Annotated in this window: 46 protein-coding genes and 1 riboswitch (2 of these 47 cut by a window edge); of the genes, 30 read left to right on the top strand and 16 right to left on the bottom strand. The window is 56.1% G+C overall.

What is annotated here, in order from left to right; genetic code table 11:
• The 12 genes from HKD42_RS00235 to HKD42_RS00290 form a co-directional block, all read left to right on the top strand.
• Nucleotides 1–985, top strand: partial view of a homocysteine S-methyltransferase family protein gene (locus HKD42_RS00235; RefSeq protein WP_170009215.1) — the 3' portion only. Its footprint begins 80 nt before the window's first position; the window shows 985 of its 1,065 coding nt (coding positions 81–1,065); its start codon lies beyond the left edge, outside the window; its stop codon occupies nucleotides 983–985.
• Nucleotides 985–3,615, top strand: coding sequence for a methionine synthase (gene metH / locus HKD42_RS00240; RefSeq protein WP_170009216.1), 2,631 nt, complete (start codon nucleotides 985–987; stop codon nucleotides 3,613–3,615). The genes HKD42_RS00235 and metH overlap by 1 nt, the downstream gene beginning before the upstream one ends.
• A 54-nt stretch (nucleotides 3,616–3,669) precedes the next feature.
• Nucleotides 3,670–3,766, top strand: a riboswitch (glycine riboswitch).
• 162 nt (nucleotides 3,767–3,928) lie between these two features.
• Nucleotides 3,929–5,098, top strand: coding sequence for a glycine cleavage system aminomethyltransferase GcvT (gcvT, locus tag HKD42_RS00245; RefSeq protein ID WP_170009218.1), 1,170 nt, complete (start codon nucleotides 3,929–3,931; stop codon nucleotides 5,096–5,098).
• Between the two features lie 4 nt (nucleotides 5,099–5,102).
• Nucleotides 5,103–5,474, top strand: a complete 372-nt coding sequence (gcvH, locus tag HKD42_RS00250; protein WP_170009220.1) for a glycine cleavage system protein GcvH — start codon at nucleotides 5,103–5,105, stop codon at nucleotides 5,472–5,474.
• Nucleotides 5,475–5,507: 33 nt separating this feature from the next.
• Nucleotides 5,508–6,869: an aminomethyl-transferring glycine dehydrogenase subunit GcvPA gene (gene gcvPA / locus HKD42_RS00255; protein ID WP_170009222.1), complete on the top strand. Its 1,362-nt coding sequence runs from the start codon at nucleotides 5,508–5,510 to the stop codon at nucleotides 6,867–6,869.
• Nucleotides 6,866–8,452 (top strand): aminomethyl-transferring glycine dehydrogenase subunit GcvPB, encoded by a 1,587-nt coding sequence (gene gcvPB, locus HKD42_RS00260; RefSeq protein WP_170009224.1) that lies wholly within the window; start codon nucleotides 6,866–6,868, stop codon nucleotides 8,450–8,452. Before gcvPA ends, gcvPB begins: the two co-directional genes overlap by 4 nt.
• Before the next feature lie 65 nt (nucleotides 8,453–8,517).
• Complete coding sequence (locus HKD42_RS00265) at nucleotides 8,518–10,566, top strand: adenylate/guanylate cyclase domain-containing protein (RefSeq protein WP_170009226.1); 2,049 nt, start codon at nucleotides 8,518–8,520, stop codon at nucleotides 10,564–10,566.
• A gap of 7 nt (nucleotides 10,567–10,573) precedes the next feature.
• Complete coding sequence (locus tag HKD42_RS00270) at nucleotides 10,574–11,275, top strand: hypothetical protein (RefSeq protein ID WP_170009228.1); 702 nt, start codon at nucleotides 10,574–10,576, stop codon at nucleotides 11,273–11,275.
• Between the two features lie 265 nt (nucleotides 11,276–11,540).
• A complete protein-coding gene (locus HKD42_RS00275) occupies nucleotides 11,541–12,857 on the top strand; it encodes a multiheme c-type cytochrome (RefSeq protein WP_425500373.1) in 1,317 nt (438 codons plus the stop codon).
• Entirely contained in the window at nucleotides 12,857–14,845 is a 1,989-nt protein-coding gene (locus tag HKD42_RS00280; protein WP_170009230.1) for a heme-binding protein, read from the top strand. Before HKD42_RS00275 ends, HKD42_RS00280 begins: the two co-directional genes overlap by 1 nt.
• Nucleotides 14,845–16,896, top strand: a complete 2,052-nt coding sequence (locus HKD42_RS00285) for a hypothetical protein (RefSeq protein WP_343042099.1) — start codon at nucleotides 14,845–14,847, stop codon at nucleotides 16,894–16,896. The genes HKD42_RS00280 and HKD42_RS00285 overlap by 1 nt, the downstream gene beginning before the upstream one ends.
• A 56-nt stretch (nucleotides 16,897–16,952) precedes the next feature.
• Nucleotides 16,953–20,993, top strand: a complete 4,041-nt coding sequence (locus HKD42_RS00290) for an LVIVD repeat-containing protein (protein WP_425500374.1) — start codon at nucleotides 16,953–16,955, stop codon at nucleotides 20,991–20,993.
• A 75-nt stretch (nucleotides 20,994–21,068) separates the two neighbouring features.
• Here HKD42_RS00290 and HKD42_RS00295 read toward each other — a convergent pair whose 3' ends face one another.
• From HKD42_RS00295 to HKD42_RS00315, 5 genes are all read right to left on the bottom strand, one after another.
• Complete coding sequence (locus HKD42_RS00295; protein ID WP_170009235.1) at nucleotides 21,069–21,950, bottom strand: OmpA family protein; 882 nt, start codon at nucleotides 21,948–21,950, stop codon at nucleotides 21,069–21,071.
• A 311-nt stretch (nucleotides 21,951–22,261) separates the two neighbouring features.
• On the bottom strand, nucleotides 22,262–23,110 hold the full coding sequence (locus tag HKD42_RS00300; RefSeq protein ID WP_170009237.1) for a phosphodiesterase: 849 nt from the start codon (nucleotides 23,108–23,110) through the stop codon (nucleotides 22,262–22,264).
• 21 nt (nucleotides 23,111–23,131) lie between these two features.
• Entirely contained in the window at nucleotides 23,132–24,892 is a 1,761-nt protein-coding gene (locus HKD42_RS00305) for a cytochrome c3 family protein (protein ID WP_170009239.1), read from the bottom strand.
• A 10-nt stretch (nucleotides 24,893–24,902) separates the two neighbouring features.
• Nucleotides 24,903–25,772, bottom strand: a complete 870-nt coding sequence (locus tag HKD42_RS00310; protein ID WP_170009241.1) for a hypothetical protein — start codon at nucleotides 25,770–25,772, stop codon at nucleotides 24,903–24,905.
• Nucleotides 25,772–28,225, bottom strand: coding sequence for an NAD(P)-binding domain-containing protein (locus HKD42_RS00315; protein WP_170009243.1), 2,454 nt, complete (start codon nucleotides 28,223–28,225; stop codon nucleotides 25,772–25,774). The genes HKD42_RS00310 and HKD42_RS00315 overlap by 1 nt, the downstream gene beginning before the upstream one ends.
• Nucleotides 28,226–28,351: 126 nt before the next feature.
• On the opposite strand from HKD42_RS00315, the gene HKD42_RS00320 reads away from it, so the two are divergent.
• On the top strand, nucleotides 28,352–29,281 hold the full coding sequence (locus HKD42_RS00320) for a tetratricopeptide repeat protein (protein ID WP_170009245.1): 930 nt from the start codon (nucleotides 28,352–28,354) through the stop codon (nucleotides 29,279–29,281).
• A gap of 19 nt (nucleotides 29,282–29,300) precedes the next feature.
• Nucleotides 29,301–30,038: an Nmad3 family putative nucleotide modification protein gene (locus tag HKD42_RS00325; protein WP_170009247.1), complete on the top strand. Its 738-nt coding sequence runs from the start codon at nucleotides 29,301–29,303 to the stop codon at nucleotides 30,036–30,038.
• Here the strand turns inward: HKD42_RS00325 and mmsB are convergent.
• The 9 genes from mmsB to thrS form a co-directional block, all read right to left on the bottom strand.
• Complete coding sequence (mmsB, locus tag HKD42_RS00330; protein ID WP_484573241.1) at nucleotides 30,022–30,966, bottom strand: 3-hydroxyisobutyrate dehydrogenase; 945 nt, start codon at nucleotides 30,964–30,966, stop codon at nucleotides 30,022–30,024. The two genes, HKD42_RS00325 and mmsB, sit on opposite strands and share 17 nt — an antisense overlap.
• Nucleotides 30,893–31,675, bottom strand: coding sequence for an enoyl-CoA hydratase-related protein (locus HKD42_RS00335; protein WP_170009251.1), 783 nt, complete (start codon nucleotides 31,673–31,675; stop codon nucleotides 30,893–30,895). The genes mmsB and HKD42_RS00335 overlap by 74 nt, the downstream gene beginning before the upstream one ends.
• 113 nt (nucleotides 31,676–31,788) lie before the next feature.
• Nucleotides 31,789–32,853, bottom strand: a complete 1,065-nt coding sequence (locus HKD42_RS00340; protein ID WP_170009253.1) for an enoyl-CoA hydratase/isomerase family protein — start codon at nucleotides 32,851–32,853, stop codon at nucleotides 31,789–31,791.
• Nucleotides 32,854–32,855: 2 nt separating this feature from the next.
• A complete protein-coding gene (locus tag HKD42_RS00345) occupies nucleotides 32,856–33,998 on the bottom strand; it encodes an acyl-CoA dehydrogenase family protein (RefSeq protein ID WP_246236573.1) in 1,143 nt (380 codons plus the stop codon).
• A 25-nt stretch (nucleotides 33,999–34,023) separates the two neighbouring features.
• On the bottom strand, nucleotides 34,024–34,506 hold the full coding sequence (locus HKD42_RS00350; RefSeq protein ID WP_170009257.1) for a DUF1254 domain-containing protein: 483 nt from the start codon (nucleotides 34,504–34,506) through the stop codon (nucleotides 34,024–34,026).
• Complete coding sequence (locus HKD42_RS00355; RefSeq protein WP_170009259.1) at nucleotides 34,503–35,114, bottom strand: DUF1214 domain-containing protein; 612 nt, start codon at nucleotides 35,112–35,114, stop codon at nucleotides 34,503–34,505. The genes HKD42_RS00350 and HKD42_RS00355 overlap by 4 nt, the downstream gene beginning before the upstream one ends.
• Entirely contained in the window at nucleotides 35,114–35,419 is a 306-nt protein-coding gene (locus tag HKD42_RS13375) for an I78 family peptidase inhibitor (protein WP_343042101.1), read from the bottom strand. The genes HKD42_RS00355 and HKD42_RS13375 overlap by 1 nt, the downstream gene beginning before the upstream one ends.
• 72 nt (nucleotides 35,420–35,491) lie before the next feature.
• A complete protein-coding gene (locus tag HKD42_RS00365; RefSeq protein WP_170009263.1) occupies nucleotides 35,492–36,988 on the bottom strand; it encodes a CoA-acylating methylmalonate-semialdehyde dehydrogenase in 1,497 nt (498 codons plus the stop codon).
• A gap of 269 nt (nucleotides 36,989–37,257) precedes the next feature.
• Nucleotides 37,258–39,258, bottom strand: a complete 2,001-nt coding sequence (thrS, locus tag HKD42_RS00370) for a threonine--tRNA ligase (RefSeq protein WP_170009265.1) — start codon at nucleotides 39,256–39,258, stop codon at nucleotides 37,258–37,260.
• Between the two features lie 158 nt (nucleotides 39,259–39,416).
• Here thrS and HKD42_RS00375 point away from each other — a divergent pair, with 158 nt between their 5' ends.
• Nucleotides 39,417–40,115 carry a Crp/Fnr family transcriptional regulator gene (locus tag HKD42_RS00375; RefSeq protein WP_170009267.1) on the top strand — a complete coding sequence of 233 codons (699 nt, stop codon included), beginning with the start codon at nucleotides 39,417–39,419 and terminating at the stop codon, nucleotides 40,113–40,115.
• A 13-nt stretch (nucleotides 40,116–40,128) separates the two neighbouring features.
• On the opposite strand, the gene HKD42_RS00380 is transcribed toward HKD42_RS00375, so the two are convergent.
• Complete coding sequence (locus HKD42_RS00380) at nucleotides 40,129–40,821, bottom strand: OmpW/AlkL family protein (protein ID WP_170009269.1); 693 nt, start codon at nucleotides 40,819–40,821, stop codon at nucleotides 40,129–40,131.
• 234 nt (nucleotides 40,822–41,055) lie between these two features.
• Here HKD42_RS00380 and ccoN point away from each other — a divergent pair, with 234 nt between their 5' ends.
• From ccoN to HKD42_RS00440, 12 genes are all read left to right on the top strand, one after another.
• Complete coding sequence (ccoN, locus tag HKD42_RS00385; RefSeq protein ID WP_170009271.1) at nucleotides 41,056–42,711, top strand: cytochrome-c oxidase, cbb3-type subunit I; 1,656 nt, start codon at nucleotides 41,056–41,058, stop codon at nucleotides 42,709–42,711.
• 11 nt (nucleotides 42,712–42,722) lie between these two features.
• On the top strand, nucleotides 42,723–43,520 hold the full coding sequence (gene ccoO, locus HKD42_RS00390; protein ID WP_170009273.1) for a cytochrome-c oxidase, cbb3-type subunit II: 798 nt from the start codon (nucleotides 42,723–42,725) through the stop codon (nucleotides 43,518–43,520).
• Nucleotides 43,517–43,690, top strand: a complete 174-nt coding sequence (locus HKD42_RS00395; RefSeq protein ID WP_170009275.1) for a cbb3-type cytochrome c oxidase subunit 3 — start codon at nucleotides 43,517–43,519, stop codon at nucleotides 43,688–43,690. Before ccoO ends, HKD42_RS00395 begins: the two co-directional genes overlap by 4 nt.
• A complete protein-coding gene (ccoP, locus tag HKD42_RS00400) occupies nucleotides 43,680–44,615 on the top strand; it encodes a cytochrome-c oxidase, cbb3-type subunit III (protein ID WP_170009277.1) in 936 nt (311 codons plus the stop codon). Before HKD42_RS00395 ends, ccoP begins: the two co-directional genes overlap by 11 nt.
• Nucleotides 44,616–44,620: 5 nt before the next feature.
• On the top strand, nucleotides 44,621–46,114 hold the full coding sequence (gene ccoG / locus HKD42_RS00405) for a cytochrome c oxidase accessory protein CcoG (protein ID WP_170009279.1): 1,494 nt from the start codon (nucleotides 44,621–44,623) through the stop codon (nucleotides 46,112–46,114).
• Between the two features lies 1 nt (nucleotide 46,115).
• Nucleotides 46,116–46,574 (top strand): FixH family protein, encoded by a 459-nt coding sequence (locus HKD42_RS00410; RefSeq protein ID WP_170009281.1) that lies wholly within the window; start codon nucleotides 46,116–46,118, stop codon nucleotides 46,572–46,574.
• Nucleotides 46,547–48,697, top strand: coding sequence for a heavy metal translocating P-type ATPase (locus tag HKD42_RS00415; protein ID WP_170009283.1), 2,151 nt, complete (start codon nucleotides 46,547–46,549; stop codon nucleotides 48,695–48,697). The genes HKD42_RS00410 and HKD42_RS00415 overlap by 28 nt, the downstream gene beginning before the upstream one ends.
• On the top strand, nucleotides 48,694–48,846 hold the full coding sequence (gene ccoS / locus HKD42_RS00420) for a cbb3-type cytochrome oxidase assembly protein CcoS (RefSeq protein WP_170009285.1): 153 nt from the start codon (nucleotides 48,694–48,696) through the stop codon (nucleotides 48,844–48,846). Before HKD42_RS00415 ends, ccoS begins: the two co-directional genes overlap by 4 nt.
• A complete protein-coding gene (locus tag HKD42_RS00425) occupies nucleotides 48,843–49,082 on the top strand; it encodes a hypothetical protein (protein ID WP_170009287.1) in 240 nt (79 codons plus the stop codon). The genes ccoS and HKD42_RS00425 overlap by 4 nt, the downstream gene beginning before the upstream one ends.
• Nucleotides 49,083–49,104: 22 nt before the next feature.
• Nucleotides 49,105–50,427: an oxygen-independent coproporphyrinogen III oxidase gene (gene hemN, locus HKD42_RS00430; protein WP_343042103.1), complete on the top strand. Its 1,323-nt coding sequence runs from the start codon at nucleotides 49,105–49,107 to the stop codon at nucleotides 50,425–50,427.
• A gap of 75 nt (nucleotides 50,428–50,502) precedes the next feature.
• Nucleotides 50,503–52,179: a cation:proton antiporter domain-containing protein gene (locus HKD42_RS00435; protein ID WP_170009289.1), complete on the top strand. Its 1,677-nt coding sequence runs from the start codon at nucleotides 50,503–50,505 to the stop codon at nucleotides 52,177–52,179.
• Nucleotides 52,176–54,101, top strand: a complete 1,926-nt coding sequence (locus HKD42_RS00440) for a beta-galactosidase (RefSeq protein WP_170009291.1) — start codon at nucleotides 52,176–52,178, stop codon at nucleotides 54,099–54,101. Before HKD42_RS00435 ends, HKD42_RS00440 begins: the two co-directional genes overlap by 4 nt.
• Here HKD42_RS00440 and HKD42_RS00445 read toward each other — a convergent pair.
• Nucleotides 54,098–54,760 (bottom strand): queuosine precursor transporter, encoded by a 663-nt coding sequence (locus HKD42_RS00445; protein ID WP_170009293.1) that lies wholly within the window; start codon nucleotides 54,758–54,760, stop codon nucleotides 54,098–54,100. The genes HKD42_RS00440 and HKD42_RS00445 overlap by 4 nt on opposite strands.
• A gap of 131 nt (nucleotides 54,761–54,891) precedes the next feature.
• Here HKD42_RS00445 and HKD42_RS00450 point away from each other — a divergent pair, with 131 nt between their 5' ends.
• The 3 genes from HKD42_RS00450 to HKD42_RS00460 form a co-directional block, all read left to right on the top strand.
• A complete protein-coding gene (locus HKD42_RS00450) occupies nucleotides 54,892–56,238 on the top strand; it encodes a NupC/NupG family nucleoside CNT transporter (protein WP_170011963.1) in 1,347 nt (448 codons plus the stop codon).
• A gap of 29 nt (nucleotides 56,239–56,267) precedes the next feature.
• The gene (locus tag HKD42_RS00455; RefSeq protein ID WP_170009295.1) at nucleotides 56,268–57,185 is read left to right on the top strand and encodes an isopenicillin N synthase family dioxygenase; all 918 of its coding nucleotides are present in this window, start codon (nucleotides 56,268–56,270) and stop codon (nucleotides 57,183–57,185) included.
• 271 nt (nucleotides 57,186–57,456) lie between these two features.
• On the top strand, nucleotides 57,457–57,671 hold the 5' end (the start) of the coding sequence (locus HKD42_RS00460; protein WP_170009297.1) for a TonB-dependent receptor. 3,307 nt of this gene lie beyond the right edge of the window; 215 of the gene's 3,522 nt are visible here — the first part of the coding sequence; it begins with the start codon at nucleotides 57,457–57,459; its stop codon lies off the right edge, out of view.

The following is a 57,671-nucleotide window of genomic DNA, read 5'->3' on the forward strand; positions in this document are numbered from 1 at the left end:
TCAGAACCGTAAGCTTGTGGAAGAAGATTACGCTGGTGATCTTGGTCTGAAAGCTGATCAAAAGGGCAATAATGATATTTTGGCGCTGACCCGGCCGGATGTAATTGCGGATATTACCCGTGCCTACTTTGAAGCAGGGTCAGATATTATCGCGACCAATACGTTTTCTGCCAATGTTATCAGTCAGGCGGATTATGCCGCCGAAGCTCTGGTACGTGACATTAATGTGGAATCGGCCAAAATTGCCCGCGAACTGGCTGATATTTTCGAGGCTGAAGATGCCAAGGCCGGAATAGATCGTCCGCGCTTTGTCGCCGGGGCTATCGGACCGACTAACAAAACTCTATCTCTCAGCCCTGATGTTGAAGATCCGGGGTTCCGGGAGATCGATTTCGACTATCTCACCGAAGTCTATCATGAACAGGCCGCCGCATTGGTGGAAGGCGGCGCGGACTTCATTTTGATCGAGACGATCTTTGATACGCTCAACGCCAAGGCGGGCGTCATGGCGGTCAAACAGCTGGAGCGAGAATTAGGCCGCGATGTGCCGATCATGCTCTCCATGACACTGACCGACCTGTCGGGCCGTAATCTGTCCGGCCATACCGTGGAGGCGTTCTGGTATGCCGTTCGCCACGCAAATCCGATCACTATCGGGCTGAATTGTAGCTTTGGTGCAGAGCAGCTGCGCCCGCATATTCAATTGCTGAGCAAGATCGCGGATACTTTATTGCTGGCCTATCCCAATGCAGGATTGCCGAACGAGCTTGGTGAATATGACGAAGCGCCAGCCACAACTGCGGCTTTGGTCCGCGAATGGGCAGAGAACGGTCAGGTCAACATTCTGGGCGGTTGTTGCGGGTCCAGCCCCGATCATATCGCCGCGATTGCCAAGGCGGTCGAAGGGCTAAGCCCGCGGCAAGTGCCAAGCCGTGATACCGCCATGCAACTCGCTGGCCTCGAACCTTTTACGATAGCAGCATAATGACAGACAATATTTCGAGCGCGCAATTCGTCAATATCGGCGAGCGTACCAATGTTACCGGTTCTGCACGGTTCAAAAAGCTGATCATGGCGGATGACTATGCGGCAGCAGTGGAAGTCGCGCGTCAGCAGGTCGAAAATGGCGCGCAAGTGATCGATGTCAACATGGATGAAGGGCTGCTGGATGCAGTTCACGCCATGACGACCTTCCTCAAGCTAATCGCGGCGGAGCCTGATATTGCCCGGGTCCCGTTGATGATCGACAGCTCCAAGTGGGAAGTGATCGAAGCGGGCCTGAAATGTGTTTCGGGCAAGCCGATTGTCAACTCTATCTCGATGAAAGAGGGTGAGGAGCAGTTCCTCGAACAAGCACGCAAATGCATGGATTATGGCGCAGCGGCTGTAGTGATGGCGTTTGATGAGGTGGGTCAGGCAGACACCAAAGACCGCAAGGTCGAGATCTGTAAACGTGCCTATGATTTGCTTGTCGGCATTGGCTTTCCGCCGGAAGATATCATCTTTGATCCCAACGTGTTTGCGGTCGCGACGGGCATTGAAGATCACGACCGTTACGGGCTGGACTTCATTGAAGCGGTCCGCGAAATCAAGGCGCTGTGTCCGTATGCCAAGACATCCGGCGGACTTTCCAACCTGTCATTCAGTTTCCGCGGTAACGAAACGGTTCGCCGCGCAATGCACTCTGTATTTTTGTACCACGCGATCCCGGCCGGCTTCGATATGGCCATCGTTAATGCCGGACAGCTCGATATTTATGACGAGATCGACCCGGTTCTGCGCGATGCGTGCGAAGATGTGATCCTGATGCGGCCGGTCGAGGGTGAAGAAACCGCGACTGAGCGCCTGATCAATCTGGCGGAATCCTATCGCGGTAAAAGCAAAGAAGAAGACAAACAGGCTGCCGAATGGCGCGGTTGGGCGGTTGAGAAACGTCTGGAGCACGCACTGGTCAAGGGTATCGACGCTGATGTCGTCGAAGACACCGAAGAATTGCGCCAAGCAATCTTCGCCGCCGGTGGTCGCCCGATCGAAGTGATCGAAGGCCCGCTGATGGACGGCATGAATGTTGTCGGCGATCTGTTTGGCAGCGGCAAAATGTTCCTGCCGCAAGTGGTCAAATCAGCCCGGGTTATGAAGAAAGCCGTCGCCCATCTGATCCCGTTTATCGAAGCGGAGAAGGAAGAAGGGGCCAAGGCCAAAGGCAAAATTATCATGGCAACCGTGAAGGGCGACGTGCATGATATTGGTAAGAATATCGTTGGCGTGGTTCTTCAATGTAATGGCTATGAGGTGATCGATCTTGGCGTGATGGTGCCGTGGAGCACCATTTTGGAAACAGCCAAGAAAGAAGATGTCGATATGATTGGCCTTTCCGGGCTGATCACGCCCTCGCTGGACGAGATGGTAACGGTTGCCGAAGAAATGCAGCGTGCGGAAATGGATATCCCCCTGCTGATTGGCGGCGCGACAACCAGCAAGGTGCATACTGCGCTGCGCATTGATGGCGCTTATGATGGCCCTGTTATCCATGTGCTGGATGCCAGCCGGGCGGTCGGGGTTGCCAGTCGCTTGCTATCCGACACGTTACGCGATGATTTCGTCAGTGAAACTGCGGCTGATTATGAACACGTCCGTGATGTCAGGGCAGGAAAAGGGCAAAGCGAACTGCTCAGCTTGGCAGATGCGCGGGCGAACTTTTACGATGCTTATGTCGGCGATAAAGCTGCACCCCCGCTTAAGCCGGGCGTTCATGTGTTTGATGATTGGTCTTTGGCCGATTTGCGTGACGCGATAGATTGGACCCCGTTCTTCCGTGCATGGGAATTGCACGGCACCTATCCCAAAATCCTTCAAGACGAAGTTGTTGGCGAAAGCGCCCAATCTTTGTGGGCAGACGCGCAGGTCATGCTCGATAAAATTGTCGAGGAGAAATGGCTGACAGCACGGGGTGTCTGCGGCTTCTGGCCTTGCGCCCGTGATGGCGATGATGTGACCATTCACCGCGTTCGCAAGGAAGAGCATGTTGTGCTGCCGTTCCTGCGTCAGCAAGTGAAGAAATCACGCGATCGGGCCAATATGTGCCTTGCGGATTTCATCGATCCGGCAGGTGACTGGATTGGCGGTTTTGCCGTGGGCATTCACGGAATTGATGATCACATTGCGCGCTTCCAGGCGGATAATGATGACTATTCCGATATTCTGTTAAAAGCGCTGGCAGACCGTTTTGCTGAAGCATTTGCGGAACGGCTCCATCAGCATGTGCGGACTGATTTGTGGGGGTATGCCCCGGGTGAGCAGCTCACAAATGAAGCGCTTATTAAGGAGCAGTATCGCGGCATCCGCCCGGCGCCTGGCTATCCTGCTTGTCCCGATCACAGTCTCAAACCCATCCTGTTTGATCTGTTGGAGGCCGAGAAGAATGTCGGGCTGGAACTGACCGAGAGTTTCGCCATGTGGCCGACAGCTGCTGTTAGCGGGTTCTATTTTGGTCACCCCGAAAGCCAGTATTTTGGTGTGGCCCGGATCGGCCGCGACCAGTTGGAAGATTACGCCCGGCGCCGCAATGTCGATCTATCCACGGCAGAACGCTGGCTGCGCCCTAATCTTGATTGACCGGCAGCTGCGTTTCGCGCAGTGAAATAACCGTCGCCAAGGAAGTGATTCTTTGGCCGATGCGCGGGAGAGACCATCAGCCTAAGGACTGATGGCACCGAAGGAGCAACCGCCCCGGAAACTCTCAGGTAACAGGGACCGCGTACCGGCAGACACTCTGGAAAGCGTATGCGCTGCGGCGGATACCACCGAAGGGGTAGGCACGCGTACCGTATAGTAGCGGCGCATGTTAAAACTCTCAGGTTTCCCGACAGAGGGGGTGCGATCAGGCGTTTCATTGCGGAACGTCGGCACTCTATGTCGGGAATTTTTGATGAGCGAAGACACTTTAGAAGACATCCACCCTGACGATATGCCTGAAGAGCAAGTGCTGCCTTTGGACGCATGGCATCGTGCAATGGGTGGGCGCATGGTCGATTTCGCCGGCTATAAAATGCCGATCCAATATGCGGGTGAACACCTGAAACATGGGGGCGGCATCGTTGCTGAACATAGCTGGACACGCGAGCATGCGGGCCTGTTCGATGTTAGCCATATGGGGCAGTTGCTGATTTCAGGCGCTGGCGCAGAGGCGGCGCTGGAAGCTCTGTTGCCGATCGATCTTTCTACGCTGGAAGTGGGGATGCAGCGTTATTCGCTGTTGCTGAATGAAGATGGCGGCGTGCTGGATGATCTGATGGTCTCACGTTGGCCAGACGCTTTCTATCTGGTCGTCAACGGGGCGACCAAGTGGGATGATATCGCACATCTGCGTGAACATTTGCCCGATGATGTGACGCTGAACCATCTGGAGGATCGTGCCTTGCTCGCCTTGCAGGGGCCGGAAGCATTTGCCGCTCTCGACCGTCATGTAGAGGGCGAATATCCGCTGTCGGCATTGGTCTTTATGAAGTTTGGCCACTTTACCATAGGCGGTGTCGGAATGAGCATAAGCCGCTCTGGCTATACTGGCGAAGACGGGTTTGAAATCTCGCTTCCGGCCGCGGATGCAGAGAAAATTGCGACGCTGCTATGTGTGGAGCCTGAGGTCGAGCCGATCGGCCTTGGCGCGCGGGATTCGCTACGTTTGGAAGCCGGTTTGCCGCTATATGGCCATGATCTGGACCCGGCGACCGATCCGGTTTCGGCGCGCTTGCTGTTTGGTCTTGCCAAATCACGGCGCGAGACTGGCGGCTGGATGGGCCATGTAACCTGCGCAAAGATGTTGGCGGAAGGCTCACCGACCAAGCGCGTTGGCTTGAAGGTCGAAGGCAAAATGCCAGCGCGTGAAGGCGCGATTGTGTTTGCCGGAGATACCGAAATTGGCCGGGTTACAAGTGGCGGATTTTCCCCGACGCTCGGCTATCCAATTGCGATGGCTTATGTCCTTTCCGATTATGCGCAAAAGGGTACCGAACTGGAGATCGAGGTGCGCAAGAAGCGTCTTGAAGCAGCGGTGACTCCGATGCCGTTCGTACCGACTAATTACTACCGAGGAGAATGAACCGATGGCCCGCTATTTTACTGATGAGCACGAATGGATCGACGTTGAAGGCGACACTGCGACGGTTGGCATCACTGACTATGCGCAAGAACAGCTGGGCGACATCGTGTTCGTCGAATTGCCTGAAGTGGGTGCGACAGTCGACAAAGGCGGGGATGCTGCGGTCGTTGAATCGGTGAAGGCGGCGAGCGATGTCTATGCGCCCATCACGGGTGAAGTGGTTGAAGGCAATGCCAGCCTCGAAGACGATCCGGCTTTGGTAAATACTTCGCCCGAAGAAGACGGCTGGTTCTTTAAAATGACCATTGGCGACAAGAGCGAGCTGGACGGCCTGATGGATGCCAAAGCCTATGAGGCGTTTGTCGCCGAGCTTTAAAGCTGCCGGCGATCCCAAGCGAAAGAAAATTCTATGCGTTACCTACCCCTGACAGATACTGATCGCGGCGAGATGCTGCAATCTATCGGCGCGTCCAGCATTGATGATCTGTTCGTCGATGTGCCCGAAGTCGCACGGCTTGATGGTCCGATCCGTGATTTGCCGATGCACGCCAGTGAAATGGCCGTTGAAAAACACATGCGCGGCCTGTCGAAACAGAATTTGGCAGCGGCAGATGCAGCGTTCTTTTTGGGGGCTGGTGCCTATCGCCATCACGTTCCTGCTTCCGTTGATACGATCATCCAGCGCGGCGAATTTCTGACAGCTTACACGCCGTATCAGCCTGAAATTGCCCAAGGCACATTGCAGATGCTGTTTGAATTCCAGACCCAAGTGGCACGGCTATATGGCTGTGCGGTGGCCAATGCATCGATGTATGATGGTTCTACTGCGTGCTGGGAAGCGGTTGCGATGGCGGGCCGTGTGACTAAGCGCAACAAAGCCGTATTGTCTGGCGCGCTTCATCCGCATTATACCGAAGTCGTCAAAACAATGGCGAAGTTTACCGGCGACGAGATCGCATCATCCAGCCCGACCGTTCAGGCAGAGCCCGATAATGCGGGGCTTATTGCACGTATTGATGACGATACATCCTGCGTTGTGGTTCAGTATCCCGACATTCTGGGCCGCTTGCCGGATCTGGCTGAAATTGCAGAAGCCGCCCATTCGAAGGGCGCGCTGCTGATTGCTGTGAATACCGAGCCTGTTGCATTGGGGGCGATCCAGTCACCCGGAGAGCTAGGCGCGGATATTGTGGTTGGTGAAGGGCAGGCCATCGGGGTCGGACTGCAATTTGGTGGGCCATATCTGGGCCTTTTCGCTGTTCGCGATAAGAAACACGTTCGCCAGATGCCAGGCCGCCTATGCGGCGAGACTATTGACGCTGATGGTCGGCGGGGCTTTGTGCTGACGCTATCCACGAGAGAACAACATATCCGGCGCGAGAAAGCGACGTCGAATATCTGTACTAACTCTGGCCTGTGCGCATTGGCTTTCAGTGTTCACATGACCTTGCTGGGTGAAAAAGGCCTTCGCCAGCTTGCGGCAGAGAACCACCGCCTGGCGTGTCTTGCTGCCGACAAGCTGGCAGCGATCCCGGGCGTGACGGTGCTCAACACCAGCTTCTTCAACGAGTTTACTATCCTGCTGGATGGCGACGCCCGCCAGATTGTACGCGATTTGGCGCAGGATGACATTCTGGCCGGCGTATCACTCGCTCGCCTGTATCCCGGCGTAGAAGGGTTCTCGCGGGGTTTGCTGGTCGCTGTCACTGAAACAACCAGCGAGGAGGACATCGAAACCCTCTGTTCTGCGCTTAAGGAGAAATTGTCATGAACGCTCCGAACAAAAGCGGCTGGAAACCTACAATGCCTGCTGGAACGGACGGCAAGTTTGGCGGCCCCGCAACCACGACTGGCAACAAAGCGCTGATGTTGGAAGAAGCGCTGATTTTCGAGATAGGCACGACCGAAACCACCGGTGTTGATCTGCCTGATGTTGACGATAGCGCGCCAAGCCGGTTGGGCAAATTCGCCCGTACTGATGAAATCGGATTGCCCGGCCTCTCAGAGCCGCAAACGGTACGGCACTATACCCGCTTAAGCCGCCAGAATTACGGAATTGATCTGGGGTTCTTCCCGCTTGGTTCCTGCACGATGAAGCACAATCCGCGCCTTAATGAAAAAGTCGCGCGGATGCCCGGATTTGCCGATGTGCACCCGTTGCAACCGGTGGACACAGTGCGCGGTGCCTTGGGCGTTATCAATGAATTGGCGCAATGGCTGATCAAGCTTACCGGAATGCATGGCGTCGCGATGAGCCCCAAAGCGGGCGCGCATGGCGAATTGTGCGGCATTCTGTGCATCCGTGCAGCGCTGGAAGCGCGCGGCAATGCGCGTGAAGTCGTTTTGGTGCCTGAAAGTGCGCATGGCACGAACCCGGCAACGGCGGCCTTCGCCGGATACCGGGTTGAGAATATCCCGGCGACAGAAGGTGGACGGGTTGATCTGGAGGCATTGAAGGCCCGGCTTGGCCCCGATGTTGCTGCGGTTATGATCACTAACCCTAACACATGCGGCCTGTTTGAACCGGATATGCGCGCTATCTCTGATGCGGTGCATGAGGCGGGCGGCTTCGTCTATTGCGATGGTGCGAACTTCAACGCGATTGTCGGGCGTGTCCGCCCCGGCGATTTGGGCGTTGATGCGATGCACATCAACTTGCACAAGACATTTTCCACCCCGCATGGCGGCGGTGGACCGGGATCTGGCCCAGTGGTTTTGTCCGAAGCATTGTCTCCGTTCGGTCCGCTTCCTTATACCGCACGGACTGCTGACGGTGTCGTGCATCTGGTGGAAGAGGAAAGCGCAGAAGAATTCGCCAAGGAGCATTTTGGCGGACCATTGCAGCACTTTGGCCGGATGACCGCGTTTCATGGTCAAATGGGCATGTATACCCGTGCACTTACTTACATGCTCAGCCACGGCGCAGACGGTCTTAAGCAAGTAGCCGAAGATGCGGTGTTGAATGCCAACTATATCCTTCGCGCGATGGAAGATGTGTTGCATGCGCCTTATGCTGATAGCGGCCCCTGTATGCATGAGGCCTTATTTGGCGATGCCGGATTTGAAGGCGGTCTCTCTACGCTTGATTTGGCCAAAGGGCTGATTGACGAGGGTTTCCACCCGATGACAGTGTATTTCCCGCTGGTTGTTCACGGCGCGATGTTGGTTGAACCGACAGAAACGGAAAGTAAGGCCGCGATCGACCAGTTTATCACCGCATTTCGCAGCGTGGCAGAACGCGCCAAAGCCGGGGATGAATCGCTCAAAGCCGCTCCGTATTATGCGCCGCGCAGCCGGCTTGATGAAACAATGGCAGCGCGCAAGCCGCATTTGGGGTTTATCGACCCGGAATAGGTCTCGCGACTTGACCAATCGCACCATTGCGTCTTTTCTCATTCCTATGGGGGAGAAACGACGCAATGGCCGCGGAAGCGAAATATTCAGGTAATTTCGTCCAGCGGGGCTGGCGAAATATTCGCGAAGCAGGAACCCAGCGCTTGGCCATCACGGCCACGTTGTTGGTCGTTGCGCTCCTTGTCGCTCGATATAGCTGGTTTATCCCCGCCGTCGGAGAGGCGGAGCGAGAGCTATATGATGCTCGCAGTTTCATCGAAGCCGATATTAACGAGGTCGAGCAAGACGACCGTGTAACGATGATCGTCTATAATGATCAAACCTTGATCGAGGCGCGAAAACGCTCCCCACTTGATCGCGGGATCATGATCGAGACATTGCAAAACCTAGATCAGATGGGTGCAAAGGCCATCGGGATCGATATTCTGTTTGATCAGCCACAGGATGAAGATTTTGAATTGGTGGAAACGCTGCGAAATATGCAGACGCCCACTTTCATCGCCTATGCCCGGATGGACTCCAATGACGAGAATATCATTTATGAACAGCAGCTCTATTTGGATGATTTTGCCGCGGCCTTAGAAGGGTCAAATTCCAGCATTGCCAGCGTTCGTCTAAGTGAGACAGGCGGTGTCACGCGGCTCTGGCCAGAGATAAAAAGCGATTTGCCGCCCTTGCTGGGCAGGGCGATGCTGACGGCTGCGGGGGAAGGGGACAAGACACTGCCCGGCTATACCGGGGCGGTACGCTACCAATTGCCTGCCGATCCCTCCCGGCCAGTCTTTACCACCATTCCCATAGATCCCTTTGCGATACCCAATCTGGTCGAAATTCCTGATCTGGCTGCGGAAATTGTCCCATCGGTTGAAGGGCGGTATATTCTGCTTGGCAGTGATGTGGTTGACATTGATCGTCTCACTACCCCGCTGTCGGAAGCATCCGGGTCGCCAGAACCTCCGGGCGTAGTGTTTCATGCAACCAGCATTGCCCAGATGTTAGACGGAGCCGCGCTGCCTAAGCCGATGAGTGTAACTCTGTGGTTGTTGGCTCTCTTGGTTGTCATTGCCGGTTCGCTAACCGCTTTGCTGGAATGGAAGAACTGGCGTGTCTATCCGCTGATGTTTGCGCAGTTCGCGCTGTTTGTTTGCGTACCATTTTTGGTCCATTTGCGCGGGGTTGATACCTTTGGAATGCCAGCATTTGGCTGGTTGGTTGCATGGATTATTGCCTTCACTGCGGTGACATCGGCCGCCCGCGCCTCAACTGCTGAACAACGGCAGTTTGCGCAGGCCGCATTGGGCAAATATCTGCCGCGCGAAATGGCACAGGAAATTTTGGAAAACCCTGAATTGCTTGCCCTGCATGGTGAGAAAAAACAGATTTACGTGCTGTTTTCGGACTTGGAAGGCTTCACCAAAATGAGCCATGCGATCAGCCCTGAAATGGTCGCGAAGCTGCTCAACCGGTATCTCGAAATGCTCAGCCAAGTGGTGCTCGATCATGGCGGAGTGATTGATAAGTTTGTGGGCGACGCGGTGGTCGCGTTTTGGGGGGCGCCCATCGCGCGTGATGATGACGCTGATCGCGCGGCAAAAGCGGGTTATGCGATCTGGCAAGCCGGTGAGGCCTTCCGCGCAGAAGTTGCCGCGATGGATGAAAACCTGCCCAAGATCGGCAAAACCCGTGTCGGGCTGCACTTTGGTGAAGCTGTTGTCGGTAATTTCGGCGGAGATACGCGCATTCAATATACCGCCCTTGGCGATAGCATGAATACGGCCGCCCGATTGGAAGCCGCCAATAAGGCGATGGAATCCAGCGTTATGGCGAGCCGTGAATTTGCCGATCAAACCAGTGTGGATTTCTGGCGTCCGATGGGGCGGGTGGTGTTGCGGGGGCGTGCGCGGCCGGTTGATATTATGGAGCCGGCACCAGACTTTGCAGCAGATGATCGCGAGAAATTGCGCGATGCCATTATTCTGTCGGAAACGAACAATACCGGCGCCATTACCATGTTAGAAGAGATCATCAGCAGGCACCCAGACGACACTGCGCTGGCTAACCTGCGCCATAGATTGAAAAATGTGAGTGAGGGGAATGCATATGTTCTCGGTTAAGAACCTTATGATGTCAGCAGCCTGCGTTGCTGCCGCAGGTGCAATGATCATGCCTGAAGCTGCTGACGCTGGTGTGGTTGTTAAATCCAGCGGTCCGTCAGCATCGCAGTTTCCTGTTGGAAAGAAGGTCGATGATAATGGCCGCATCACCCTGAAATCTGGCGACAAGGTAACGGTGCTGTCTAACGGCAGTACGCGTGTCATCAGCGGTCCCGGAACGCACCGTGTTTCGGCGCGCGGAAGCAGCCGCCGCGCCGCATTCCGGACCTTGACGCAGCAACGCTCTGCCTCGCGGGCCCGTGTCGGGGCATCGCGCGGCGATACCGTTATGTCGATGACCAGTCCCAACCTCTGGTGGGTGGATGTTTCCAAATCAGGCACGATGTGTGTGTCTGATTTGTCCGCCGTGCGTATGTGGCGTCCGGGAATGGAAGGTGCCTCTACCTATGTTTTTGCGAGCGGAAGCTCGACCGATCATATCCATGTCAGCTTTCCTGACGGCCAAATGACAACAGCTTGGGATGCCGCGCGTATGCCGCTGACTGAAGGGGCCAGCTACACCATTACGGGGCCAGGTGACGGTGAAGCGCAGGAAATGACTTTCGCTACGATTGCATCGCCGCCAGAAACGCCAGAGGCGCTGGCCGAAGTTTTGATCGAGAAGGGCTGTAATGCGCAGTTGGAGTTGTTGGCCGAAACACTGATGTAGGGCCAGGGTGGACCGCGCGCCCTGGGATCGGCCGCTGCCAATTTGATCATACTGTCTGAGGGGGCAATGTGGAGGACGTACAGACTTGTAGTGCGAAAATGCCGGCAGCAGCTGGTTTTGTGTGCTGCGGAACAGCGTACTTTTTCACGAGCCTCTTGCAGAGCGGTGCCTTCCGCTTAGGATGCACCATCAGGGGGGATAGTTCGTGACTCGAATTCGGCTATCGGCATATAGTTTTCTCGCAGTGCCATTCTTGGCGCTTGCGGTGTTTTTCTTTGGCGGTTTTTCTGAAGCAGACGCCCAATCATCTAGCGGTGCACGCTATGAAGGTGTGGCCACATGCGCCGGTTCCACGTGCCATGGGCGCGCGGAGGGCAATGGTGAAATTGTTCGGCAGGATGAAATCGCGACCTGGCAGGAGCCGTCTTCGGCCAGTGGTTCGCATAGTAGAGCCTATGCTGTGTTGGCATCACCGCGCGGCAAGCAAATTGCGGCCAGCCTTGGCTTGGGCGCTGCGACATCTGCGCCAGCCTGTCTTGGCTGCCATGCAACCTATGTCCCCGAAACGAAGCGCGGTCCGCGTTTTTTGACCGCTGACGGGGTAGGCTGCGAGACCTGTCATGGCCCATCGTCCAACTGGCTCGCCGTCCATTATGCCGCACCAGCCACCCATGCTTCCAATGTCGCAGCAGGGTTGACGCCGCTTAAGAACCCGCAAGTCCGCGCGAAAATCTGCCTCGATTGCCATTATGGCAGCGCTGATGGAAACCAGTTCGTCACGCACTCTATGATGGCAGCGGGTCATCCGCGTGTGACATTTGAGCTGGATTTGTTTTCCGCGCTCCAGCAACATCATGACGAGGATGGCGATTATGTCGCGCGCAAAGGCCGGACAGACAGTGTCCGTTTGTGGGCGGTTGGTCAGGCAGAGGCAGTGCGCCGATCAACCGATTTGTTCTCACGCGAGGCATATGGGACCGAAGGCGTTTTTCCCGAATATTACTTCTATGATTGTCACAGCTGCCACCGGAATATTTCCGATGGCCCCAAGCGCAAGCTGACCTTTGAAACCAATCCGGGGCGGCCCATTCCATTTGGTCTCGCGCCCTATAATGACGAGAATATCATCATGCTCTCCGCCGCTGCGCGCACATTCGCGCCGGGCCGTGCGGTAGCTTTCGATGCTGCCAGCAAAAATTTTCACCGGGCAATGGGGCAGGGGCGCAGCCAAGCAGTCGCGGCTGCGAAAAAACTGCGGAGCGAGTCCGCTGCTTTGTCCTCTGCGCTTGCCCAGCGCGGATATTCTGGCGGAGATGCTTTCGCGGTTGTGCGGGTAATTGCCAATACCGCTACAGCGCCGCGTTTCACTGACTATGCCGGCTCTGCTCAAGCGGTCATGGCGGTTGATACTATGCTGAACGCGATGGTTCGTGACGGTACGATTACGGTCGGTGCAGCAGCAGGCATCCGTGCGAATATTAATCGCGCCTATGCCGCAGTGCGCAGCCCGGAGACGTATCGTCCGGCGGCTTTCAGGGCATCATTGGGGCAGGCTGCCCGCTCTATCGGGGCTTTACGCTGATGGCTGTAAGAGCCGGACATTCTGGTTGTTTTGCCGCTGCCCTGGCTTTGGCGCTGGCTGGCTGCGGCGGTGATAGCAGCAGCTCTCCGTCATCTCCGGTTGGCGGCACCCCTGCACCTACGCCGACCCCTCCTGCGCCTGACAGGCTATTCGCTGATCCTGCTACGGAATCGCTCTCTGTTGCGGAAGTGCAGCAAATTCTGGCCCAAGCCATTGGCGAAGCACAGGCCCGCAATCTACCGTCAACTATCGCTGTGACTGACCGTGTCGGAAACGTCTTGGCCGTGTTTAATATGACCGGTGCACCAGCCACCACGCAGCTTAGCAGGCAGCAGATTGGCGGAATGGCTGCAATCGGCGATGAAATCGGTTTGCAAGGCGCGGATGTGCCGAACAGCACTGCTGCCATCGCGAAAGCCATAACAGGGGCTTATCTTTCCAGTGGGGGCAATGCGTTCTCTACCCGCACGGCGAGCCAGATCGTTCAGGAGCACTTTCCCCCCGCACCCAACACTGTGGGCTTGGAAAGCGGCCCGCTCTTTGGTGTGCAATTTAGCCAGCTGCCATGCTCTGACTTGTCCTCGCGCTTCATTGCGGCGGGCCCCGGCGCGCTGATCGGGCCTAAGCGTTCGCCACTGGGTTTGGCGGCTGATCCCGGCGGTTTCCCGATCTACAAAAACGGTGTGGTTGTGGGCGGTATCGGTGTGTCGGGCGATGGGGATTATGGCTTTGATCCTAACATTATCGACATCGACGTGGATGATGAAGAGGCGATTGCCCTAGCGGGTATTCAAGGATTTGCCCCTCCGCTAGAGATCACCGCAGACCGGATTCCCGTTGACGGTACGTCTCTCCGCTTCAGTGATATGACAATTGCTGATCTGTCACCTTTGCAAACCAGCTTTGGTGCAGTGAATGGCCCGGCAGGCGCGCTTGTCGCGGTCACCGGATACACAAATGGCGCGGTGCGCGCTGGGACGGCATATGGATCAGAAACGTCGGGTGTCCGGCGCAGCACCACTGCTGAATTTTCCAATCCGGATGCGTATGTTCTCACCGACGGTAGTGGAACAGCGCGCTTCCCGATCCGCGGCGGTACCGATGCGGGCACTGTTGGAACACCCCTTAGCGCCGCAGAATCGCAGGCCATTTTGGAAGAAGCATTCGCTGTCCTTTCCCGCGCCCGCGCACAGATCCGCCGCCCGCTGGACAGCCGAATGCAAGCCACCATCAGTCTGGTGGACACGAATGGTGCGATCCTTGGTCTGGTGCGGTCGCCCGATGGACCGATCTTCGGCACGGATGTGTCACTGCAAAAAGCGCGTACCGCGACGTTCTTCTCCAGTGCGACCGCAGCACAGCAATTACTTGGCGCACCGGCCCCTGTGTCTGGCTATGTTCAACGGGTGGGCGATTTCCTCAATGATCCGACAGCACTGACCGGTACTTTTGCCTTTGCCGACCGATCTGGTGGTAATTTGGCCCGCCCCTATTTCCCCGATGGTGAAGTCGGGCCCATTCCGGGGCCGCTATCGGTCGAAGTGCCATCAAAGTTCAGCCCTTTTGCCGTGGGGATTCAGAGCGATCTCATCGCTGGCAACATTGTAACGCATCTGGGTTTTGTCACCGGAGCCAATGCGGACACGCCGCGAGAGTGTACCGCAGTTCCCTCTGGGGCGGGCGGAACCAAGGAACTGGCGAACGGAATGCAGATATTCCCTGGGTCTGTTCCAATCTATCGCGGCAATCAGCTGATTGGCGGCATTGGTGTGTCGGGCGATGGTATCGATCAGGATGATATGGTGAGCTTCCTGGGGCTGCATAATGCGGGCCTAAGGGTCGGGGGCATTGGCAATGCGCCGAATGATATTCGGGCTGATCGGATCGCTGTGACCGTCGGTGGCCGGACAACTCGCCTGCGCTATGTGAACTGTCCTTTCGCTCCGTTCCTTGATGATCCCGCAAATAACGTTTGCGAGGGGCTTTAGTGAGCGTCGCGTTCGTCCTGCCTTTGATCCTGAACAGCGCGCCGGCTGCAGAGCCTGCCCTCAGCGCTGCCGACGCAATGGATGGCTCTTTCGATAGCGCATTCGCCGTATTTGCTCATCCTGATGCCTCTGCTGCCCCCGGCCTCGTGAACAGTCCGGATAGTTTTGCCGCTGCGTTCCAGCAATACCGGCAGGGGAATGGGCAAACATATCGCGGGGCATTGGTTCCCCCGGCGGAGAGACGCCAACGCCCGGGCGAACTTGAGCCTGTTGAGAGCCGCACGGAAAACACAATCGAGGTGGAGCCGGATGCCCCGCCGCCCGTGGATAACGATTCCATCGATGGCCGCCGCCGCCCGGGCTATACCGGGCCTTTGCCGGATAGGATTGACCAAACAAACGAAGGTGCCTTCCGCACTCCGCCGCCGGAAGCATTCCCCACCGATCAAATCCCGATTCCAGACAGGTGGCGTCTGATTGAATCGCTGGGATTGGTGACAGAAAAATGGTGGGATCCGTATAACCAGAACACGTATAAGGGGGACCGGCCAATCAACCCGGCCAAAGTTCCGTGGTTGCCGATCAAAGGCAAGGACTGGTTCTTCGTCGCCAATGTGATCAGCGATAGCGTGATTGAACCGCGCACTTTCCCGATTCCCGTGGGTGTGCAAACAACCGAGGATCCCGACCGTATTGACGTGTTCGGAGATCCTGAAAGTCTGGTCCTGTCGCAGACATTTTTGGCAGGTTTCGCTCTGCTAAAGGGGAACACTGCCTACAAGCCACCAGACGTTGAATACCGCGCCACGCTGGCCTTCAATGTAAACTATGTCGATGTGCCCGAACGGCGTGTATTGCTGGTTGAACCGAGCCGCAAATCCAGCCGTCTTGACCACTTCGTGGGTGTGCAGGAATTGTTTTTTGATTATCACATCCGGAACACATCTGACCGGTATGATTTTGACAGTTTCCGGATCGGGATACAGCCATTCCAGGCAGACTTTCGCGGATTTCTGTTTCAGGATCAGCAGCTCGGCCTGCGGTTCTTCGGCACGCGCGACAATAACCGTTTCCAATATAATGTTGCGGCCTTTTGGCGGCTGGAAAAAGACACCAACAGCGGTTTGAATGCGGTGCTGCAAAGCCCGCGCGATGACTTCTTGTTTATCGCAAACGCATACCGCCAGGATTTTCTGATCCCCGCGCTCACCAGCCAGATAACGGTGGCGTATAACCGCAATCGCGAAGGCGATGATGTCCAGATTGACGACAATGGATTTCCAGTGCGCCCCGCCTTGTTGGGGACATTGCGCGGTCGGGATTACGATGCGTTCTATGTCGGTTACAACGCAGATGGCCGGATCGGCCGGATCAATCTGACCGCCAGTGCCTATGGTGTGTTCGGGGAGGACAGGAACAGCTTCTTCACCGATCGTCCGGCGGATATCCGCGCATATTTTGGCGCTGCAGAGGCCAGTTATGACCGGGATTGGATGCGGTTCCGCCTGTCAGCTGCTTATGCAAGCGGTGATGGCGATCCTTATGATGATGTCGAAACCGGCTATGACGCTGTGTTTGAAAACCCGATTTTTGCTGGCGCGGACACATCCTATTGGATCCGCCAGACGATTCCGTTTGCGGGGGGCGGGCGCAATATCGCTGTGAACAATCGCAACGGTTTGCTCAATTCGCTGCGTCCTTCAAAAGAGCAAGGGCAATCGAATTTCAATAATCCGGGCCTGATGCTGGTGGGCGCAGGTGCTGATTTTGATCTGACCCCGGAATTCCGCTTGTCGACCAATGCCAATCATTTGTGGTTTGAAAACACTGCGACGCTGCAAGCGCTGCGTAATGAAGGCAGCATCCCCAAAAGCATTGGTTGGGATTTGTCCGCCGCGGCAATCTGGCGACCCAAAGCGACACAGAACATCGTTTTCCGCCTGTCTGGCGCGGCATTGCTGTCGGGTGATGGATTTGACGACCTCTTTGGTACCTTGGGCAATGACGGAACCTATTATTCCGTGCTCGCAAATGTGATTTTGACCTACTGATGCGCGCTTTACGTTTCTTGATCCTGTGTTTCGCCCTGCTCAGCACGGGCGGGGCTATGCTGTTTTCTGGCCAAACCCAAGCAGCATCGGGCGAGAAACCTGTTGAACGCGATTACAGCAGCGTCATCGCGGCCCCAGCGCCCGCGCAGCAGACGTTGGAAGAAATGATGGCCAAATCCGATGGCTGCTATTCGTGTCACGTCAAAACCGATGCGCCAACCATGCATACAACGCCGGCGGTGCGCTTGGGCTGTGTGGATTGCCACGGCGGTAACCCAAAAATTCAAGGTAACAGCGAACTGGAGCATGACGATCCGCTCTATGTTGCGGCGCGGGAGAAGGCACACGTTCTGCCGAAATACCCATCGAGCTGGCATTATCCGAGCAGCGCAAACCCCAAGCGGACCTATACTCTGCTTAATAAGGAATCGCCTGAATTTGTGCGGTTTGTGAACCCGAGCGATTACCGTGTAGCGCGTGAAAGCTGCGGGGCCTGCCACTTGCCAATCATTGAGGCGGGTGAGCGATCAATCATGGCCACCGGCGCGATGTTGTGGGGCGGCGCATCGTATAATAACGGGATCGCGCCTTATAAAAATTACATCTTCGGCCAAGCGTTTACCCGTGATGGCAAGCCAGCGAAACTGGTCTCTCCCGGTGCGCCTCCGGGTACTCTTACAGAAACACAGCGCGCGCGCGGTGCGATTGCGGAAATGTACCCGTTACCAGCTTGGCAAGTCACACCGCCGGGTGATGTGTTCCGCGTGTTCGAGCGCGGCGGACGGACGATCAATTCCCAGTTCCCCGAGATCGGCCTTCCCAACCCGACCGGCAGCATCCAGCGTCTTGAAGAACCCGGACGCCCCGATTTGAAGCAAAGCAATCGCGGGATGGGAACCGGCCTACGGGTGGCGATTCCGGTGCTCAATATTCACAAAACCCGGCTCAATGATCCGTTTATGTGGTTTATGGGCACGAATGATCAGCCGGGTGATTATCGCCATTCGGGCTGCGCGGCGTGTCATGTCGTTTACGCCAATGACCGCGAACCGCGCCACAGCCTGACCTACGCAAAATATGGCCGTGACGGGCAGACAGCCACGGTTGATCCGACCATTTCTGGTAAGATGGAGCCGAAAGACGGTTACGGTCACGGCGATGATCACGGCGAAAAAGCTGGTGGTCACGGCGGCCTGAAACAGCCCGGCGATGGTCATGCTGATGATCATTCCGATGGTGGCGATAAAGGCGCGGTGAAAGAAAAAGGGCATCCGATCCAGCACGTGTTCACGCGCTCCATCCCGACTGCCCAATGCATGAATTGCCATATGCATCAGCCTAATATTTTCCTGAATAGCTACCTTGGCTACACGATGTGGGATTACGAATCTGACGCCCCGGCGATGTGGCCGAAAGAACAGAAATACCCCACCGCCGAAGAAGTCCGCAAAGTGCTCGACCGCAACCCGGAAGGGGCGTCACCCAAGGGCAAATGGGCTGATCTCGACTTCTTGCGCAATGTTTATGACCTCAATGAAGATCTCAACGATACGCAATTTGCCGATTATCACGGTCATGGCTGGAATTTCCGCGGTGTTTTCAAGCGTGATCGTGAGGGCAATCTGCTGGATAAAGACGGCAATATTGTTGCTAATGATGACCCCGAGAAATGGCGCAAGGAAGGCGAGGGTAAGTTCGTGGAGCCGGGCGTAAACCCTGGTAAATCTGTCCATTTGATGAGCATCCACGCCGAGGTCGGGATGCAATGCGCGGATTGCCATTATGCGCAGGACAGCCACGGTAACGGGATGATTTACGGAGAGGTCGCCAATGCGATCGAGATTGGCTGTAAAGACTGCCACGGTACAGCCGATGCCTATCCGACGCTGCGCACAAGCGGACCCGCTGCGCCGCCCAAAGGCAATGATCTGTCTCTGCTGCGCAATCCGGACGGCCAACGCCGGTTTGAATGGACATATGATGAAATGGGCCGGCGTGAACTGACCCAGCGATCCATTGTTGATCCAAAGCTGGAGTGGAAAGTCAGCCTGACGAGAGACGCCGTCGACAACACATCGCCGCACTTCAATGCCAAAGCCGCACGGGCCAAATTGATGGCGCGCAGCGGTGCGGAAACAGGCAAGTTTGAATTCGGAACCGGTATAGCCAAGGGTGACCGTGCCCATGAAGAAGGCGAGATGGCATGCTTTACCTGCCACCTGAGCTGGACCACCAGCTGTGGCGGGTGCCACTTGCCTATTGAGGCAAACTGGAAAACCGAAGATCATCACTATGAAAATGGTGAGACGCGGAATTTTGCGACCTATAATCCGCAAGTCGCGCGCGATCAGATGTTCCAATTGGGCAAGCACCAGACCACAAAGGGCAATCAAGTCGCACCGGTACGTTCCACCTCGGCGTTGGTTCTATCCTCCACCAACATCAACCGCGAGCGGATCTATGTGCAGCAACCGCCGGTTTCTGCCATTGGTTTCAGCAGTCAGGCTTTCGCCCCGCATTTCCCGCATACAGTCCGTATGACGGAAACCAAGACGTGTTCGGATTGCCACTTGTCAGAGGCGGATGACAATAATGCGATCATGGCGCAATTGCTGTTGCTGGGCACAAATTATGTGAACTTTGTCGGGATGAATGCGTGGACCGGTCTGGAGGGCGGGTTTGAGGCTGTGCGCGTGACCGAATGGGATGAACCGCAGGCTGTGCTGGGTTCGTATCTGCACAAATATGCGTATCCCGACTATTATAAGCAATTCGTCGATGACAATAATCGCGAGCTGAAAGACTGGGTCCGCGGCAAAGCCTTTGACGAAGATCTATCGGGTGAAACCAAGGCATTTGAAGAATTTGCCAATGTTCACGAGGGAACAAGCGACCGCGTTGGCTGCCTGCAAATGCGCGGCGAGTATATGTATGTGGCAGAAGGCAAGGGCGGTTTCGCTGTCTATGACATTGCGAGCATCGCCAATAAGGGGATTTCCGAACGGATCATAACCGCGCCGTTCAGCGCGCTTGGCCATGATACGATTGTCGACACCAAGAACGCCACCTGCATGGCACTGGCAACCAATCAACCGATCAATCCGCTTCGCAATACCGAACAAATGCGTGACGAAAATCAGGAACAACCGTTCCTGCCGATCTACAATTACGCCGTTGTGACCGATGCTGAAGAGGGGCTGATCCTCGTCAATATCAATACGATGGGCGACGGCGAGTTTCGCAATAACAAGCTGACCCGGATGAAGTTTGTTGACGGTTCCACGGCTTGGAATGAAAGCGGCGTTCTTACCGGCGCGCGGCATGTGCATCTGGCAGGTGAAATTGCCTTCATCACATCTGATCGGGGCTTGGTTGTGGTCGATCTGGCAGACCCCAAAAATCCGCAAATCTCCGCCGTGCGTGAGATGCAAGATGCGCGGGCCAGTGCAATCCAGTTCCGCTATTTGTGGGTTACGGATGCAGAAGGCGTCAAACTGTTCGATGTCACCAATATGCGCAATCCTGTTCTGCGCCCAGAGGCAACGGTGCCGCTCGCCAATGCGCAGCGGCTCTATCTAGCGCGGACCTATGCCTATGTCGCAGGCAAGCAGGAAGGATTGGTGATTATTGATATAACCCGGCCACTGGCCCCGTCAGTCTATAAGAAGGAAACTTTCGGCGGCACGATGAATGATGTCGAGGATGTGATCGTGGCCTCCACCAACGCATCGTTGTTTGCGTATGTGGCGGATGGTGTGAACGGGATGAAAGTGCTACAATTGACCAGCCCTGACAGCCAGCCCAATTTCTATGGATTTAGCCCAGCGCCCGTGCCCGAATTGATCGCCTTTGCCAAAACGAAGTCGCCATCCATATCGTTGTCCAAAGGTTTGGACCGTGACCGGGCAGTGGATGAAACCGGCGGACAAATGGCTGTATTCGGCAGGCTGGGATCGCGCCCGTTCAAGCGCGAAGAAATGGAAAAACTGTTCCTCACCGGCGGCGGCGTGCCGTGGAAGGTGAGCGACGAACCCGACATGAGCGCATGGGTTGGCGGTCCTTGGAAATCTGGCCGTGCCCCGATGATGGGACAGTAATGGCCCTGGATAGATATCGAGACCAGATTGGTAAGGCTGAGAAGGAGGGGGTGAGCAAGGCCCACCCCATATCACTTACAGGCCATCTACACTTTTGCTGACCAAAATGTTGACTGCCACGCGGCGATTTTGGGCCTTACCCGCTTCTGTATCATTGCTTGCCACGGGATCAGCCATGGCCATACCTGTTGGTGTCAGCATCCGGTATGGTTTCCATCCGCAAGCTTGTTGCAGATAATTGACCACGCTGCTGGCACGTTTCTCGCTCAGACGCTGGTTCACTTCTTGGCTGCCTGTAGAGTCGGTATATCCGACAACCAGAAGCAGCGCATTGTCTGTACGTTCCGCGGCAGCGGCTGTTGAACACAAATCGGCTTTGCCTCTGGGTGCTAACTCGGCCTTGCCAGTGTCGAAATAGACATTGGCTGTGCCCTTGATGTTATATTGGTCGATATCACCAAAGCGCCCGCGAAGGGCTTCTGTGGCGGCAGTCTGCTCTGCAAATCCTTGGCTGGTGCCAGTGCGGATCATGCTAGCCGTTTTGAGGTCGGTATTTTTAAATTTAACGCGGCTTGCGACCAATCCCCGGCCCCATTCTACTGTTTTCACAGAGACCGGCAGACCGTTAAGCAGCGCATCCGCACCCAGCTTTGTGCGCCCCAAACCTAGAATGCCTTTGCTGGCCCTGATTTCGGTACCTTCGCTTATATGCACTGTGGTGGAGGTTCCATCTGCGGTTGTGACGCGGACTTTATCGCCGCTGCGCGCGGAGATGAAACCTTCGATCTCGGGCCCTTCGGCCATTTCCGATAGATCAGCTGGCGGTGCGCCATAAACGGTCGTCATGACTTCGCCGTCAGGCAGGTCCTGTTGCTGCGCGGATAAGGCTGTGGGCGTGGCGATTGTAGCCACGGCGAGCAGGGCAAGCGTTGCCGGCCTTACAGAAATCACACTCATGAAAATACTCCTTCACACTATAGCCACTGATATCACACCTGTGCGGCCCAATAACAGGCCGCCCCAGTTTAGCTGTGATCAGAGGTCAACACCCCCGCATCTTGCAAAGCAAGACCTATGGCATCCACACTGCATGTAAAATCCAGCGCGGCCCCTGACTGTTCAGACAAACCTGTCTGTCAAGTGAACCACGTTGATTTTCGCTCTGATTGTGCTGCTGTGGCGAGCGTTTCCTGCGGCAAGTTGAGGTCAGTCTGATTTTACAACTGTCCGAAAATGGCGCTGATGGGCGATTCTCAAAGGCCGAAAGCTCACTCTCGCTCGGCGAACATTTCCTGGATCATACCCTGCAAGTTGGGGTCGTAACGGGCGAGAACCACCCAATCACTGACCGTTTCGTAGTGAGTGAGCAATTCGCCATTGGACCACCGGTGGATCGCATAAAGCGGCGGTTCCGTTGTAATCAGGTTGCGATTGTCTGGCGTTTCGGGATCAATCGGCCGCAAATCCATCGCCACCAGCGGCGCGACAGACGGAGTCACATTAAGTGGCACACCTCTGAATCGAGTGGAGATCGGCCGGTGCAAATGTCCGCAATGAATACCCAAAATCTGCGAGTGCCCTTCAATTGCATCAGCAAAGTTCAGCATCCATTGTTCTTCCGGGCCGGGATCCATCCATCCAATACCCGATACAACTGGCGGATGATGCATGAAGATTAACGTAGGTGTTTCTGGATGCGCGGTAAGCTCTGCCTTGAGCCATTCGCGGCGCGTGTCGCAAAATCCGCCCCCATGTCTGCCAACTTCCAACGTATCAAGGAACACTATTCGCAAGCCGTCTTTCTCGACCGCATATTGCAGGAAGCCGTCATGCGTTGGTGTATCCGGGAAGGCGTGCAGCATCCCTTCGCGGCTGTCGTGATTACCGGGTATGGCGTAAATCGGCATCGGGCATTTTTCGAGCAGTGCCGCGGTCTTCTCAAAACTATCAATATCGCCATGATCCGTCAGGTCCCCGGTCAGCACAAGCATATCGATCGGATTGGGCGCGGACAGCATTCTATCCAGAGTCGCGCGGAACCGGATACGGTTCAATTCTTCCGGCTTGGCGTCGGGATCAAAGCCGATGTGGATATCGGTCATTTGCGCGATCAACATGATGTGTCCCTCCGCAGCATATTAGTCTGGCTTCCTGCTGATGAGTGCGACTGTATCGCTTCGGCCTTTATCTTTGCCCGGGGCACCTGGAACGGTCGAGGGGTGATAGGAATGGCACATCGCGCAGCTGGAAGGGACTTCTGCCTGAGTGGCTTGCTCACCCAAGTGGCAGTCGCGGCAGATGGCGATATCCGGCATCAGAAGATCGGTGGCAGATTTGGATGTATCGGCAGCGTGGCAGGTCGTACAATCTTCCTGCTCATGCGCTTTGTGATCGAAATAGCCGTGCATGAAATAGCTGTCGCGCAGATGGACGGGCATCACATCCGCTTTGCCATTATTGGTTGTTGGAATGTGGCACTCGCCGCAGACTCCATCGGGGGCGAGTGCCCTGTTGACGGCGATGTAAGATCGGGCGGGTCGGCCAAAGTTCTGATAATATCGCCCGCCTTGTGCATATTCACCCGGGCGGCGGCGGCCAGTGGTAACCGGGCGCCGCGGAGCGCGGTCCATCGCGCGTAGATCAGCTTGCATCTGCGCGACATTCCCATGGCGTAATGATCGGAAAGTTGTGCCGACACGGTCATAGACCAAGCTGTGGCAGCTCTCGCAATTCTCCTCCATATCGACCGGCAGGAAACTGTTCTTATCCGCTGTGGGGGTATGGCAGTCTGCGCAAACCAGACTGTCTCCATAGCCTTGCTTAGCACCGATATTGCTGGCCATCCGGGCGACACCGCCAGCCTTGTTCATGTGCAATTCGTGCGGGAACTTCAGGCCGTGCTGTTCTTTGGGATTTTTCGACAAAGATATGCGTGCAGTCGCGTCGCTACCCAATGTGGGGTGGAACACGGCCTGGAATTGCGGATGGGCATCCCCAAAATCGGCGGCATTGGCGAGCGCCGTATCGGTTAGGCGGCTATCCATACCGTCATGGCATTCAGCGCAAAATTTCTGTGCTGTCGGTTCCATCCGGCCAGCGCCTTCATGCTCGGTGTGGCAGGTAGTGCAGGAGCCTTGGCCTTCTTTGCCGAACATATCGGCAATTGCCCATTGGATCTCATCGCCCTTGGATAGCGGGCCCCGGCCAGTGTTCTGCCGCGGGATTTCCGCGTGATCGCCGATCCCTTCATGGCAGGTCAGGCAAGTTTCATCCCGCACCGATTGGAAGGGTTCGACATGGCACGCCTCGCAATTGTCTTCCAGCCCGTGATGCGCGGTGCTGAGAGCGCCCGTGCTCCAGCTGGCGTCCATCACGACTTGCCCAGCGCGGTCATAGTCACCAGTGACAGTAGAACGATTGAGGTGGGTGTAAATCGGGATCGCAAGGAAGGCGAGCAGGATCGCCGCCAGACCGGCCCAGGCCATTACGCGTTTGCTAGGCAGTGCGGCGGTGAGGGCAAAACCGGCTAGATTATCGTCCGCTTCGGGTGCAGCTTCAACTTGGCTGATGGTAATTGCCGGCGGTCCATCGCCATCCTGCGCGATTTGGAGCCGGTAAGCGCCAAAACCCAGTTCGCCCCCTGTTGAAGGATCAATGGTTGCGGCGCTTGTCTTGCGCCCGTCATGGGTGAACCCCATTGTGCCAGCGGCTTCGACGATTAACGAACCGGTTTCGGATTGACGGATAGTGGCGTGGTTTTGCTCCACCGCCAGATCCGGCAAATGGATGTCATTTTCAGACGCACGGCCAATGGAAAGCGTCTTTTGCTCCGCCGTCCGGTCGCGAATAATCTCACGGCCGCTCGCGGTAAAATCGATGGTGCGGATCAGGAAAGTCATGCTCGCTGCCTCACCAATAATAGAACACGCTGACAATATGCGCGGTCAGCGCAGCCAGCAGTGCAATCGTTGCAGGGATGTGGACGAACAACCAGACTTCGAGCAGCGCCTTATAACGCATATGCCGTCTGATCTGGCCAAGCTGTGATTTGCGCTTCCTTAGCAGGCTGGCGACTTTTTCTTCATGCTTGTTCAGCGCGCCATCGGGAAACGCTTTCAAAGCGCGTTTGGTGGCGCAGCGCGGATAGCTGCCAGTAAGCCGAGCCAACAGCCCAGCGCGAAACGCATCTTGCTGGGTTGCATTGATTACTGCGTCGGCTTCCATCCGGTCGAGCGGCTGGGCGGCGCTATCCAGTTGGCGGTCCAATGCGGCCAGACCTTCCACCATCTGCTTGCGGGTCATCTCCCGCATATTGTTGCTGAGCGCGCGGGGGAGGGCAGCATAGACTGAAATCCCGTAAATGCCCGATACGATCACCAGCATCATCAATGCCCATGCCAGCGTGTGGACATTCCAGCCCAATTGGAAGCCGGTGTGCATGGTGCCAATTACGATCAGCGCCAGCCCCAAATACACATGGGCGCTGGTCCACGCCTTCAGGCTCCATTTGCCTTCGCTGATATTACGCTTGCGAATGCCCAAGACAGACAGCCAAGCGATCAGCAAAGCGCCGATCGTTCCCAGCGTATATCCGTACCACGTTCCGCCATTATGGCGCGGCTCTACATCAACCAAGAAGTATGAAATCACCACTATCAGGCACAACACGGCAGAGATTTTAAGCCACCGCATACGTTTATGCGCCAGAAAGCTCTCATGATCTGTATCGCGGCGTTTTTCCGCCTGTGCGAAGTTGCTACTGTCGGCTTTGCTCGCCATCAGTCGACATCCTCCGCCAATTTGGTGAAGGTCAGGAATTTTTCAGGCGCAACACGGATTGCTGCGCCAGTGGGGCAAGCGCGGACACAGGCAGGACCGCCATCAATCCCTGCACACATATCGCATTTGATCGCCAGCTTGGCTTGCTCAAGGCCCTTTTTCTGAGCCGTTTTCTTGCGCCAGCTATAGCTTGCTTCGCCCGGGCCGGGCCCTGCGCCGAACATCAACCATGATAGAAGCGATGGCTTTTTAGGCGGCTTGGGGTCCATCCGGATCACGCCATATGGGCAGTTCCGCTGGCAGTTCCCGCAACCGATGCAAGTCTCGTCGATAAACACTTCGCCGTCCGCGCCGCGTTTGATGGCATTGGGCGGACAATCCGCCATGCAATGCGGGTGCTCGCAGTGGCGGCAGGATGTTGGAACGTGCAGATGGGCATAGGTCCGGCCCGCTTCCCGGTCGAGCCGGCTCAATCCCTCGTGACTATCTGCGCAGGCTTTCTCGCAATTGTCGCAGCCCACGCATAACGTCTCGTCGATCAACAGCACATCGGTGGCTTCACCAATCCCGTTATCAATCAGGAATTTGGCGGTTTCGGAATACATATCAACCGCACCGCTAAAGCTCTCTTTGCGTTCCTCGACAAAGGCATTGATCTGGCGGCGGGATGCCATGTCAGCCAGCGCGCGCTCGCGAACTTTCGGATTGCGTTCCAGCAAGCGCATAAATGCATCGCCGGGGAATTTGATCACTTCCGATTTGATCGCGGCTTTGACGGTCGCGCTGCGGCGGTTGCCGTCGATGACTGCCATTTCGCCAAAATATGAACCGGCGGGCAGGTAAGACAGGAAAACCGGTTTTCCGCCAATGGTTTTTTCGACGATCATCGATCCGCGTTGGATAACGTAGAAATCGGTATCGTCGGCATCCTCTTCGATCACATTCTGACCAGCCCGGATTTCGACCGCTTCCGCCGCTTCAACCATTTCGGTAACATCTTGCGGGGTTAGGCCGGAACCGAACATTTGCAGCAATTGCCGTTCAATCGTGATCTGGCGGACGGCGCGATCTGCGGTTGGGGCGGTTGCGAGAAGTTTAAGCGCCGCTGTCCGCGACAGTTCGAGCGTTATAACCGGCTCCGCTGCGCGTACGGTTGAACCGCGGCGGCGGCCAGAGATCAAGCCGACTTCACCAAAGATAGAGCCTCGGCCGATCGGGACTGTAATCGAAGTATCAGCGGGATTGACCTCGACCGATACGGACCCTTCGGCAATGGCGAACATGGAAGAGCCCGGGTCATTGCGCACAAATATCACGTCACCCGCATCGAAAGCAGCGACGCTGCCATCCAGCATCAATTCACGCATTTGCAGCGGTGAAAGTTCCCGCAAAATCACGATATTTTCCCGGAACACTTCCAGCCATTCATCGACCGATCTGTTGCCGGGTAGTGCAGAGAATTTTTCTGCCAGGATCGGTTCGTCGGCCGGTTTTAAGTCAGCATTACCGTTCAAGAACTCGACCACGTCATAGCCTTGATTCATGCAGTGCTTGATCAGCGGATATCCGGCCAATGCGCCGATAACATGGATGCCCTGCTGGGTGGTTTCAAAGCTGGGGCTGAGCTTGGGGAAAGCGCTGCGTTCTTCGCTGGTAAACTCAATACCGCATTTTTCGACAAACCCGCGTGGCGGCTGGGATCCTGTCCGCGCAATAATCCGGTCGCAGGGAATGGTTTCTGCTCCGTCACGGGTTTCCAGCACAAGCTGTTTGTCGCGCACATCGGTCGGCGTCGTTTCCCGCCGGACAGATATGCGGCCATCGCGTTCTGCTTCTTCCAGCAATGTCACATTGGCGGGTTTCGCACGGGCAAATTCAGCACTGCGATTGAGGATCGTTACGATGTTGCGCTGTGCCGGGTCGGCTGCCAGCCCTAAGGCGTTTTCGATCCCCGCATCGCCCGAACCGACCACTGTGATTTGCTCGTCAAAATACTCGCCGGGGTCATCCAATTGATATTGGATATGCGGCATATCGGCGCCGGGACAGCGCAGCTTGTTGGGATTGCCTTGGGTGCCGATGGCCATGATAACCGCCTCGGCCTGGATTGTCTCACCGCCCTTGATTTCGATAGTGAACGCGCCCGTGGTTCCGGTAATCGCGGTGACTTCTGAATTCAGCCGGACATTGGCTTTGCATTCTTCGATCTGGCGGTCCCACGTGTCCAAAATAAATTCACGTTTGCCGGCATCAAAATCAACGTCGCTGCGCAGCACCAGATTGCTGGGCGTCGCCATCACGTGCTTGCCCTTCTGGTATTTGTATATTGTGTCGGAGAGGTGATCGGTCTTTTCGATCAGGATATGGCTCATCCCCAACTGCGCCGCACGCGCGGCTGCTGAGAGCCCGGCTGGCCCAGATCCAACAATCGCTACGCGGTACGTTTCCGGCATTCATCCCCCCGATGATCCCGCAACTTTACAAAGTCAGTCTGGCGATAATAGGCATTTCGCGACAATTCGCCAGAGCAAACATCCTGCCAATTGCCAGCCCATTTTTTCGCTGTTAGCCAACAGCCTATGACTGAAGAAACCAAACAGAATTCGAGCGGCGGCGGTGTCTCCCGTAAAAGCCTTGGCATATTGCTGGCGGCTGTGGTGCTGGCCGGCGGTGCGATTGGATACCGGGTGCTGTCGGGCGACCCGTCCGAAGTGGCGGAAGTGGCGACGGCGGAGGGGCCGCCAACACTTGAATCGCTCCGCGCCGCGGCGGAGAAAGACCCGCTCAACGCCGGAGCGTGGCAGGAATTGGGCTTCGCCTATTATGAAAGCGGTCAGTTTGAAGATGCCGCCAAGGCATATCGGCAAGCGATTGAGGGTGATGACACCAATGCAGTGCTGTGGTCATCGTTAGGCGAAGCGCGTTTGATGGCGAGCGAAAGCGATCCGATGCCCAACGCAGCGGTGACAGCGTTTGAAAAGGCAATCGGCCTTGACCCAACCGATGCGCGTGCGCGGTATTTTCTGGCGGTGAAGAAAGATCTGGAGGGCGACCATCAGGGGGCCATCAATGATTGGGCAGCATTGCTCAAAGACACACCGCCCGGCGCACCGTGGGAAGCCAACCTACGCCAGACCATTGTCCAAGTTGGCAAGATCAATAATATTGCTGTCGATAGTGCCATTGCGAAGGCGGATGAGGGGCGGCCAGCTGCACCCCAGTTGACGGCTGGCAATGCAATTCCCGGGCCTTCGCAAGAACAAATCGCGGCAGCCAGCGCCATTTCCCCGACCGATCAACGCGGTATGGCGGAAGGCATGGTCGAAAGTCTGGACGGCAAGCTGCGTGCCAATCCGAACAACCCTGATGGCTGGGTCATGCTCATGCGCAGCCGGATGACTTTGGGGCAGCCCGACAAGGCGTCTCAGGCATTAAAAGATGCTGTGGCTGCCAATCCGGATGACGCCGAACGGCTTAAGCGGGAAGCGGCTGCGCTGGGCGTGCCGTGACCCATTCATCGGGCCGACCATGCGCATAATTTTCAGCCGGAAGGGCTTTGACAGCGCGGCTGGCGGCGGCGCTTCACCGATAGTGGATGGCTGCCCGATTAGTTTACCGATCCCCAGCGGCGGGCACTCGGTCACTACCTATGCTGATCTGGGGCTTGCTGAATTGGCCCATGCGGCAAGCCGGGGCAGGGTGACAGGCGAGGACTTCTGCCATCACGATCCCATGTTTCGCGATGATGGTACGTGCCTGTTTGGCCAATGCAGCGCCGCGCAAACCCATCTCGCCAATCAGGGTGTGGGCATCGGTGATATATTCGTGTTTTTTGGCCTGTTTCGGGAAGAGGCGACGGGTGAGCCGCATCACCGCATCTTTGGCTATCAGATCATAGAGCGGATCGTTGATCTGACGCAATGCAGCGATACTGAACGGCAGAAATTTGCCGCCATCGGCCATCCGCACGCGCTGGGCCTGCACGCCAAGAATGACGTGATCTATGTGGGCGAAGGACAAACCGCGCGGCATGATGGTGCGGGGCTAAGACTGACTGTGGCGGGCGGCCCGCCCAGCCTATGGCACCGTCCCGCCTGGTTGAAGCGAGGCGGATTGTCTTACCACGATCGGGCAGATCGCTGGCTGCGGGGAGGCCGCCTGCGTAGTGTCGCACGTGGTCAGGAATTCGTCGCGAATATTGGACGCCGCAGCGCGCCGCGGTTGTGGCTGGATCAGATCCTGACCGAGATTAATAGGTCCCGATAATGGACGAGAAATCGAGCTGGCCGTTGCCCGCACCGTTGTAATCTTCATACAAGGCCGCTGCACGGGAACTGAGCGGAACCGCGCTGTCTGACCCTTCGGCCGCTTCCATTGCGAGGCGCAAATCCTTCAGCATCAGCGCCGTTGCAAAGCCGCCTTGATAGGCATTATCCGCCGGGCTGGGCACACCAACACCGGGCATCGGGGTGTAGGCATTGAGCGACCAATTATAGCCGCTCGATTGCGAACTGATATCGTAGAAAGTCTGCGGATCAAGGCCCAGTTTCTCCGCCATCTTCATCGCTTCGCAGGTGCCGATCATATGGACGGCCAGCAGCATATTGTTGCAGATTTTGGCAGTTTGCCCTGCACCGGCATCGCCAGCGTGGATCACCGCTTTGCCCATTGCGTTCAGTATCGCCTCTGCACGTTTGAACGCGCTTTGTGTCCCGCCCACCATGAACGTCAAAGTGCCGTCATTGGCTGCTGCAATGCCGCCGGAAACCGGGGCGTCGACCATCTCGTAACCCGCATCAGTGGCGGTTGCAGCGACTGATTTCGCGGTCGCGACGTCAATGGTCGAGCAATCGAGGAAAACAGCGCCTGCCGGTGCCAAGCCAATCACGTCTTCCGCATAAACGCTGTTCACAATTGCGCCATTGGGCAGCATCGACACGACCGCTTCGACACCTTGAACGGCATCCCGCGCCGCCATGAATGTGCGGCAGCCATTGTCCTTTGCGGTATCGAGTGCATCTGCGCTGAGGTCAAAAGCGTTTACTTCATGGCCTGCTTTAACAAGGTTTGCAGCCATTCCGCCGCCCATATTGCCAAGTCCGATAAATGCAATTTTCATGTTAGCGCCCTTTCCATTGGCCTTCGCGTTTTTCGATAAAGGCGGCCATTCCTTCCGCCTTATCCTCGCTGGCAGTCAGGATTTGGAACAGGCGGCGTTCTTGGATAACACCTTGTTCCAAAGTCATTTCAAAGGCTGAGTTGACCATCTCCTTATTCGCGATGGCCGCCATTGGCGGCATGGATGCGATCAGGGCAGCCGTCTTCTTGGCCTCTGCCATCAGATCATCATGCGGCACGACTTTGGCGACCAGATTGGAACGCTCGGCCTCTTCTGCGCCCATCATTCTGCCGGTCAGGCACATCTCCATTGCCTTGGCTTTGCCAACCGCGCGGGTCAGACGCTGGCTGCCGCCCATACCAGGGGCCACGCCCAGCTTAATCTCCGGCTGGCCGAATTTCGCGTTCTCGCTGGCGATGATGAAATCGGCCATCATAGCGAGCTCGCATCCGCCGCCGAGTGCAAAGCCGTTAACCGCCGCAATCCACGGCTTGCGCGTGGTCTTCACGATATCGCTGGTCCACCGGCTGAAGAAATCGTCGAGGTAGAAATCTGCTGCGGCTTTATCCGACATTTCCTTGATGTCAGCGCCCGCAGCAAAGGCTTTGTCGCCCGATCCGGTGATGATGGCGCATAGCTGGCTGTCATCTGCTTGATATGCGCTAAAAGCGTCGATCAATTCTTCCAGCACCACACTGGATAGTGCGTTGAGCGCCTTGGGACGATTGAGAGTGATTGTGGTCACTGCGCCATCGGTTTCAGTCAGGATGGTTTCGTAAGTCATTCTATTCTCCAACTTCGTCATGCTGAACTTGTTTCAGCATCCATTTCTCAATTAAGAACCTCCGATAATTGGAGGAGGGGTGGATCCTGAAACGAGTTCAGGATGACGGTTAATCAATCTAGCGGCACCCACTCCTCGCCTTCTGGCAGAGGCGCGAAAATCGAATCGATCAGCTCGTCACTGACTTCCTCTGGTGTGGCCGGGTTCCATTTGGGATCATGTGTTTTGTCGACGATAACGGCGCGAACGCCCTCGGCGAAATCAGGGCGGACCAAAACGCGTGATCCAATGCGGTATTCCATTCGCATATTGTCCGCAAAGTCGGTCATGGCGGCGCTTTCGGCCAATTGGCGCAATGCCACTTTGCAGGTCTGCGGGCTCTTTGTGCCTAGTGTGTCGCGCTCTTTGGTAGACCACTCGCAATCATTCTCTGCGATCGCTGTTTCAAGCGAAGCGAGGATATCTTCATAGCGATCAGAGGCAAAATGCTTGGCTATTTTGTCCGCGTTCTTCTTCAGCCGCGCTTCGGGCGGACTACCGACCATTTCGGACAGAACGCCGCCAATCCGATCCGGCTTTTCGATGATCCGCGCCTTGGCATCTGCGACCATCTCGCTGGGCACATAATGCGTGGCGAGACCTGCCCACAGACACTCGGCACCGTCCAAGCGGGCACCCGTCAAAGCCAGAAACTGTCCCAGCCGCCCACCAAGGCGTGACAAGTGCCAGCCACCGCCTACATCCGGGAACAGGCCGATCCCTGTTTCAGGCATGGCAAATCGCGTAGCCTCAGTTGCGACGCGGAATTTGGCGGGCATGGCAATGCCCACACCGCCGCCCATTGTGATGCCGTCCATGAAGCACACAATTGGCTTCGCATAAGCCATCATTTGGTGATTGAGTTGATACTCATCATGAAAGAACTTGCGGCCCATAACGCCATTGTCTTCCAGCGCAGATTTGCGCAGCAGATTGATATCACCGCCTGCACAAAAACCGCGTGTACCCCCGGCATGGTCGAGAATGATGGCTTCAACGCTGTCATCATCAGCCCAGTTGCTCAACGCTGTGCTGATCGCATGGCACATATCGAGCGTCAGCGCGTGGAGCGCTTTGGGCCGGTTGAGCGAAATATGACCAACGCGGTCATATTTGTGGATCAGAATATTATCGGTCATGTTTATTGCCTCAACAAATCCCGGCCCACAATCATGCGCATGACTTGATTGGTACCTTCTAAAATCGAATGAACCCGCAGATCGCGCCAGAAGCGTTCGATGGGGTAGTCTTTCAGATAACCATAGCCGCCAAACAGTTGCAGCGCGTCGTTGACGATTTTGCTGCCATTGTCGGTCGCAAGGCGTTTGGCCATAGCGGAAAAACGCGATTTGTCGGGCGCATTGTCGGTCACTTTGGCAGCGGCCAGATAGAGCAGCGCGCGGCTTGCCTCCAGATCGGTGGCCATATCCGCGAGCATGAACTGCGTGTTTTGGAAATCCGCCACGGCGGTATCGAATTGCTTGCGGTCTTTGGTGTAGGCAATCGCCTCATCCAGGCACCGCTGCGCCCCGCCAAGTGAACACGCCCCGATATTGAGCCGGCCGCCATCGAGGCCCATCATCGCAAAGCGGAAACCTTCGCCTTCATCACCCACACGGTTGGAAACCGGTATGCGCGCATCCTCAAAGATAACCTGCGCAGTGGGGCTGGCATTCCAGCCGAGCTTCTTTTCCGGTGCGCCGAAGCTGACGCCGGGTGTGTCCTTATCAACCACAAGGCAAGTGACACCTTTGGTCTTATGGTCGCTGGTGCGGACCATGCAGACATAGACATCATTGAACCCGCCGCCTGAAATGAACTGTTTGGTGCCGTTGACCACATAATGGACGCCATCCAACTTGGCGCTGGTTTTGAGCGCCGCCGCATCCGATCCGCTGCCCGGTTCTGTCAGGGCATAAGATGCGATCTTTTCCATCGTGACTAGGTCTGGCAGGTAACGGTCTTTGAGTTCCTGCCCGCCAAATTCGTCGATCATCCATGCGGCCATATTGTGGATCGAAATAAACGCGCTGGTGGTGGGACAGCCATAGGCCATTGCTTCCATAATCAGCGCTGCCTCCAGCCTGCCAAGCCCGATACCGCCGCTTTCTTCGGATACGTAAATTGCGCCAAAACCAAGCTCTGCCGTGCTTTTGATCACATCGCGCGGGAAGTGGTGCTTTTCGTCCCATTCGGCGGCGTGGGGTGTGATATTATCAGCAGTGAAGCGCTGCGCCATTTCCTGGATCGCAAGCTGGTCTTCATTGAGTTGGAACTGGCTCATTAGCTTCTCTTCATTTTGCGATAGGTCATAACGCCCGGCATTCATCACCGGAAGAAACCCCTACGACTGTGTCATACGCTGCTTGGCTGGGGGCCAAACGGCGGATCAAAATTACGCCTTTGTCGGATGGCGCATTGTCTGCATTCAGAACGACTTGATGCTGCTCGCCATCGCCGCGCTGGGTCAGGAAATTGTTAGTCTGAGCGTCGAAGAAGGACAGCGATGAATACCCATCATACGCAGCCATCGTGACCTGCACGCCGTTAGGTGCCTGAGACAAATCGAACATACAGATCGAATAGGCCAAATCGGGTGAGGGGCGGACAACGCTTTGTGTTTCTGGTGTCATACGCGGTGCCAGTTCAAAATCATGCGTGGGTGTGCCGCGCTTTTCAAGCATGGTGAAAGCGCGGTCCATAATCAGGGGCGGCGCAGAATATATCACGATCAGATGCGTTATGGCACCAAGCACCAAACATAGGGCGAGCGGACCAAGCCATTTCTTCATGTCTGCCCCCCCTCACAATCAAGCCGCTTGATCACAGGCGCGTTGATCAGTTCCTCCGGGCGATCAAGCACACCGTGGGCGGGCACATAAAGACGGAAGGTTAGGTCGAAATTGCCAGCAGCTTTGCTCGATATCCAGCTTGTGCCACCCTCCGGTTTGACCGGAGAGATTATCGCGGTCCATTGGCCATCGGTGCTCTGCGCTTCAGCGCGGCTTGCATCAAAACTCAGCGCAGCATCGGTGTTGCTGGGCAGGAAATTATCCGAATTATACAGGGTGACTGACCACCAACGGGCTGGCATCGGGCCGCCGCTGATCTGGTATTTGCAGTTCTCGCGGAAAGGTTCGCCAGCATCATCGACTGCGCGGGTGAAATATATTGCTTCTGAATTGGCCAGCGCCAGTAGACCATGGCGGGCAATGCGGGCCCGGAAATAGGGGCTGGCATCTTCAGAGCCCATGGTGAAATCGCCGTACCAGCGATCCAGATTGATGCTGCCACCCGTGCGGCGATCATCGGGCAGGAGGCCTGACATAGCGAGCGCAGAATAGCCACCAATCGCGATGCCCAGGATGGCCGCACACAAATATGTAAAGCTGCGCCGCATCAGCCGCACCTAATCGCAGTCACCATTCGCTGGTCATCATAGGATATCGATACCCGATCAGTCCGGTAATCCATCGTCACCGCGCTTCTGGGCGGGATCCAGCGGAGAACACGAGAGCCGGTTTCGCTGAGCACTTTAGCGCCCAGTTCCTCAGTGACCATTGATCCAAGATAAGACTGCACGTTTGCGGCATCACATATACCGGCACCCTCTGCGCTTGGAATGCCGGACGGAGGAGAGCTGTTCGGTGCCGTGCAGGCTGATACTGTCACTGCACAAGCTATCGCCCCAAGCCACTTTTTCACGAATCTCTCCTCAAATGTTTGACCGATTGATCCCACTTTTCCGCACTTTTCCGGGCGGCACTGAACAGACATTCACCCCATCGTCGGAATGACAAAGGCATTGCCGCCATCAGGCGATCCATCTGGCCAGCGCTGGGTTATCTTTTTAACCTTGGTCCAGAATTTCAAGCCTTCCATGCCGTACTGATCGGTATCGCCAAAGCCGCTGCGCTTCCATCCGCCGAAGCTGTGATAGGCCACAGGAACGGGAATGGGGACATTGATCCCTACCATGCCGACATTCACGCGGCTGGCAAATTCGCGGGCCGCGTGACCGTTACGCGTGAAGATCGCGACGCCATTGCCATATTGGTGGTCGCTGGGCAGGCGGACGGCCTCTTCAAAATCTTTGGCCCGCACAATTTGCAACACTGGCCCGAAGATTTCTTCCTGATAGCTGCTCATTTGCGGTGTGACATTGTCGATCAGTGTGGGGCCGATGAAGAAGCCCTTCTCATGCCCCTGCAAGCTAAAGCCGCGACCGTCGACTACGATGTCGCCGCCTTCTTCTTCTGCCGTTGTAATCCACTGTTCCACGCGCGCTTTGTGCTCTGGTGTTACCACCGGGCCGTAATGCGCGTCTGGATCGTTGGACACGCCAATCCGCAATGCATTGATCGCGGGGATCAGTTTGGCTTTGAGTTTTTCGGCTGTGTCTTCGCCCACTGGAACCACAACCGGCAACGCCATACAGCGCTCACCAGCGGAGCCGAACGCTGCGCCAGCCAGATCATTTACAACTTGATCGAGATCCGCGTCGGGCATCACGATACCGTGGTTCTTTGCGCCGCCCATTGCTTGCACGCGCTTGCCGTTATCGACACCGCGTTTGTACACATAATGCGCAATGTCGCTTGATCCGACAAAGCTCACAGCGGAAATATCGGCGTGATCAAGAATGGCATCGACCATTTCTTTGTCGCCATGAATCACTTGAAGCAGACCTTCAGGCGCGCCCGCTTCAACGAACAATTCCGCCAAGCGAACGGGCACTGATGGGTCGCGCTCTGAAGGCTTCAGGATGAAAGCGTTACCAGCGGCGATTGCCATGCCGAACATCCACATCGGGATCATTGCGGGGAAGTTGAAAGGCGTAATGCCTGCGCCAATACCCAGTGGTTGACGGGTGGAATAAACATCGATGCCGGGGCCTGCGCCTTGGGTGTATTCACCCTTTAGAACGTGGGGGATGCCGCAGGCGAATTCGATAACTTCCAAACCGCGCTGCACGTCGCCTTTCGCGTCATCAATGACCTTGCCATGTTCGCTAGACAGCAATTCCGCCAATTCCTGCATGTTGGCTTCGATCAGCTCTTTGAAGCGGAACATGACGCGGGCCCTTTTTTGCGGATTGGTCGCGGCCCATTCCGGTTGGACTGCCTTTGCTGTGGCAACTGCCCGGTCTAGCAGCGCCGCATCGCCCAAAGTGACCTCTGCTTGAATTTCACCCGTCGATGGGTTCCAGATCTGGTGTTTGCGCCCAGATGGAGCTCCAACACCGTCCACAATAAAGTGACCAACCTGACGCATCGCGCATCTCCTGCAAAGTCCGTTATTCTTTTGTTGCGCATAGCTCTAGCCGGTTCGGCGCGGCAATGCGACTCTTGTGATTGTTTTGATGAAGTTGACAGGCGGCGAACCGATGCGCAGATCAGGTGCATACCCACCGAGTACACGCGCACGAGAGACTGCTGCCAAATGCCTTGGATCAGACGGTCGATTGGACAAGTCGCTGGTGGTTTGCTTCGGGTAACACTTTTGGCATTCACCAACGATCTTATCCGATCTGCCTGAGGGCCCTATCGCAGATCCGGTGCCGTTGCTTCTGCGGTCAACAAAGCCACGGCCTCGTCCAAAGACATGACCCGCTGATCTTTTTGGCCCAGCGTCCGGATGGCCACTGTGCCTTCCTCTTGCTCGCGTTTGCCGACGACCAGAAGATGCGGAACCTTCTTCAAAGAATGCTCGCGCACTTTGTAATTGATCTTCTCATTGCGCAGATCGGCTTCACAACGGATACCCGCAGCCTCCAACCGGCCCAGAACTTCGCTCGCGTAGCCATCGATATCCGAAACAATCGGCGCGACGACCGCTTGCGTTGGTGCGAGCCACACCGGCAGTTTGCCAGCGTAGTTTTCGATCAGAATACCGATGAAACGCTCGTAAGATCCAAAGATGGCGCGGTGCAGCATCACAGGCCGGTGCCGTCCGCCATCTTCGCCCACATAGGTGGCATCGAGCCTTTCCGGCAGGACACGGTCTGATTGGATCGTGCCAACTTGCCATGTGCGGCCAATCGCGTCGGTCAGGTGCCATTCTAGCTTGGGCGCATAGAATGCTCCCTCGCCGGGCAGTTCTTCCCAGCCAAACTCCTCAGTTGCCATGCCAGCATCCGCCACGGCATCGCGCAGTTCCTGCTCTGCTTTGTCCCAGTCCGCATCACTGCCGAAACGTTGTTCTGGCCGGGTCGCCAATTTGATCGCGAATTTTTCAAAGCCCAGATCGGCATAGACCCGCGCAGCGAGCTGGCAGAATTTGCGTGTTTCTTCGACCACTTGGTCTTCAGTGCAGAAAATATGACCATCATCTTGGGTGAACTGGCGGACCCGCATCAAGCCATGCAGTGCGCCGTGAGGTTCATTGCGGTGGCAACAACCCATTTCGCCAAGCCGGATCGGTAAGTCGCGATAAGATGTGATACCTTGCTTAAACACCTGCACGTGAGCGGGGCAGTTCATGGGTTTGAGCGCCATCCAATCCGCATCACCGCTGATGACGGGGCCTTCGTCTTCGACATTGGGAACTTCGTCGGGGATGACGAACATATTCTCGCGATATTTGCCCCAGTGGCCGGATTTCTCCCATTGGCGCGCGTCCATCACTTGCGGGGTTTTGATTTCTTCATAACCGCCGCCATCCATTGCCCGGCGCATATAGGCTTCCAGCTCGCGCCAGATTTTGTACCCTTTGGGATGCCAGAATACGCTGCCATGCGCTTCTTCTTGCAAGTGGAACAAATCCATTTCGCGGCCAAGCTTCCGGTGATCGCGTTTGCCTGCCTCTTCCAGCCTATGCAGGTGCGCGGCCAATTGCTTTTTATTCAGCCAGCCTGTGCCGTAAATCCGGGTGAGCTGCGCGTTTGCTTGGTCACCGCGCCAATAGGCACCGGCAACGCGCATCAATTTGAATGCAGCTGGATCAAGCTTACCAGTGGAGGGCAAATGCGGCCCGCGGCACATATCCATCCAGTCATCACCCGACCAGTAGACCGTCAGCTCTTCTCCTTCGGGAAGTTCCGCAGCCCATTCAGCCTTGAATGTTTCGCCATCAGCTTTCCATTTGTCGATCAATGCCTGACGGCTCCACGCCTCACGGCGCAGAGGTTTGTCTGCCTTGATAATTTCTCGCATTTTTTCTTCGATCTTGGGCAGATCATCCATGCCGAACGGATCGCGCCCTTCCGGGGCCATCACATCGTAATAGAAGCCATCGTCGGTCGACGGACCGAAAGTGATTTGCGTGCCGGGCCAAATGGCCTGAACAGCTTCCGCCAATACGTGCGCGAAATCGTGACGTGCCAGTTCCAGCGCGTCCTCTTCATCGCGGCTGGTAATCAGTGCTAGCTCTGCATCGCCTTCAAAAGGCCGGCCAAGGTCGCGTACCTCGCCATCAACTCGCGCGGCGAGGGCTGCCTTGGCCAGGCCAGGGCCGATAGCTGCTGCGACGTCGGCAGGGGTAGAGCCAACCGGCATTTCGCGCTGCGAACCATCGGGAAGGCTGATTGTGTACATATCGCTCATTAGGAAAATCTCGTTCTATTTAGATGCGCCATGACAGAAGTCGGCTCGCATCGAAAGAGTCTGCTTGCAGGAAGGTGGGAATTTTACAGCCAATTTCTAGCAGTGATTATAGATGGTTCGCTGTTGAACGGCGTAAAACAGTTTGGTAAATCAGACGTATGACCGATTGCAGCACCTGCGTTGTACGAAACAGAGCGATTTGCGCGGCTCTTGATAAGGAAGAGCTCGATGCTCTCAACCTGATTGGGCGCCGGCGTACCCTTACTGCAGGCGAGTCGATTATTTGGGAAGGCGATGAATCTGTCTTGGTTGCCAATGTGATAGATGGCGTTTTGAAGTTATCTACCGGTTCGCAGGACGGGCGCGAGCAAATCGTCGGGGTGGTGTACCCTGCTGATTTTATCGGCCGACCTTTTGGCGGCAATACAAGCCATTCAGTCACGGCGATTACGGACGCGAAAGTGTGTCTATTCTCCCGCGCTGATTTCGATGGTTTTGCCAACGATCATCCAGCGCTGGAACATAAGTTGCTCCGGCGAACGCTGACAGAGCTGGAGCGCACGCGAAAATGGATGACTTTGCTGGGCCGGAAGAGCGCTGAAGAAAAACTCGCTTCTTTCCTGTTAGATATGTCCGAACGGCTGGTCGATCCGGGTTGTGAAACCGTCACGGATGAGCCCTTAGCCGAGTTCGATCTGCCGTTTTCCCGCCAGCACGTGGCGGATATACTTGGGCTGACCATTGAAACTGTCAGCCGGCAGTTCACCAAGATGAAGCGCGACGGCGTGGTGGCGTTGCCATCACGCCGTGCGGTTGCAATCACTAACCGCACGGCGCTCGAAGATTTGGCTGCGTAACGCGTCGCTGCCCTTAAAACCGGTATGACACCCCGGCGCTGAGCACCCAAGGATCCAGCTTGTGGGTGGTTTCGATAACCGGTGTGCCTGCGACTGACCATGTTGCATCTGTGTCGACAAAGTAACGTTTCGCATCCAGACTGAGGCCAAGCCCGTCATCATTGAGCGCAACGTCGACACCCGCTTGCAACGCGAAGCCTAGCTCATTCGAAAAGTCGAGATCATCAACGCGAAGGCCCACGGTTGTGGAGCCGGGATCTTCATCAAACCAGATAAAGTATGTTGGTCCAGCCCCGACATAAGGCTTGATCACGCCATCGGTGTTGAAGTGGTATTTCAGGGTGAATGTTGCCGGAATCAAACGCGCGTCAGATACCAGCTCCGCGCCGGGCAAACCGGTGACGCCATCGACATCATGCTGGGTCACACAGCAGATTGTTTCGAGGGAAATATTGTCAGTAAAAAAATACTCGGCCGCGATTGTGGGTACGACATTGTCATTGGCTTCTGTTTGCAGATCGGCGGGGAGGCCCACTGTATCAGTGCGGATTTCCGTGATGGCACCGTCAGTGAGAACGGCGCTTCCCAAAAATTTGATTTGCAGACGGCCCTTTTCGGCATCGTCTTGGGCATAGGCTGGCATAGCTAGGCCGGCAGATAAGGCGAGTCCGGCAGTTGCAGCCAGAGCAGCAGTTGCAAAACGCATTAATGTATACTCCCGCGCCGTAGCAGCTGCCCTTTGCAGCCAAGGATATTTACGACGCGAGTATGCTGTGGGGCGATCCGCAGCAGCAAACATTGATCTTGCGCAAATTTCGTAAAAAGCGAAATGACGCGGTAAATTTTGCAATTCCGGCGTAAATTGATTTGGATCAATGTTTGCCGGAGCAAACCCTTCCACAGCGTTGTCATCATTCTGCTTCAACGGGAAGGGAAGCTTATGGACAACGTCCTGTCACGGGCGGGCATGTATTACGTGCTGCTCATCTTATCAGTTCTGGCCATTGCGGTGGCTGCTGATCAAGTGTTCGCCATTCAAATGACCATCGTCGCAATCGCGATCTGTATCGCCTTGTGGTTCAATCTGCGCGGGGCGGATTATTCTGCGATCGCGCATGGCATTCTGAAGATGCCGGCGGATGAAACCGTCTATGATGATGATCCGATCCGGTGGGGTGTTATTGCCACAATGTTTTGGGGTTTGGCTGGACTGTTGGCCGGGCTCTTTATTGCATTGCAGCTGGCCTATCCGGTTCTCAATATCGAACCCTATCTCAACTTTGGGCGAGTGCGTCCGCTTCATACATCCGCCGTTATCTTTGCTTTTGGAGGCAATGCCCTGATCGCGACGTCTTTCTACGTCGTCCAGCGCACTTGTAGGGCGAGGCTTGCCTTCCCGGGCCTCGCCCGCTTCGTCTTCTGGGGATACCAACTGTTCATCGTGTTGGCGGCTAGCGGATATTTGCTGGGTGCAACCCAGGGCAAGGAATATGCGGAACCTGAATGGTACACCGATTGGTGGCTGACCGTTGTCTGGGTGTCTTACCTGCTGGTTTTTGTGGCGACTATCGTGAAGCGCAAAGAGCCGCACATCTATGTGGCCAACTGGTTCTATCTCGCATTTATCCTGACCGTCGCCATGCTGCATGTCGTGAACAATCTGGATATGCCGTACAGCATTGTCGGATCAACCAGCTATCCGCTGTTTGCTGGTGTGCAAGGCGCTTTGGTGCAGTGGTGGTATGGCCACAACGCGGTTGGTTTCTTCCTGACCGCAGGTTTCTTGGCGATGATGTACTACTTCGTTCCGAAGCAGGCAGAACGTCCGGTCTATTCCTATCGTCTGTCGATCATTCACTTCTGGTCGCTGATCTTCCTCTATATCTGGGCCGGTCCGCACCACTTGCATTACACCGCGCTGCCTGACTGGGCGCAGACATTGGGCATGGTGTTTTCCATCATCCTGTGGATGCCCAGCTGGGGCGGTATGATCAACGGGCTGATGACGCTGAACGGCGCATGGGACAAAGTCCGCACCGATCCGATTATCCGGATGATGGTGATGGCGCTCGCATTCTACGGCATGAGCACGTTTGAAGGGCCAATGCTGTCGATCAAGGCAGTCAATAGCCTGTCTCACTATACCGATTGGACCATCGGTCACGTCCATTCCGGCGCATTGGGCTGGAACGGCATGATCACCTTCGCGTGCGTATATTTCCTGGTCCCCCGTCTGTGGGGCAAGGACCGGCTGTTCAGCCTGCGCATGGTCAACTGGCACTTCTGGCTCGCTACGATCGGGATCGTTTTTTACGCTGCCAGCATGTGGGTTGCCGGTGTTACCCAAGGCCTGATGTGGCGCGAATATGGCCTTGATGGGTATCTGGTAAACAGCTTCGTCGACACCGTATCAGCGATCCATCCGATGTATGTAATGCGCGCTTTCGGCGGCGGTCTCTACCTCGCTGGGGCGGTAATCATGGCGTACAATATCTGGGCGACAATTGCCGGGAAAGTGCGGGAGGAAGCTCCGATGAGCCAGCCCGATTTCAACCCCGCCGCTGACCGCCCAGCCATCCCTGCAGCTGCGAATTGAAAGGCACCACTATGACCAAACCTGTCAGTAAAACGCCTGATGCCGCAGAACAATCCGCGGGCCTCCCCCCGGCTAAAGGTCACAAGCGGTTGGAACGCAACGTGACCCTGCTGGCTGCTGCTGCGTTCGTAACCGTGGCCATCGGCGGCATCGTGGAAATTGCGCCCTTATTCTGGATCGATAATACGATTGAGAAGGTGGATGGAATGCGGCCTTATACTCCGCTGGAGCAAGCGGGCCGTGACATCTTTGTGCGGGAAGGGTGTTATACTTGTCACAGCCAGATGATCCGGCCGTTCCGCGACGAGGTAGAGCGGTATGGGCATTACAGTCTGGCGGCGGAAAGCATGTATGATCACCCGTTCCAATGGGGCTCAAAACGGACCGGCCCTGATTTGGCCCGCGTTGGCGGCCGCTATTCCGACGAATGGCATGTGCAGCACTTGCAGGATCCGCAATCGGTCGTTCCCGAGAGCATCATGCCGTCCTACGCATTCCTTAGCGAGACACCCATCAAGTTCGAAAACCCGTCTGCGAGGCTAGGAGCCCTGCGGATGGTTGGCGTACCCTATTCGGATGCTGACATAGAAGCCGCCGCACAGGATATGATCGCGCAAGCAAGCCCGCAACTGGACGCGGGCGATATGGAAGAGCGCTATCCCAAGACGCAAATCCGCGATTTTGACGGCAATCCTGACCAAGTGACAGAAATGGACGCGCTGGTCGCGTATCTCCAAATGCTCGGCACTTTGGTCGATGTGAACAGTGCGGTCGCGCAAGAGGAACTCGCAACGGAGAAGGGCCGATGAACGACCATTCCATCTATGAAACCTTGCGGCAACTGGCGGATAGCTGGGGCCTCTTGGCGATGTTGATCATGTTCCTCGTCCTGACGTTCTGGCCGTTCCGTCCCGGTGCGAAAGAACGCAATCACCGCGCTGCTACAGCAATTTTTGAGGACCAAAGCGATGGCGAATAAGCATCAAGATGCGAAACGCGTCGATGAACCCACCGGCACAGAGTTTGTCGGCCATGAATGGGATGGGATCGAAGAGCTGGATACACCCATGCCGCGCTGGTGGCTGTGGTCTTACTATGCCTGTATTGTGTGGGGGATTGTCTATGTAATCCTTTATCCTGCATGGCCGCTGGTAGAGAAGGGGACCGAAGGGGTTCTGGGCTGGACAAGTCGCGGCCAACTGGCCGAAGCTGTCGAAGCTGCACAGCTGGAGCGGGCCCCTGTTCTTGCTGCTTTATCTGAAATTCCAACCGAGCAACTGACTGAATATCCCGAGCGAATGCGGCAGGCGATTTCTGGCGGAGAGGCTGCATTTAAAGTGAATTGCGTGCAGTGCCACGGGGCTGGGGCCGCAGGCAGTATTGGCTATCCAAACCTGAACGATGATGATTGGCTGTGGGGCGGTGATTTGAAAGCGATCGAAGTCACGCTGCAGCATGGTATTCGCTGGGATGGCTCGGACCAAACCCGCATTAGTCAGATGCCCGCCTTTGGTCGTGACGGTATCTTAACCCGTGAACAGATTACCGAGGTGACATCGCATATTCTGACGTTCTCCGGTGCAGAAGATGTCAGTCCGGCTAGCCTGCGCGGGGCTGAATTGTTCGAGGCAAACTGCGCTGTATGTCATGCATCGAATGGCACTGGATTGCGCGAATTTGGTGCGCCTAATCTGGCGGATAAGATATGGCTCTACGGCGATAAGCGTAGCCAGATTGAAGGCCAGATCTGGGCACCGCAAAACGGCGTAATGCCCGGCTGGCAAGAACGACTTGATCCGGTGACTATCAAGATGTTGGCCGCTTATGTCCATTCACGCGGCGGCGGTGAAGCAGCGCCAGTCGCGGTATCTGAACCCGCGCCCGCTGAAGGTGCCAGCGAGTAACGCGAATGAGCGATGCCCCTGCCATTGACTGGACCAATCCGTCCAAAAAGCCAGCGCCTGATCCTGGGCCAGATCCTGAGCCAGGACCGCTTTATGCAGTGCGTAAAGCGGTCCATCCACAGCGGATCGACGGTCCCTTTCGCCGGTTCAAATGGCTGGTTATGCTGATCACCTTGGGGATTTACTACATTACCCCTTGGATCCGGTGGGATCGCGGCCCGTTCGCGCCCGATCAGGCTGTGCTGGTCGATTTGGCAAATCGTAGATTCTACATGTTCGGCGTCGAGATATGGCCGCATGAATTCTACTTCGTGGCGGGCATGCTGATTATGGCTGGTATTGGGCTGTTTTTGGTGACCAGTGCAGTGGGCCGGGCGTGGTGCGGCTATAGTTGTCCGCAAACTGTCTGGACGGATGTATTCCAACATGTCGACCGGTTCGTTGATGGTGACCGAAATGCCCGAATGCGTCTGGATGCCGCGCCTTGGGGGCCAGCCAAGATCGCCCGCCGCGGTTTCAAATGGACCATCTATCTCGTCATCAGCTTTTGGACTGGTGGCGCCTGGATCATGTATTTTGCTGATGCGCCGACGCTGACGGTGGATTTCTGGACTGGCCAAGCCGCTATGGTGGCATATGTTACAGTCGCCATTCTTACCGCCACGACCTTCATATTAGGCGGTTTTCTGCGCGAGCAAGTATGCATCTATATGTGCCCTTGGCCGCGTATCCAAACAGCGATGCTAGACGAAAAGTCGCTGATTGTGACGTATAAGGACTGGCGCGGTGAACAACGCGGCAGCGTGAAGAAAGCTGCGAAGAACCCCGAACGCTATGGCGACTGTATCGATTGCAACCAGTGTGTCGCGGTGTGCCCCACCGGAGTGGATATTCGCGAAGGGGCACAGATCGGTTGTATCACTTGCGGGCTGTGCATTGATGCCTGTGACAGGGTGATGGCAGAGGTCGGGCGCCCGCGCGGCTTGATCGATTATGCCACGCTGGAAGATTGTGAGCATGAAGCTGCCGGCGGCAATGTTCGCTCCATTTGGAAAACACTTTTTCGCCCGCGCACGCTTATCTATTTTAGCATTTGGGGCGCGATCGGTGCAGCATTGCTGTTCGCCTTAGGGGTGCGGACGCATACTGAACTGACGGTTGAGCATGACCGCAATCCGCCCTTTATGTTGATGAGCAATGGCGATGTGCGCAACGCTTTCACTGTGCGTATCCGGAACATGGAAAGCCGGCCGCGCGATATGAAGTTGGAAATTGGCGGACTGCCAGACGGCCTGATGTGGACTGATGATACAGCGCGTGCAGACGCCGCCCGCTCTATCATTCGCGCTGTTCCTGCCGATGCGACGCAGCCTGTTCGGGTTTACGTCATCGCCCCATCCGACACTGTGACGCAAAACTTCACCTTCACGGTCACATCGCAGGATGAGCAAAGTGAACAAGATGCCGCTGAAGTCCGTTTTGAAAGTCCGGAGAACTAATATGAAATCGCACACGCATAAGCCGTTCACCGGTTATACTATGGCGATAATCCTGGTCGGCTTTTTCGGTTTTGTCGCCGCTGTCAATTTCACGATGGCGAAGTATGCCAGCTCAACATTTGGCGGGGTGGTAGTAGAAAATTCTTACGTCGCGAGTCAGGAATTCAACAGCTGGCTTGAGAATGCAAAGGTTCAAGAGGCACTGGGTTGGGAAATCACCAGCACATGGCGGACGGATCGCCGGGTGGAAGTGACAGCTGGCAATGTCCCTAAAGGCGCAACAATGACAGCCAAAGCCCGCCACCCATTGGGCCGCGCGTCAGAGCAGCCTTTGACTATGATTGAACAGCCTGATGGCCGGTTCGTTTCCCAGCAGAGGCTGCCAGAAGGCCGGTGGAGCGTAGAACTGATGATTACATCAGGCACCGATGTATGGCGTGGAAAAGAGGCGTTGCGGTGACTGCTCTATCTGCCCCGGTTACGGATCATGCGGAAGAAACGGTTCTTGCAGTTCCCTCCATGCATTGCGCGGGCTGCATGAGCAAAATCGAACGCGGATTGGCAGGAATTGATGGGGTTTACTCGGCCCGTGTGAACTTGTCTGCTCGCTTGGTACGGGTCGCCCATTCAGGGGTCGTTGACGAGCGGGGCTTGGTCTTGGCGCTCGCCGATATTGGGTTTGAAGCGCAGCCCCGCCAGGCAGCAACCGCTCGGCCAGTGTCAGCCGTTAAGCCGCTATTGGCACCGCTGGCAGTAGCCGGATTTGCCGCAATGAACGTGATGCTGCTGTCGGTCAGCGTCTGGTCTGGCGCCGATGGCAGTACACGCAGTATGTTTCATTGGTTGTCAGCGTTGATTGCGGTTCCCGCGATAGCCTATGCAGGGCAACCATTTTTTCGTTCCGCATGGTCGGCATTGCGCAAGAAACGCACCAACATGGACGTGCCGATTTCGATCGGTGTGATCGTGGCAAGCGGGCTGAGCGTGTACGAAACCGTTACCGGTGGGCATCATGCCTGGTTTGATGGTGCGTTGATGTTGCTCACCTTCTTGCTCGCAGGCCGGGTGCTGGATGGAATGATGCGTGATCGGGCCCGGTCCGGGGTCGACGCATTGTTGAGCCAGGCCGCCAGCGGCGCGATGGCTGTGAATGCCGCGGGCGCTTTAGAATGGGTCAAGACCGCCGATTTGCGGGCAGGCATGGTGATGCGCGTAGCCAGCGGAGAACGGTTGGCGGCGGATGGAGCCATTGTCACCGGGCGGACCCGTTTCGATCGCTCACTTTTAACCGGTGAAACAACCCCGGTAATTGCGGCCGCCGGAGATGCAGTGTTGGCAGGTACGCTCAATTTAGGCGATCCTGTCGATGTGCGGGTGACTCAAGTCGGGCACGATACAACATTGTCGGAAATCGCCAGATTGATGGAGGCATCGACTCAAAACCGCTCCAAATATGTGCGGATCGCTGACCGGGCGTCGCGGCTGTATGCCCCTGCAGTTCATACATTGGCGGCATTGACCGTGATTGGTTGGTTGATCGCAGGAGTTACCGTTTACGATGCGCTGGTAATTGGTGTGGCGGTTTTGATTATTACTTGCCCCTGCGCCTTGGGGTTGGCTGTGCCGGTGGCACAAGTGGTTGCCAGCGGTGCTTTGATGCGCGCCGGGATTATGGTCAAGGATGGGTCTGCCATTGAACGGTTGGCAATGGTTGATCGCGCCCTGCTGGATAAAACCGGTACATTGACACAGGGCAAGCCGGTTCCCGACTCGGCGGCGATTTCTGCACTGGCCAGTGATGCTGCGGCGGCCTCTGTCGCACTTTCTTTGGCATCATATAGCCGCCATCCTTTATCGCGCGCTTTGGCGCAGGCCCTGACGGAATACGGGATCGAGCCCGCTCAGGCGGAAACTGTATCTGAGGTGCCCGGCCAAGGGGTGTTCGGCACGGTCGGCGGTATCGAAGTTGCTCTGCGACGGCCGGAAATCGCAGAGAGTACGGCCGTGGTGCTGCGTATTGGTGATGAGCCTGACCGTCTGATTGCTTTTGCCGATCGGGTGCGACCCGATTCTGGCGAGGCGTTGGCGATGCTCAAGCAGCTCAATGTAGAACCGAGTATCCTGTCAGGTGATAATTGCGGTTCAGTTGGGGCAATCGCTTGTCAAACAGGCCTTACGGGGCAGGCCAATGCAACGCCGGCTCAAAAGCAATTGGCGATCGAGAACTTGCAGGCAGCAGGAAGAACGGTTCTGATGGTTGGAGACGGATTGAATGACGGCCCCGCTTTGGCTGCTGCAAATGCGTCTATGGCGCCAGGGAGCGCCAGCGATGTTGGCCTGCATGCATCTGACTTCGTGTTTATGCAAACCAGCCTGTTAGCGGTGCCACGGGCGATCACTGTGTCGCGGCGAACAATGACTATCGTAAGACAGAACTTTGCGCTCGCCATTGGATACAACGTGCTGGCGGTCCCGTTGGCGATTGCCGGTGTGGTTACGCCCTTAATCGCGGCTGCGGCGATGTCGGCCAGCTCGCTGATTGTTGTGGCCAATTCTCTGCGGCTGGTGAAGGCGGCGAAATGACGAGCCTGATCGTTCTCATACCGGTTGCCCTCGGGCTTGGATTGTTTGGCCTCGGGATGTTTTTCTGGGCTCTCAAGAGCGGCCAATTCGATGATCCTGAAGGGGCCGCCAATCGAATCCTGATGGATGATGAGGGGCCAGAGAAATGAGCAGTATTGCAGCATTGGTGGCGGTTGTGGCGATCATCCCGGCAGCGATGAACCCGTCGCTGGTGGTTCGGGATAAAACCCTCAGCGCGCTTGTTTGCGGGTCCGGGGTAACCGTCTCTATCCCGGTGGGGTCGCCAGATTTACCCGGCAGTGTGCCGTCAATGTGCTGTGCCAAGGGCTGCCAGACCAAGAGCAGAAAATTGGCAAAATCTGCGCAATTTGATCCAGAACAATGAAACTGGCGCCAACATAAGGCTGATGAATACTATGTGGCCCTACATTCCTCATCTGCTCGCGACGCCAGTACCCCGGTACACCAGCTTTCCCACTGCCGCTGAATTCGCAGAAGGGTTAGAGCCCGCAGATTATCAAACTGAGCTGGCGGGCCTAAGCGGCACTGTTTCTCTGTATGTCCATATCCCGTTTTGCGATAAGATTTGTTGGTATTGCGGGTGCAATACGGGCGCGGCCAATAAGAAGCAGCGCCTCGCATCCTATCTTGATGCCCTGCATCGCGAGATCGCCTTGGTATCCAACTATTTGCCGGATGGAGTGCGGATTGGCCGGATTGCCTTTGGCGGGGGCAGCCCCAATGCTATCGCGCCAGTGGATTTTGTCCGTTTGTTCGACGCGATAATATTGGCGTTCAAGCTGGATAATCCGGTGATTTCGATGGAGCTGGATCCGCGTAGTCTGACGGAAGAGTGGGTGCCCGTTCTGAAGTCTATCGGGGCAAGTCGGGCCAGCCTTGGTGTTCAAACATTCTCGCCGCATTGCCAGGTGGCCATTGGCCGGGTCCAGCCGCTGTGCATGATTGATCGGACGACGCGGTGGCTCCGTCAGGCGGGGATCACTTCGCTCAATTATGACCTGATGTATGGTCTGCCAGGGCAGACCGCCGGTGATGTGCAAGATTCGCTAACGCTTGCGCGTGATTTGGGGGCGGACCGGCTCGCAGTGTTCGGATATGCGCATGTCCCACATTTGATCCCGCGGCAGCGGCGCATTGATGATCGCGGTTTGCCTGACGTGGAACAGCGCTTCCAGATGGCAGAATTGGCTCATCGATATTGTACTGATCGCGGGATGAGACCGATCGGCTTTGATCATTTCGCCCAAGCAGCCGACCCGCTGGCCATTGCGGCCGAGAATGAGCAGGTTCGCCGCAACTTTCAAGGGTTTACCGATGACCCATCGGATGCAGTTATCGGTTTAGGCGCGTCATCTATCAGCAGTCTACCCAATATGTTGGTCCAGAATGATAAGAATTCGGGGCGATACAGAATGCAGCTGTCGCAAGGCCTATTGCCTGTCGCCTTGGGTGTGCGGCGATCCGCGCAGGACCAGCAGCGCGCGAAAGTGATTGAGGATGTGTTATGCGCCGGAAGAGCTAAACCTGGCCTCACCCTATTAGAAGCCGCTTGGCCCCGATTAGCCCCATTTATCGAAGCAGGCGTGTGTGACATTGCCGAAGAGGAGCTGGTTATCGGACCGCACGGGGTGCCATATGCACGCGGAATTGCAGCGACTTTTGATCCTTATCGCCAACCTTCTGCCAGACGTTTCAGTTCGGCAGTATAGCTTCTCGGACAGCTTGCCGCTTTGTACTCAATTGCAATTGCGGCCAATTCTGCCAAGCAGACCGGTGGAGGCTTCATGGTTCACGGTTCAGCAGCAGATGCACATTCTGTCGTCAGCGTTATTCAGCCGGCGATCATTCTTTTGGGGCTGGGCATTCTTGCTGCTTTAGGGGCAAAGATTTGCCGGCTTAACCCGATTGTGGGTTATATTGCTGTCGGTCTGGCGCTGGCGTTTGCAGGACAAAGCGAACTGTTTGATGGACCGGTGGTCGAAGCCTTGGCCGAAGCGGGCATTATGTTCTTGCTGTTCAATCTTGGCCTGCATTTCTCCATCGCGCGCATACGCGAGGAAGCGGCGAACATTTTCGGCTTTGGTACCTTGCAAATGCTTATTGCGGGCGGCGGTTTCACAGCGTTGGGATTACTATTTGGATTGCCGCCCATCGCCGCGATCCTTGGCGGGTTCGCGATGGGCTTGTCCTCCACGGCTGTTGTTATCGGGGTGATCCGGGAACGTGAACAGGAAGATTGCCCTGTTGGCCGTGCAGCACAATCAATCCTTATCTTTCAGGATATCGCGGCGATTATGCTGCTGGTTGTTGCAGGTAGTTTGGGCAGCGGAGAGGCGCTGGGTGGTGCTCTCGCCATAGCAGCGGCGAAGGCGGTTGCTGCCTTTGCCGTGGCGGTGCTGTTTGCGCGTTATCTGACAGAACCCCTATTTCGGATTATCACCCGGATTGATAGCAGCGAAGTGCTGACCGCCTCAGCGCTATTCCTTGCTTTGGCGGCGGGATGGCTGACAGGGATGATCGGGCTGTCTCTTACGCTTGGTGCGTTTTTGGGCGGGGTTGCGTTGGCGGATTCCCGGTATCGGTTGCTCGTCCAAACGGAAATCGAAGCGTTCAGGGGCCTGTTCCTTGGTTTCTTTTTCATGACTGTCGGGCTGTCGCTCGATCCCGAGGTGGTGTCTGGGCAGTGGTATCTTATTCTTGCGGCTGCGGCGGCTCTGGTCACTCTCAAATGCACATTCAATATCCTTGCAGGGTTGGCCAATCGCTGGTCTGTCCCCGGTTCCACCCAACTGGGTTTTCTGTTGGGGCAAGGGTCGGAATTCGCTTTGGTCCTGTTTTCTATGCCGGCTGTCGCGGCACTGTTTGGCAGCGAGGCGTTGGCAATTGTCGTCTCTGCGATTGCAGTCAGTCTGGCGTTGACACCTGCAATCTCGACGCTGGGCAGGAAATTGGCGGGCAAACTGCGCCAGGGGCCACCCGACCAGAAACTGGCTGGCGATGATGCACCCATTCTGATCCTCAATCTGGCGGAGACTGGCCGCCGTGTGGCGGATATTCTTGAGGAAGAAGGCATCAGCTATATGGCGATTGAGTCCAATCGGGAGCGTTTTGAAATCGCGTTGGCTGATGGCTATCCCGTGCATTTTGCACCCGTGGGCGATCCGCGCAGCTGGCAAGCCATTGGCGTGGCAAAACGGCTTGCCGTGGTCGTGACGCAGGGCAATATGGACCGCGTCCGCGAGATATCGCCTTTGATCCGCGATCATGCACCAGATCTGATGCGGATTATTGCAGTGGATGGTATGGAAGAACCGCCAGATTTGGCCGATGACATGGCTGTTATGGTGGATGTTTCAGATGTTGATGGAGCAGACCATTTGGCAGATGAAATCTTGGAAATGCTGGGTATTGAGCGGCGCATGAAGCCCTCTGACGCTTCTACGGATGCCGTCGCAGCATGAAGCTGGGGGCGTGTTATTATCCGGAGCATTGGCCGGAAGATATGTGGGCCGATGATGCTCGCCGCATGGCAGACGCTGGCTTAAGCCGTGTCCGCATCGGTGAATTTGCATGGAGCCGTATTGAACCGGAACCCGGTGTGTTCGACTGGGGCTGGCTCGACCGTGCGATCAATACGCTTCACGCAGCGGGTTTAGAGATCATTCTGGGTACGCCAACGGCTACCCCGCCGAAATGGCTGGCGGACCAAATGCCTGATATGTTTGCCGTCGATGTCCACGGCAGATCGCGCGGTTTCGGATCGCGTAGGCATTATTGCTTCAGCCATTTGGGATACCGGGCGGAAGCCGCACGGATCACCCGCGCAGTGGCCCAGCGATATGGCAACCACCCCGCCGTTGTGATGTGGCAAACCGATAATGAGTATGGCTGCCACGATACCACGATCAGCTATTCAGACGCTGCGCGCGACGCCTTCCGATTTTGGCTGGCGCAGCGTTATGGCGATATCGGATCCCTCAATACTGCGTGGGGTAATGTCTTTTGGAGCATGGAGTATCGCGGCTTCGACCAGATCGAGCTGCCCAATTTAACCGTTACCGAGGCAAATCCCGCCCATTGGCTGGCGTTTAGAAGGTTCTCCTCTGATCAAGTGATCAGTTTCGACAAGGCGCAGATCGATATTCTGCGCGAGCTATCCCCCAACCGGGATGTGATGCACAACGCGATGGGCTTTGTTACCGATTACGATCATCATGATCTGGGGCAGCAGCTGGATGTTGTGATGTGGGATAGCTATCCGCTCGGCTTCCTGGAGATGTTCCCCTTCAGCGATGCCGACAAGGCCGCCTATGTGCGGCAGGGACATCCCGATATCGCCGCGTTTCACCATGACCTGTATCGCGGTTGCGCGGCAGATGGCCGCTGGGGTGTGATTGAACAGCAACCCGGGCCAGTCAATTGGGCACGGCATAATCCCGCCCCGCTACCGGGAATGGTTCGCCTTTGGACATTGGAAGCAATGGCGCATGGTGCCGAACTCGTCAGTTATTTCCGTTGGCGGCAAGCGCCCTTTGCGCAGGAACAAATGCACGCAGGGTTGCTGCGGCCGGATAGTCAAGCGGCGCCCGGGCTAGATGAAGCCATACAGGCAGCATCAGACATCGCTGATCTGGGCGAGGCGGGCCGCCCGATAAAAGAAGTGGCTCTGATTTTCAGTTACGATGCCGAATGGATCACGCAAACGCAGCCACAAGGGGAAGGGTTGTCGGCGCTGTGGGCTGCATTTTCGATCTATACGGCGCTGCGAGAGGCTGGCTTGAATGTCGATATCATCCCGCCCCGTGCCGATCTTTCGGGGTATGCCATGGTGGCCGTGCCATGTCTGCCAGCGGTTCCTGACCAGTTAGTAAGCGCGCTAAAAGCTTTCGATGGATCGGTGATCATCGGTCCGCGTTCGGGTAGCAAGACAGACGAGCTATCAATCCCGGCAGGTTTGGCCCCCGGAAAACTGAAAGCGCTATTCCCCGCGACAGTTACTCGCAGCGAGAGCTTGCGGCCCGGTACGCACCATGCCGGAGATGGCTGGTCTGCAACCCGCTGGCTCGATCATTTGGAAACAGAGGCTGAAGCTGAACTGGTTGCAGAGGATGGCATGGTCGCATGCTGGAAATCAGCCAATGTTCGCTATTGCGCAGCATGGCCGGAAGGCGCGCTTATTGCAGAGATTGCGCGGCGAGCTGCGACAGAGGCGGGGTTAGAACCCGTCACATTGCCTACCGGTGTCCGCGTGCGCAAAACAGACACGTACATTTTTGCCTTCAATTACGGCAATGAAACACAGCAAGTTACCCTGCGGGGGATTGAACGTCTTGGATCGAGCGCGTTGAGCGCTGCTGGCGTGGCGGTATTCGAAGCCAGCTAGCTGGCTGGCCGGCTATCCAGCCATTTGGCGAAGCTGACAAATCCAGTGATCAGGAACGGTACCAGCGCCAGCGAGAGAACAACCTTTGCCAGCATCTGTCCGATCAACAGCGACGTAATCGGAAATTCGCCATAAAACGCCAAAGTGATAAAGATCAGCGTGTCGATCGCTTGGCTAAGTGCAGAGGCAATAGCGCCGCGCACCATCAATCCCGCGGTAGTGTTTCCCCCTTCTGGCCCCCGGAGTTTGGAGAATATCCAAACATTGAGAAACAGGGAAACACCATAGGCCACTGGCCCCGCCATCATAATGCGCGGGGTTTGAGTGGTGACCGTTTCAAATGCCTTTATGTTTTCCAACGGCATTTTGTCTGAGGGCGGCAAATACAACACGAAGACGACCAGCGCAGCGGATACCGCAAGCGGAACAAAGCCCCACATGACCAGGCGGTTTGCCATCGCCTGTCCGTGCAACTGGGCCGTCGTGCTGGACAAGACAACCAGCATCAAAAAGGCGAAAATTCCTGCCTCAACGGCAAGCGGGCCCAACGCGACTTGTTTAAAACCCAGCACCCCCGCAATCACTGTCATCCCGCCATACAGCAACCCGATAAAGAAGAGTGACGGCATGATCGGGCGGGCAGTTGCGGTATCAGTCATGCACGCTGACTATGGCGTAATGATCAAAAAGGGAAGCGGCCTTTCTACCGTAAACTGTGGGCAGCGCGTTTGACGCGGGCGGCACAAAAGGCGACAGCGGGGCATCTAGGGAATCGGTAACGAAAGACATCATGCACCCGATATTGACCAGCCTGTGCGGCATCCTTGTAATTTTGGCCATCGCGTTTCTGCTGTCTACTGGCAAAAAACGAATTAAACTGAGGGTGGTTGGTGCGGCCTTCGCGCTTCAGGCGGTGATGGCTCTATTGGTCCTGCGCACGCCATTTGGCGTCGGCGCTATTGAATTTTTGTCCAATGGAGTGATCGCTCTGCTGGATTATTCCAAGGTCGGCATCACTTCGGTATTCGGCCCGATGGAAAGCAATCCGTTCGCCAACACTTTTGTGATCGCAGCCTTGCCGGTGATTGTTTTCTTCGCTGCGATTGTGTCGATCCTGTATCACCTTGGCATCATGCAACGTCTGGTGCGCTGGGTCGGCGGCGCCATCGGTTGGATTACCGGCATTAGTAAGGTCGAAGCGCTGGGTAGTGCGGCGAATATCTTCGTCGGCCAATCCGAAAGTCCGCTGGTGGTGCGCCCCTATCTAGCGGCGCTTACACCCAGCCGGCTGTTTACTCTCATGTGCGTAGGTATGGCAGGGGTCGCGGGCACCATTCTGGCGGCCTATGCCAGCTTTATCGGATCGGACGCTGTACCGTTTTTGCTTGCAGCCGCCTTTATGTCCGCCCCTGGCGGCATTCTGATGGCGAAGATCATCATGCCTGATGATGAAAGCGAATTGGCTCGCGCCGCCGCAGAACTGTCGGGTGTCGATGCTGAAGAGATTGTGCTGCCAAAAGGGCGCATCAGCGCGGAAGGGCCGGGATCTCTGGTTGAAGGCGGTAAAGCGCCAGAGGTTGAAATTGCGGAGACGTTTGAAGAAGGGCACAGCCCGGCCAATATTATCGAGGCGGCTGCACAAGGCACCCAGACGGGTGTTAAGCTTGCCGTTGCCGTTGGCGCGATGGTCATGGTTTTTGTGGCGCTCGTGGCACTGGCCAACGGAATGCTGGGCGGCGTGGGCGGTCTCTTTGGATATCCTGATCTCTCCTTCCAGCAATTGCTCGGTTATGTATTTGCGCCGGTCATGTTCCTCATTGGCATTCCCGATTGGCAGCAGGCGCAAGTCGCTGGCGGCTTGTTTGGTACCAAGATTGTGCTCAACGAATTTGTGGCGTTTATTGAGCTGGGCGCGATGGGCGCGGATCAACTGACCGACCGCAGCCGGGCAATTGTTACCTTCGCACTGTGCGGCTTTGCCAACTTTAGTTCTATCGCCATTCAAATGGCGGTGACGGGCGGCTTGGCGCCAAACCAGCGGCCGGTCATTGCCCGCCTCGGCCTGCGCGCCTTGGCCGCAGGTTCATTGGCCAATTTGATGAGCGCCGCGCTCGCTGGATTATTCCTGCCCTATTAAAAAGTGCGGTTTATCCCTAAGATATAGCCATGACCCAGATTGCATCTGTCTCGATTGCTCGCCCGCTGTCCGAAGTGGCTGACGAGCTTGGCCGCAGTTTTGCCGAATACGGTTTTGCCGTTATTCGCGATCACGGGATCCCGGCGGATCTGATCGCCCGGGCAGAAGCGATGTCGAAGGCTTTCTTCGCACTACCAGAGGAAGTGAAGCGGTCATATATCTTGGCTGGCAGCGGCGGTGCCAGAGGATACACTCCGTTCGGCACCGAAAAAGCCAAAGACGCACAAGTCCACGATCTGAAAGAATTCTGGCATGTCGGGCGGGATCTGCCTTCTGACCACCCGCTCTCTGAATTTATGGCGCCGAATATCTGGCCCGCCGAAGTTGACGGTTTCAAGGAAACATTTGAAGCGCTGTATGCAGCATTTGAAGAGGCCGGGGGCAAAGTCCTGCGCGCCATAGCTCTTCATTTGGAGCTGGACGAAAACTTCTTCGACGCCACTGTGCAAGATGGCAATTCTGTCATGCGTCTTCTGCGTTATCCCCCTCTGGAGGGCGAAGAAGCGAAAGGCGCCATTCGTGCAGCAGCGCATGGCGATATCAATACGATTACTTTGCTATTGGGCGCTGAGGAAGCGGGTTTGGAGCTGCTCAAGGCGGATGGAGACTGGCTGGCAATCGATCCACCCGAAGGCGCCTTGGTGGTGAATATCGGCGATATGCTCGACCGGCTAACCAATGGACGTTTGGTGTCGACCACTCACCGTGTCGTAAACCCTCACGGGGATGCGGCACATCGCGCCCGGTATTCGATGCCATTTTTCCTGCATTTCAGGCCTGATTATGTGATTGAAACGCTGCCATCTTGTGTGGATGAAACTGCACCCCCGCCGATTTCAAGCCATGACTTCCTGCTCCAGCGACTCCGAGAGATCAACCTGGCTTAATCGGCTGCTGGACCGCCGGTTTTTGGTCCAAAATATTCACAGCCTGTTCAAAAAACGAAGTTTCCAAACTTATGTTGCAACGCAGCAACACCGATTTTTGGCGGAATTCTGGGGTTTTTGATGGGGCTGGTTTTTGCCAGTGTAACTGATCTGGCGATTGTCACCTAATTGTCACAAAAAGGTCTTTTGGGCGTAGCTGATCGTCCGTAACGGGCGTCTATCGATTCTTTACTTCGTCCCAACCCCGATCGTCACGCAAGGACCTTCGTCAATGAAACTTAAGTATCTCTTGGCTGCCAGTGTTGTCAGCCTTTCCGCAACTGCCATGGTGGCAGCACCGGCTTCGGCTCAACAAATTACATCTGGTATTGAAGGTCAGGTTACAAGCACTGACGGCACGGCAGTCGCTGGTGCAACTGTTGTTGTGACCGATACCCGTACCGGCCGCTCCAGCGCGTTGACCGCTGACAGCGATGGCTCATTCCG

This window comes from Pontixanthobacter rizhaonensis (assembly GCF_012972675.1).
Classification (GTDB): domain Bacteria; phylum Pseudomonadota; class Alphaproteobacteria; order Sphingomonadales; family Sphingomonadaceae; genus Pontixanthobacter; species Pontixanthobacter rizhaonensis.

What these genes read in the sequence shown, in the direction of transcription:
- HKD42_RS00270 (WP_170009228.1), top strand. Translation starts at nt 10,574, where the DNA reads ATGATGTCAGCAGCCTGCGTTGCTGCCGCAGGTGCAATGATCATGCCT.
- HKD42_RS00350 (WP_170009257.1), bottom strand. Translation starts at nt 34,506, where the DNA reads ATGAAGAAATGGCTTGGTCCGCTCGCCCTATGTTTGGTGCTTGGTGCC.
- HKD42_RS00435 (WP_170009289.1), top strand. Translation starts at nt 50,503, where the DNA reads ATGGTTCACGGTTCAGCAGCAGATGCACATTCTGTCGTCAGCGTTATT.
- HKD42_RS00280 (WP_170009230.1), top strand. Translation starts at nt 12,857, where the DNA reads ATGGCTGTAAGAGCCGGACATTCTGGTTGTTTTGCCGCTGCCCTGGCT.
- HKD42_RS00345 (WP_246236573.1), bottom strand. Translation starts at nt 33,998, where the DNA reads ATGAGCCAGTTCCAACTCAATGAAGACCAGCTTGCGATCCAGGAAATG.
- HKD42_RS00340 (WP_170009253.1), bottom strand. Translation starts at nt 32,853, where the DNA reads ATGACCGATAATATTCTGATCCACAAATATGACCGCGTTGGTCATATT.
- hemN (WP_343042103.1), top strand. Translation starts at nt 49,105, where the DNA reads ATGAATACTATGTGGCCCTACATTCCTCATCTGCTCGCGACGCCAGTA.
- HKD42_RS00325 (WP_170009247.1), top strand. Translation starts at nt 29,301, where the DNA reads ATGCGCATAATTTTCAGCCGGAAGGGCTTTGACAGCGCGGCTGGCGGC.
- HKD42_RS00300 (WP_170009237.1), bottom strand. Translation starts at nt 23,110, where the DNA reads ATGTTGATCGCGCAAATGACCGATATCCACATCGGCTTTGATCCCGAC.
- metH (WP_170009216.1), top strand. Translation starts at nt 985, where the DNA reads ATGACAGACAATATTTCGAGCGCGCAATTCGTCAATATCGGCGAGCGT.
- HKD42_RS00375 (WP_170009267.1), top strand. Translation starts at nt 39,417, where the DNA reads ATGACCGATTGCAGCACCTGCGTTGTACGAAACAGAGCGATTTGCGCG.
- HKD42_RS00305 (WP_170009239.1), bottom strand. Translation starts at nt 24,892, where the DNA reads ATGACTTTCCTGATCCGCACCATCGATTTTACCGCGAGCGGCCGTGAG.
- HKD42_RS00320 (WP_170009245.1), top strand. Translation starts at nt 28,352, where the DNA reads ATGACTGAAGAAACCAAACAGAATTCGAGCGGCGGCGGTGTCTCCCGT.
- HKD42_RS00455 (WP_170009295.1), top strand. Translation starts at nt 56,268, where the DNA reads ATGACCCAGATTGCATCTGTCTCGATTGCTCGCCCGCTGTCCGAAGTG.
- HKD42_RS00450 (WP_170011963.1), top strand. Translation starts at nt 54,892, where the DNA reads ATGCACCCGATATTGACCAGCCTGTGCGGCATCCTTGTAATTTTGGCC.
- thrS (WP_170009265.1), bottom strand. Translation starts at nt 39,258, where the DNA reads ATGAGCGATATGTACACAATCAGCCTTCCCGATGGTTCGCAGCGCGAA.
- ccoP (WP_170009277.1), top strand. Translation starts at nt 43,680, where the DNA reads ATGGCGAATAAGCATCAAGATGCGAAACGCGTCGATGAACCCACCGGC.
- HKD42_RS00310 (WP_170009241.1), bottom strand. Translation starts at nt 25,772, where the DNA reads ATGGCGAGCAAAGCCGACAGTAGCAACTTCGCACAGGCGGAAAAACGC.
- HKD42_RS00365 (WP_170009263.1), bottom strand. Translation starts at nt 36,988, where the DNA reads ATGCGTCAGGTTGGTCACTTTATTGTGGACGGTGTTGGAGCTCCATCT.
- HKD42_RS00445 (WP_170009293.1), bottom strand. Translation starts at nt 54,760, where the DNA reads ATGACTGATACCGCAACTGCCCGCCCGATCATGCCGTCACTCTTCTTT.
- HKD42_RS00410 (WP_170009281.1), top strand. Translation starts at nt 46,116, where the DNA reads ATGAAATCGCACACGCATAAGCCGTTCACCGGTTATACTATGGCGATA.
- ccoO (WP_170009273.1), top strand. Translation starts at nt 42,723, where the DNA reads ATGACCAAACCTGTCAGTAAAACGCCTGATGCCGCAGAACAATCCGCG.
- gcvPA (WP_170009222.1), top strand. Translation starts at nt 5,508, where the DNA reads ATGCGTTACCTACCCCTGACAGATACTGATCGCGGCGAGATGCTGCAA.
- HKD42_RS00265 (WP_170009226.1), top strand. Translation starts at nt 8,518, where the DNA reads ATGGCCGCGGAAGCGAAATATTCAGGTAATTTCGTCCAGCGGGGCTGG.
- gcvH (WP_170009220.1), top strand. Translation starts at nt 5,103, where the DNA reads ATGGCCCGCTATTTTACTGATGAGCACGAATGGATCGACGTTGAAGGC.
- HKD42_RS00440 (WP_170009291.1), top strand. Translation starts at nt 52,176, where the DNA reads ATGAAGCTGGGGGCGTGTTATTATCCGGAGCATTGGCCGGAAGATATG.
- HKD42_RS00295 (WP_170009235.1), bottom strand. Translation starts at nt 21,950, where the DNA reads ATGAGTGTGATTTCTGTAAGGCCGGCAACGCTTGCCCTGCTCGCCGTG.
- ccoG (WP_170009279.1), top strand. Translation starts at nt 44,621, where the DNA reads ATGAGCGATGCCCCTGCCATTGACTGGACCAATCCGTCCAAAAAGCCA.
- HKD42_RS00315 (WP_170009243.1), bottom strand. Translation starts at nt 28,225, where the DNA reads ATGCCGGAAACGTACCGCGTAGCGATTGTTGGATCTGGGCCAGCCGGG.
- HKD42_RS00355 (WP_170009259.1), bottom strand. Translation starts at nt 35,114, where the DNA reads ATGCGGCGCAGCTTTACATATTTGTGTGCGGCCATCCTGGGCATCGCG.
- HKD42_RS00380 (WP_170009269.1), bottom strand. Translation starts at nt 40,821, where the DNA reads ATGCGTTTTGCAACTGCTGCTCTGGCTGCAACTGCCGGACTCGCCTTA.
- ccoS (WP_170009285.1), top strand. Translation starts at nt 48,694, where the DNA reads ATGACGAGCCTGATCGTTCTCATACCGGTTGCCCTCGGGCTTGGATTG.
- HKD42_RS00290 (WP_425500374.1), top strand. Translation starts at nt 16,953, where the DNA reads ATGCTGTTTTCTGGCCAAACCCAAGCAGCATCGGGCGAGAAACCTGTT.
- HKD42_RS00335 (WP_170009251.1), bottom strand. Translation starts at nt 31,675, where the DNA reads ATGACTTACGAAACCATCCTGACTGAAACCGATGGCGCAGTGACCACA.
- HKD42_RS00425 (WP_170009287.1), top strand. Translation starts at nt 48,843, where the DNA reads ATGAGCAGTATTGCAGCATTGGTGGCGGTTGTGGCGATCATCCCGGCA.
- gcvT (WP_170009218.1), top strand. Translation starts at nt 3,929, where the DNA reads ATGAGCGAAGACACTTTAGAAGACATCCACCCTGACGATATGCCTGAA.
- HKD42_RS00395 (WP_170009275.1), top strand. Translation starts at nt 43,517, where the DNA reads ATGAACGACCATTCCATCTATGAAACCTTGCGGCAACTGGCGGATAGC.
- gcvPB (WP_170009224.1), top strand. Translation starts at nt 6,866, where the DNA reads ATGAACGCTCCGAACAAAAGCGGCTGGAAACCTACAATGCCTGCTGGA.
- HKD42_RS00415 (WP_170009283.1), top strand. Translation starts at nt 46,547, where the DNA reads ATGGCGTGGAAAAGAGGCGTTGCGGTGACTGCTCTATCTGCCCCGGTT.
- ccoN (WP_170009271.1), top strand. Translation starts at nt 41,056, where the DNA reads ATGGACAACGTCCTGTCACGGGCGGGCATGTATTACGTGCTGCTCATC.